At 47.8% G+C, this 42,443-nt stretch carries 33 protein-coding genes and 1 tRNA gene; 13 read left to right on the top strand and 21 right to left on the bottom strand.

Features of this window, described 5'->3' with window-relative positions; all coding sequences use genetic code 11:
- Positions 1-299: 299 nt before the first annotated feature.
- From ABL924_RS06880 to ABL924_RS06865, 4 genes are all read right to left on the bottom strand, one after another.
- Positions 300-11,174 (bottom strand): filamentous haemagglutinin family protein, encoded by a 10,875-nt coding sequence (locus tag ABL924_RS06880; protein ID WP_349026336.1) that lies wholly within the window; start codon positions 11,172-11,174, stop codon positions 300-302.
- Between the two features lie 426 nt (positions 11,175-11,600).
- The gene (locus ABL924_RS06875) at positions 11,601-13,376 is read right to left on the bottom strand and encodes a ShlB/FhaC/HecB family hemolysin secretion/activation protein (protein WP_349026335.1); all 1,776 of its coding nucleotides are present in this window, start codon (positions 13,374-13,376) and stop codon (positions 11,601-11,603) included.
- A gap of 1,024 nt (positions 13,377-14,400) precedes the next feature.
- Positions 14,401-15,633 carry a hypothetical protein gene (locus tag ABL924_RS06870; protein WP_349026334.1) on the bottom strand — a complete coding sequence of 411 codons (1,233 nt, stop codon included), beginning with the start codon at positions 15,631-15,633 and terminating at the stop codon, positions 14,401-14,403.
- A gap of 698 nt (positions 15,634-16,331) precedes the next feature.
- On the bottom strand, positions 16,332-17,678 hold the full coding sequence (locus ABL924_RS06865; RefSeq protein ID WP_349026333.1) for a hypothetical protein: 1,347 nt from the start codon (positions 17,676-17,678) through the stop codon (positions 16,332-16,334).
- Positions 17,679-18,230: 552 nt separating this feature from the next.
- On the opposite strand from ABL924_RS06865, the gene ABL924_RS06860 reads away from it, so the two are divergent.
- Together ABL924_RS06860 and ABL924_RS06855 are read left to right on the top strand one after the other, a co-directional pair.
- Positions 18,231-18,668, top strand: coding sequence for a hypothetical protein (locus tag ABL924_RS06860; RefSeq protein WP_349026332.1), 438 nt, complete (start codon positions 18,231-18,233; stop codon positions 18,666-18,668).
- A 291-nt stretch (positions 18,669-18,959) separates the two neighbouring features.
- Positions 18,960-20,528: an alkaline phosphatase PhoX gene (locus ABL924_RS06855; protein ID WP_349026331.1), complete on the top strand. Its 1,569-nt coding sequence runs from the start codon at positions 18,960-18,962 to the stop codon at positions 20,526-20,528.
- 399 nt (positions 20,529-20,927) lie between these two features.
- Here ABL924_RS06855 and uidA read toward each other — a convergent pair whose 3' ends face one another.
- The 3 genes from uidA to ABL924_RS06840 all read right to left on the bottom strand — a co-directional run bounded on the left by uidA (position 20,928) and on the right by ABL924_RS06840 (position 25,370).
- Positions 20,928-22,688 (bottom strand): beta-glucuronidase, encoded by a 1,761-nt coding sequence (gene uidA / locus ABL924_RS06850; protein ID WP_349026330.1) that lies wholly within the window; start codon positions 22,686-22,688, stop codon positions 20,928-20,930.
- 97 nt (positions 22,689-22,785) lie between these two features.
- Positions 22,786-23,484 (bottom strand): hypothetical protein, encoded by a 699-nt coding sequence (locus ABL924_RS06845; protein WP_349026329.1) that lies wholly within the window; start codon positions 23,482-23,484, stop codon positions 22,786-22,788.
- Between the two features lie 281 nt (positions 23,485-23,765).
- Positions 23,766-25,370, bottom strand: a complete 1,605-nt coding sequence (locus ABL924_RS06840) for an alkaline phosphatase (RefSeq protein WP_349026328.1) — start codon at positions 25,368-25,370, stop codon at positions 23,766-23,768.
- A 244-nt stretch (positions 25,371-25,614) separates the two neighbouring features.
- Between ABL924_RS06840 and ABL924_RS06835 the strand changes: the two genes are divergently transcribed.
- On the top strand, positions 25,615-26,046 hold the full coding sequence (locus ABL924_RS06835; RefSeq protein ID WP_349026327.1) for a hypothetical protein: 432 nt from the start codon (positions 25,615-25,617) through the stop codon (positions 26,044-26,046).
- A 155-nt stretch (positions 26,047-26,201) separates the two neighbouring features.
- Here the strand turns inward: ABL924_RS06835 and ABL924_RS06830 are convergent, their stop codons facing one another.
- Complete coding sequence (locus tag ABL924_RS06830) at positions 26,202-27,356, bottom strand: hypothetical protein (protein WP_349026326.1); 1,155 nt, start codon at positions 27,354-27,356, stop codon at positions 26,202-26,204.
- Positions 27,357-27,785: 429 nt separating this feature from the next.
- Between ABL924_RS06830 and ABL924_RS06825 the strand changes: the two genes are divergently transcribed.
- The 8 genes from ABL924_RS06825 (at position 27,786) to ABL924_RS06790 (ending at position 34,962) form a co-directional block, all read left to right on the top strand.
- Complete coding sequence (locus ABL924_RS06825) at positions 27,786-29,576, top strand: alkaline phosphatase D family protein (protein ID WP_349026325.1); 1,791 nt, start codon at positions 27,786-27,788, stop codon at positions 29,574-29,576.
- 497 nt (positions 29,577-30,073) lie between these two features.
- Complete coding sequence (locus ABL924_RS06820) at positions 30,074-30,328, top strand: hypothetical protein (protein WP_349025496.1); 255 nt, start codon at positions 30,074-30,076, stop codon at positions 30,326-30,328.
- A complete protein-coding gene (locus ABL924_RS06815; RefSeq protein WP_349026324.1) occupies positions 30,304-30,711 on the top strand; it encodes a transposase in 408 nt (135 codons plus the stop codon). Before ABL924_RS06820 ends, ABL924_RS06815 begins: the two co-directional genes overlap by 25 nt.
- Positions 30,712-30,764: 53 nt before the next feature.
- A complete protein-coding gene (locus tag ABL924_RS06810) occupies positions 30,765-31,151 on the top strand; it encodes a transposase (RefSeq protein WP_349026323.1) in 387 nt (128 codons plus the stop codon).
- 195 nt (positions 31,152-31,346) lie between these two features.
- A complete protein-coding gene (locus tag ABL924_RS06805) occupies positions 31,347-31,718 on the top strand; it encodes an integrase core domain-containing protein (RefSeq protein WP_349026322.1) in 372 nt (123 codons plus the stop codon).
- 274 nt (positions 31,719-31,992) lie between these two features.
- Complete coding sequence (locus ABL924_RS06800) at positions 31,993-32,670, top strand: spermine synthase (RefSeq protein ID WP_349026321.1); 678 nt, start codon at positions 31,993-31,995, stop codon at positions 32,668-32,670.
- Entirely contained in the window at positions 32,667-34,829 is a 2,163-nt protein-coding gene (locus tag ABL924_RS06795; protein WP_349026320.1) for a YgiQ family radical SAM protein, read from the top strand. Before ABL924_RS06800 ends, ABL924_RS06795 begins: the two co-directional genes overlap by 4 nt.
- 57 nt (positions 34,830-34,886) lie before the next feature.
- Positions 34,887-34,962 (top strand) — tRNA-Thr (locus ABL924_RS06790).
- Between the two features lie 182 nt (positions 34,963-35,144).
- On the opposite strand, the gene ABL924_RS06785 is transcribed toward ABL924_RS06790, so the two are convergent.
- The 3 genes from ABL924_RS06785 to ABL924_RS06775 form a co-directional block, all read right to left on the bottom strand.
- Complete coding sequence (locus ABL924_RS06785) at positions 35,145-35,516, bottom strand: hypothetical protein (RefSeq protein ID WP_349026319.1); 372 nt, start codon at positions 35,514-35,516, stop codon at positions 35,145-35,147.
- Positions 35,513-35,887, bottom strand: coding sequence for a hypothetical protein (locus tag ABL924_RS06780; protein ID WP_349026318.1), 375 nt, complete (start codon positions 35,885-35,887; stop codon positions 35,513-35,515). The genes ABL924_RS06785 and ABL924_RS06780 overlap by 4 nt, the downstream gene beginning before the upstream one ends.
- A 505-nt stretch (positions 35,888-36,392) precedes the next feature.
- Positions 36,393-36,644: a hypothetical protein gene (locus ABL924_RS06775; protein WP_349026317.1), complete on the bottom strand. Its 252-nt coding sequence runs from the start codon at positions 36,642-36,644 to the stop codon at positions 36,393-36,395.
- A 154-nt stretch (positions 36,645-36,798) separates the two neighbouring features.
- Between ABL924_RS06775 and ABL924_RS06770 the strand changes: the two genes are divergently transcribed.
- Complete coding sequence (locus tag ABL924_RS06770; protein ID WP_349026316.1) at positions 36,799-36,942, top strand: hypothetical protein; 144 nt, start codon at positions 36,799-36,801, stop codon at positions 36,940-36,942.
- A gap of 6 nt (positions 36,943-36,948) precedes the next feature.
- Positions 36,949-37,176 carry a hypothetical protein gene (locus tag ABL924_RS06765; protein ID WP_349026315.1) on the top strand — a complete coding sequence of 76 codons (228 nt, stop codon included), beginning with the start codon at positions 36,949-36,951 and terminating at the stop codon, positions 37,174-37,176.
- A gap of 194 nt (positions 37,177-37,370) precedes the next feature.
- Here the strand turns inward: ABL924_RS06765 and ABL924_RS06760 are convergent, their stop codons facing one another.
- The 10 genes from ABL924_RS06760 to ABL924_RS06715 form a co-directional block, all read right to left on the bottom strand.
- The gene (locus ABL924_RS06760) at positions 37,371-37,964 is read right to left on the bottom strand and encodes a hypothetical protein (RefSeq protein ID WP_349026314.1); all 594 of its coding nucleotides are present in this window, start codon (positions 37,962-37,964) and stop codon (positions 37,371-37,373) included.
- The gene (locus ABL924_RS06755; protein WP_349026313.1) at positions 37,951-38,400 is read right to left on the bottom strand and encodes a hypothetical protein; all 450 of its coding nucleotides are present in this window, start codon (positions 38,398-38,400) and stop codon (positions 37,951-37,953) included. The genes ABL924_RS06760 and ABL924_RS06755 overlap by 14 nt, the downstream gene beginning before the upstream one ends.
- Positions 38,401-38,518: 118 nt before the next feature.
- Positions 38,519-38,905, bottom strand: coding sequence for a hypothetical protein (locus tag ABL924_RS06750; protein ID WP_349026312.1), 387 nt, complete (start codon positions 38,903-38,905; stop codon positions 38,519-38,521).
- Positions 38,898-39,098 (bottom strand): hypothetical protein, encoded by a 201-nt coding sequence (locus tag ABL924_RS06745; RefSeq protein WP_349026311.1) that lies wholly within the window; start codon positions 39,096-39,098, stop codon positions 38,898-38,900. Before ABL924_RS06745 ends, ABL924_RS06750 begins: the two co-directional genes overlap by 8 nt.
- A gap of 261 nt (positions 39,099-39,359) precedes the next feature.
- A complete protein-coding gene (locus tag ABL924_RS06740) occupies positions 39,360-39,713 on the bottom strand; it encodes a hypothetical protein (protein WP_349026310.1) in 354 nt (117 codons plus the stop codon).
- Positions 39,697-40,107 (bottom strand): single-stranded DNA-binding protein, encoded by a 411-nt coding sequence (locus tag ABL924_RS06735; protein WP_349026309.1) that lies wholly within the window; start codon positions 40,105-40,107, stop codon positions 39,697-39,699. The genes ABL924_RS06740 and ABL924_RS06735 overlap by 17 nt, the downstream gene beginning before the upstream one ends.
- The gene (locus ABL924_RS06730; RefSeq protein ID WP_349026308.1) at positions 40,100-40,876 is read right to left on the bottom strand and encodes a hypothetical protein; all 777 of its coding nucleotides are present in this window, start codon (positions 40,874-40,876) and stop codon (positions 40,100-40,102) included. The genes ABL924_RS06735 and ABL924_RS06730 overlap by 8 nt, the downstream gene beginning before the upstream one ends.
- The gene (locus tag ABL924_RS06725) at positions 40,869-41,345 is read right to left on the bottom strand and encodes a winged helix-turn-helix transcriptional regulator (protein ID WP_349026307.1); all 477 of its coding nucleotides are present in this window, start codon (positions 41,343-41,345) and stop codon (positions 40,869-40,871) included. Before ABL924_RS06725 ends, ABL924_RS06730 begins: the two co-directional genes overlap by 8 nt.
- 89 nt (positions 41,346-41,434) lie before the next feature.
- Positions 41,435-41,881 carry an AAA family ATPase gene (locus tag ABL924_RS06720; protein WP_349026306.1) on the bottom strand — a complete coding sequence of 149 codons (447 nt, stop codon included), beginning with the start codon at positions 41,879-41,881 and terminating at the stop codon, positions 41,435-41,437.
- A partial coding sequence (locus tag ABL924_RS06715; RefSeq protein ID WP_349026305.1) for a toprim domain-containing protein occupies positions 41,874-42,443 on the bottom strand: 570 nt, incomplete at its 5' end. The genes ABL924_RS06715 and ABL924_RS06720, both read right to left, overlap by 8 nt.

Raw genomic sequence — 42,443 nt, 5'->3', positions numbered from 1 at the left:
CCCTAGTTCGTCTATTGGAATCATGCTTACTACAAAACCTATGGTTATTAATAGGGTATAGTCTATTTCTAAAGCAAAATGTGATCAAGAGACAGGTTTGAAACCCCGTCCCTAACGTTTTCACAAAACTTAAATGACGTGGCTGCGTTTAATCAACCTGAAACCTACAGACGGGGCAACATGCCCCGTCTGGCTGTGCAAGCTTGGACTGAATTTAATGGATGCGCGTTGCTTATCCATCCTACGACTGTCCCACACGTCACACATTAAGGTTAATCAACAAAGTTCCGTCAAGCCAATTATGCGCCAAAGCCAATTAGCTCAACACTAATTGTCCCCAGTTGTTTTTTCTTATTTTTGTCTTTATCTTTGCTCATATCGGCGGAGGCTTCTGCCATTTGGCTGACGTTAGCGGTCAAATTGCTGACTCCGGTTAAACCTGCCGCCAGACTGCTTACTGATGCGGCAGGGACACCCGTGGCAATGCCGCCCACCTGAATGTTGCCAGCACCCAAAACAGCCGTTGCAGAAATGGTGACATTATTGCCGCCGATCCCTGCTTCACTGGCGTTGACGACACCGCCCGGTGCAAACAAGCCAACGTTACCCGCCTTTCCATTTGCCTGGTTAAGTGCCGCAGCGGTACGGATACCACTACCGGACACAGGCGGAGGGAAGTCAACAACCAAATTGCCATTTTCATCAAAGCTATAAACCGGATCAGACACCGCAAAGGCCGATTTAGCACCGCGCCCGGCATCAATATTGCCATGTGATGACCAGACGTTAATGTCATCACCACCCAGAGCAAATACCCGTGACTGGTTAACATTAAAATTCTTGTCCAGGAAGGCATTGATCGCACCTTTGCCGCTGGCAATAATGCCTAAATCTTTAGCTTCCTTAGTGACACCCGGCACTGGCAACCCGACGTTAATATTGCCGCCCGGCACCAGCAGGTTGATATTGCCGTCTTTTCTGGTTTGGATGGTGCTGAACACCAAGTTTAAATCACCGTGCCAGGCATTGCCGGGATACAAGGCGTTGATCGCATCAAAGCCGCGCTGGTTACCCGCAGTCGGATCGGCGGCAGAGGCCGAGCCAGTATCAATCAGTTCAGTAAACAGGATTTCATTGGCATAGGTATTTAACTGGGTTTGGACGGCAACCGTTTCCGCCGCTGGCAATTTGGCGAAACGGGCTAATGCGTCAGCTTCGGTCAGCGTTGGCTTCTGCACACGCTGGCGCATAAACTGCACCATGGTTTGCTTAATGTTGCCGATGAGGGCAGTGTACTTGGTACTGGTCAAATTGTTAAATTTTGGCTGTAAGGCTGCGTATTGGGATGGCGCAAGTTTGTTAAACTGCTCAAACGCGGCCTTGGTAGACAGCTTGGTATTGCCGGTGCGCTGGCGCATAAACTCGGTGACCAGTGCCTGGTATTTGCCGTAGTTTTCCGCGTATTTCAGGACATTGGCATCCAGCTTCTCAAGCCCCAGATAATTCGGTTCCGCACCGTTCAATCCTGCCAGCACGGTGATGTTAGCACCGGATGCGGGTAGGTTAGAGTTGCTCACGTCTATAGAATCGTTTATGAAGAAACCAGGCCCATTACCGATGGTTGCTATACCGTTGGACGTACCCAAATCAATCGTGCGACCCGATTTAATCAACACATCGCCGGGGCCGGCTATTTGGATGGTTCCGTTCTTTATCTCTAAGGAGCCAGTCAGTGGGTCTCGACCAGCACGATAACGGATGTCTCGCGCTGCCGAAATAACCGACACATCGCCTTTCAGGTTGGAATGTTGGATAGCAAAAGTAGCATTGTTAATATCATGCCCACTGGTGATGATGGCTTTTTTAGCCAAGGTAAAGTTAAAGTTTTCAATATTGCCGTGTTGGGTTATAAATCTGACGGGGTTTTGATCACCTCGGTGTAGCGGTGTTTTGGAGGGTGTTGTTATCCTAGTGGGTTCTCTAACTGGCGTTAGGACTGTCGGCAATAATGCAAGATCAGCATCCGACATGGTAAAGGTAGCCTTATTGATGCTAATGCCATCATCTATCCCTTTGATATCGTCTTTAGCCAGTACGTCCACATTGGCTTTCGAACTAGGGAAAAGTGATGCAGTTGCGCCGGCTAACCCTAGTTTCACGCTACCCCCGAATGCTGTCGTCTGTAAGCTGGCAGGATAAATATTGGATAAAGACTCAGGAAGGTCATTAATAAATGCCAGCCCAGCTAATACGCTCGTATCTGAGTCCATGCCGACATCACCCGCCAGCGATTTAAAGCTTACCGTACTGTCCGCGCTGTAACTAAAGAAGCTAGTAGTTCCAGAAATATTCGACTGAGTACTGGGGTCTTTAATAACCCTATCCAAGATCATAGGATCAGAGACCGCCGAAATGGCAATGCCTTTGTTGGCCGTTAAGCTCAGCTTGGTATCGCCCATATACAGTTGTGGGCCTTTGGTTAGGTCTGCGATAGACCAGAAATTATTTGCGTCTGGATCTAAACCACTGTTGCGGGTGCCGGTAATCGCACCTTCGGCATTCAGTGCGCCTCTGCCTTGCCCCAGGTAATACACGCCACCGGCGATATCGCCACCGGCATTCACCTGTAGCTCACCGCCGCCGTCAATTTGTAGGGCATTTGTTACAAAACCCTGACTAGGGTCATCAGGATTCTGGAGTTGGCCTATCTGTTTGCCGGTAGTGGGCATGGTCACACCCAGATCGTCGATATTTTTGCCCGCGTTGATGGCAACATGGCCACCCCCAAACGCACCGACATTCTGCGCGAAGTCTGCAAAATTAACGCCCCAGGCAGTCGAGGTTGCAGGGCTGCCGGTGACAGGATCGCCTGTGCTACCTTGCCTGATCAGCAAATTGCGATTCGTTTCTATTCTGACGTTACGGATAAACGCATCCTGGGTCAGTGCGCCTTTAATGTCATGTCCGGCGTTGATGGTCAAATCGCCGCCTGCCGACGGAAATTCGCCAGGGTACTTGGTTGCCACGGCAACACCGCTCAAAGTGCCGTAACGTTGTCCGGCTTCAGCTTTGCCTGCGGTATAAACGGCTGTATTGAATACAATCGGGCCGTCAATTGGGGCAGATGGAATACCATATATGCTAGGGTCGTCAATCGGATTACCCGCTGCATCTAGCACAGGGCCACCGTCAAAAACCACATCGCCGCTGGCGGTTAAATCGATAGTGCCGGTACCGGTACGCACTACGGTCGTGAGCAAATCCAAGTTTTGGTTTAACGGATCAATTTGACCTACAGCTGCTTTGGCGGTCAGCTTTATATTCTTGGACAAACGGTTTACAGCGGTATTGTCGGCACCGCCTAAATCCGCCCCTGCCGTCAATTGGTAAGACCAGGAATCATTGGTTTGTAAAATATCTTTATTGACCGTTTTATTGGTCAGATGAATTAAATTACCGTTATCATTATAATCCACCGATTTAATTTCAGTTTCAGTTCTAAAGCCATCTGTTAAAGAGTTTTGCAGGGTAAAATTACCGCTGACATTCACTGCCAACGTACCTGGCACTTCTTTACCCTTACCGCCATAGCGCCAGTCGATAAAGTCCCATTTGTCTTTTAAGGCCAGGTCGCCCGTATAGTTGATCTCCAAACTTGGACGTAGGCGTAGGTCTTTGCTGACGTTCAGCACACTAGCAGATTTCATGTAGGCATCGGTTTCGGCTTTTAATTTGGCGATGTCTGCGGCATTAATCGCACCGTCATTACCTAAATCGGCATTGCTGTATTGTTTAACCGCATCGGCATAAAAGCCGCTAAAGCCTTGCACTTTTCCGGCGATGGGTTTGATGTTAACGCCTTTGTTGTCGGCAGTTCGCAAGGCTTTCAACACCACCTCACCACCTCGGCCTTGTGCGCCGCCACCGACATCTATTTTGGAACCACTGTTGACTTCAATGCCGCTGATTTTGTCCTTATCAGCATCGGTAGACGCTAACAATACCTTGCCACCTTGGGCTTTGCTGGTTGTGCCTTTGGCGGTAAGTACCGCGCCTTTGTTTAAAATAACTTTGTCACCGGCATAAAGCTTGATGTCCCCGCCTTTATCTGTGCCGTTGGCATCCAGCTTACCGGCAATACGCACATTGCCCTTATCAGCGGTGAGTTTGATATGGTCAGCACTGATGCTGTTGCCTGCGCTTTGCGTAATATCAACCTGCCGCGCCCGTAAGGACAAGGTGTCGGAAACGCCAGCCGTCATCAACGCCGTCATCAGGCTGTCAAATCCGTTATTCGGGCTGAACTTCGCCACATCCAGCGTGGCGCTACCGCTCTGGGCTTTCAAATCGCCGAGCAGTTCAACCTGCTGTTTAATCGCCTTAAACTCCAGCTTGCCGCTGGCCGCTTTACCGCCACCAGAGTTAACGTTAACGGTAGAACCGTTAGCTAAGGTAATTTTCCCTAGCTCGGCTTCAACACTCAGTTTACCGCCCGATGTGTGATCAAAGGTATCGCCAAAGGCAACTTTACGACCTGCCAAATCAATCTTGGCTTGTGCGCCAACCAGCACGTTGCCGGTCAAGCTGTGCAAGCCCAACTTGCCAGACGGCAATAAGGCGTTGGTATTAAAGTTAACGGTATTGGCCGTTACGTTAACCGTGCCGCCGAATACATCGCCTTTTGGCACGATGGCATCGGCATGGCCGTCTAGCACTGCTTGATGGCCGTTGGCATTAATGTCCAGGGTTTTGCCGCCAAGAGACGTGATATAGCCTGCGGTCAGGTGCAGGTTGGCATTGACATTTAACGATCCGTTACCGGCGGCGGTAAAGTCTTTTGCCGCATCAATGGCCACGGATTTAAAACCATTGATGTTGAACGTGCCATTGCCTTGGCTGTAACTGTTCGCGGCCAGTGTTAATTGCCCACGGCCTGTCCCCTGGGTGGTGGCCTTAACGTTTGCGGCATTGGCAAACGCCATCGTGTCAGCTTTGATACCCGCACCTTGGTTGGCGGTGCCAAAGCCGGACAAACCACCGGTATTCAATACCAAACGGTTGAAGTTGAGTGGGTTTAACACGCCTTTAGCATCGCGCAAGCCGACATTACCGTAGAAGTTGATGGTATTGCGACCAGTTAGGATCAACTCGTCGACGGTTAATTTGGCTAAGTCCGTATTCGACAGGTTAAGCGCATTCGCCGATGACAGACCACCCACCTCACCCAGGTTGACCGAATTAGCACCCAAATTTAACGAGCCGCCCTTCATTTGCAGATCACCTGCCACGGTTGTTGAATTGCTGGCATTTAGCAGCATGGATTTATTGGCAGAAAGGGTGGCACCTGCTTCGATATTTAGGTCACCATTAGGGATAGGGCCTGACGGTGTCCCTCGGCTCAACTGAACTTGCTGGTCGCTGGATAGCCTAAGAAACGCGCCATCGCTTGATCCTGGCACGACTTCGATTATTGGGTTGCCAGATGTGTCAACAACGGGAGCGCCAAATGCGTCTACTTTTTGTTGGTTCTGGGCAACAATGTTCAGCTTTTTATCCCCGGTATTGACTGCACCGCTGGCGGTGAGTTTTGCCCCAGTTTTGACGATCACTGCTTCCTTGGCTGCTGCGATAAGGTCTGTCCCCTGAACGTTGGCACCGTTGGCAAAAGTTACTGTTTTCGAGCTAATGCTTAAATCAGTGGCACCCGTGGACGGGTTGCTGTTGCGTTCCCCACCCAACAATAAACTACCCGCCTTAAGCGCATTTAAATCGCTTGCCAGCACTTCAAGTGACCCGGCGGTGGGCGTTGCACTGCGTTTGTTGACAACAGTGAGCCGCTCCGCCGCAATATCCACCCGTGCGCCACGGCCGCCTGAAAATGGGCTCACTTTTAAATCGCCAGCCAGTGCCAATTTGGCTTTGACATCTTTAATGACGATCTGACCGCTGTCTTTAGGCAGGAAAGGCACGGGGGTTTCGGTACGCACAGCACGTTGGGCGTAAAAGTCGTTTGCGGTGGCTTCCTGATACTGGGAATGTTTACGGATGTCGGTACCATTTTCAATCTTAAAACCGCTCCAGCGGGCATCGCGGGTATTAGTGCCAGCGAGGGTTTGATAACCGCCGACTGTCGGTATACCCGCTGCATTAAAGCTGGTAGTGCGCTGATCTTGGCTGCCCGATTGCGGGGTAACCAAGAATGCGCCCGGCAGCAAGGCATAACGGGCGGGCAAAATGGTATAGAAACCCGCGGCAAGTTGGTTTGAGCCGTTCAGATAAACTTGGTTGCCCACCATATCAGCTTGGTAGGTGCCGGTATAACTATCAGTCTCGGCGAGTCGCGCTTGATTAGGGTCGTAAGGTGCCAACGCCGAACCCAGGCTAGGTAACACCGCAAAGCCGCCTTGAAAAGAGGCGGGGTTAGCTTTCTCAGCATCGGGAATGGCGGAGCCATCTGCCCCCAGATAATCCTGTGAACCACCGATACCCGGTTGAAACTCATACGCTAGCAAGTCGCCGCCACCGGACAAGTCAACGGTGCTGCCTTTTTGTAAATCGATTTGGGGTGCCGACAACACCAGTTCTTTCTCAGGCGGGGCGTTATAAACGATGCCGCCGCCACTCACTGGATACAACCAATCCTGCCCGGCATCAATTTTGCCAAAAGGAATGAGCTGCCCCGCACCCGATACCGAGGTGATACTGCCTTTGCCCAGCGTCAACGCTTGGCTGGCAGTAAAGTTAAGCTTACCAAACGGGGCTTTCACTCTCCCGTTTTGGTGGATAATCGGGGCTTCAAAACTCAACTGGCCGGCTGCTGACAGCGGCGAAGAGTCTGTTATGCCGCTATTGGCGACCGTGATTTGTCCCTTGGGGTTCTGATCCTTATTGATTGCAAAGGTGAAGTTTGTCAGCGTTGAGGGATAGATTTGGCTGGCCGTCAAGTTAAGGTTGGCGGCAGTGGTTAAATTGCCCAAGTATTTGGTTGATGCATAAATTGTGCTATCCAACAAGGTTGTTGCCCCAACGGCACGAATATCATGCTGGCTATTAAAATTGAGCTGGTTAAAACTATCCCAGCGTGAATTGGCAAAAAACTCTGTCCATTGGGTATGGGCGGCAAACTGGCCTCCACCGGTCACTGGTGGCGGGAGCGTTTCAAGAGGAACAGGACCCAAACTACCCACCGCAGCCTTCCCCACTTTTAAATAAGCAGCACGCAGATTTACCTTGCCCTGGCTGGCGTTATCCAGGCCTTGCCAACCTACCGTACCCGCATTTATGTCAATACGGTTAGCGACGGTTAAATTCACATCACCTAAAAAAGTGACTGAACTGTCTTTATCGCTGGGGAAAGTTCCTTCTTGATTAGCGACTGATAACCGTAGATCGTCAAAGCCGCCCGCGCTTATTTGCTGGCTGCTAATGATGGCTTTGCCCCTGAGATCTTGGCTACCGACACTGATGCTATTGTTCATTTCATCAAACCCGGCAGACTCATTCAATTGACGCTGATAATCCTGCCGAACCCCCAGCATTAATGGCCCGTAGCTAAGACCTGTAGCTTCCTGTCCTCCATACCTTTGTGAGCGATCAAGCGTCACCTTCAATCGCCCACCTTTAGTGGTTGCAGACCCAGCGGCCCCTATTAACTTACCATCAAACACCGCGCCTTCCGTGGCAGTCAAGGCAATCGTGCCGGCATTGGAGCCGATTTCTGTTGCTGGGGTGCGGATACCGCTGGGGTCGTCAGACAACACATCCAAGGTCGCTTTAGTGCCGGACACATCAATATTAGAGCCTTGCTCAAGGACGACATAACCCGTATTACTTGCCAGCGTTACCTTGCCGCCGTCCAGTACCTTACCCGTGCGCCTGTTCAGGGCATCGGGCGGATTTAGCCGGGTTGTACCCCGTGCTTGTAAGCTGCCATGCCGCCCTAACCATATTGCCCCATTGTTATATTCAGATTTATTTGCCTCGCCTTCACCTGAAGCAAGACCAATGGAACCACCCGGCGCATCAATCAAGCCATCGACATAAATACTGCCCAGCGCTCCAGCAGTTAAGTTGATATTGGCTTCTTTATCCCCCAGTATTTTACTGTCGGTAGCCAACTTTATGAGGCCGTGATAGCCAGTCTTCAGAGTTAAATCTACGGGTTTACGTAAGTAATCAGGTAGAGTGGTCAGGGTACTGAACCCTGCGAGTGAACTGGCACTGGCTTGTTGCTGAAAGTTGTTATTCAATAAGCGGTTTTGTTGGATTAAGTTGAGGGTAGTTTGCCCTTTAATTTCAAGCTTTGGATTTATCCCGGTAGCAGCTAGTGTGATGTTGCTAAAACCTTCAATACCAGGAATATCCAGGCGACCTTTTTTTACCCCCAGGACTAACGTGTCACTGTTTATGTCCGCAATATCTGGCGTTCCAACGACAAGTTTGCTTACCAAGGGCGTTAACTTTAGCGTGCCACCCGTTGTTAAGCCATAGGCCGACAATTGCCCGTTTAAGTGGAAAAGATCAGCAGAAGGAATCCCATTAGAACCGGAATCTCTTCCAATATCGATAGCCCCCGCCTTCCCGGTGGTTAATTGCTGATCCTGCGCCAACCAAGCACCGCCATCGGCATGGATGGCTGAGCCGCCTTGGAGATCCAAACCTTTAGTTGAGGTAAGCTGGACTTCCCCAGCATCAATGGCAACGGCTTCCGTCGGAGTGGCAGCCAGCCCCAAGGCAAAATCATTCACCCAGCGGCCTGACACATTAAGCTCGGCGGTAGACGCTAAGGTTAAATTGACATTCGTTGAAAAAAATTGAGAGTCTGCATTGTCAGTAATATGCTTATCATCATTACCACTGGCCAGCCTTATCAACCCACCCGCCGCATTGACACGGCCTTTGACATCAATACTGGCGGCTACCAGATTAAATTCACTGGGTTTTCCCTTGGTTTCAGTATTTAGAATTGGGCTACTCTTTCCGGGTGTCAGCGTGATGTTGGCATCACGGGCTATCGTGGCATCACCATGGGTTTTAACGGTGAGTGCTTGTATTCCAGAACGGTTAATCATATCGGTTGACAGCACTAAATCGACAGGTATCTCTTTTTCTTCGTTTACCTCTGGTGTTGCAAGGTCATCTGGGATATGCCGCTTCGGAAAAGAAGTCTTTTCGGTGATAGTGGCACCATTGCCCTGTGCTTGGAAAACGACGTTTTGTGTAGATAACAACGCAGTAGTAGCATCACGTCCGCCATCTCTACTTAAAATAGACAACTCGCCACCAAATGCCTTGTTGTCTGGGCTGCGTTGAAATAAGCCACTAGCAGCACCTGCCACCAAATCGCCGTTCCAGGATACAGCCAAGGAATTGATATTCAACGTCCCTGCATCCAGGCCTTCTTGGTAGCCTGCCTCAAAATGTCCTTGTCCAGACGAGCCACCAGTTTGCCAGGTTTTTGTCACACCCCATTTTTGATAGACTTCTTTGTACAAACCCAGCACGGACTGGTAATGTTCATTGGGATCGGCATCGCTTATATCGACAATTTTGCCGTAATCCGTCACAAGTTTGGTGGTATTGACAATACCACCCCGATAATTAACCGTACCACCGGAGATATTAATGCGGGCATGTGGGTTAACACTGACATCGCCACCAGCGGTTAAATTGACGGTACTGGGCAGCCTTGCCAAGCGTTCGTCAATGCCGCGCTCAACACGCTCCACTGCGCCGCTGGTATCAACGATGGGGGTTTTGTCACGGATATCGACCTGGACGGTTTGGCCATGTAATACGCCGCCTTTTTGCAGGGGTGAATTACGCAGTTCATAGCTTTGTACCGGTACATCGACAATATTACGGGTAACGGATGCGGATATATTTTTAGCACCGGATACGTCTATTAATGCGCCTCTGTCCATGATAATACGGCCTTCGGGGATTGAGATGCCTGTCACAGGATCTTTAGAACCGGTTAAATACTCTGTCGTATTATTTGTAGCAGTTATATCCACCTTACCGCCTGGCACACCAATGGCCGAACCTGACTGCAAATGCACGTCGTGTGCCAGTACTTCCAGTATGGATTGCTTTTGCACCTGCTTATCAACGGCTTTATTGTCCTCTGCATCGGCGACAATTTGGGTGATGCTGCCCGAACCAAAGGTAACCTTTGATTTTGTTTTAAGGCCGTCGTTTAAATCTATCGGGCGAGTTGTTGAGCCCAACTTAAGCTCCGAAGTTGTACTATCCGCTATACCTTCACCAGCAATCAGCCGGATTGAGCCATTCACCTTGGTCGATGTGGTGGCACTGACACGCCCGCGCTGATTAACCGCAAACCCCATTAAGGTCACATTACCTTGACGGGCCAAGATATTACCCAGATTTTCGACTTTACCGCCAGTCCCGACTTCAACCAACAAGCCAGCAGGATTGGTTTTTTGTTCTGCCAAGTACACCTTGTCTTTACTGGCAATCAACATAATCTGCCCGTATTTATCCGCTTCCAGGCTGCCAGCGTTGGAAACGTTTGCCGCTGCCATGATCAACCGACCATTTTTACCGACATGAATTTTTGCGCCCTTCTCAACAGTAATGTTTGCGTTATCATTATGGGTATTATCACCTCCCATTGCAGGCAAGAAACTCCCAACGGCATCTTTATTCTTAGTAATACCGACGTTATTGAAAATATTATTATCAATATCAAGCGCGGTAGCCACTAAGGTATTGGTATTAACCACTGAGTTTTTACCAAATATGAAACCGTTTTGGTTATACAGGTAAACTTGACCGTTGGAGCTTAATTTACCCAGAATTTGGCTGGCATTTTGGTCAGTTATTTTATTTAAGGCAATCGAAGTCGTCTTGGGTTGGTGAAATTGCACTTGATTTTTTACACCAATGTTGAACTTATCCCATTTGAGTATGGCTTTATCCGACTTCTGGTTGATGTGCAAGGCATTGCCCAGTATTTGATGCGTTGCACTGCCAGACGTAACCCAGTTTTTGGATGCCACCGGCAATACAGGCGGTGCTGCATTGCCCTGCGATGCGTAGCCTAATAACACCCCACCAGCCAATACCAGCCGTATACAGGCAGACAGTGGCGTAAGTCTTAGCGATTGAGATTGTTGTGCGTGCTGCTGTGGTTTGTGTTTATTAGCCATCGCTAATCCTCTGTGCAATTTAAGTTAATACTCTGAAAATAATTTCAGGGGATCTCTACCCCCCCTCTCCCTCTGGACATAAGTATCCACACAAGTATCTGCTCCTTCTCCCTTGAGGGAGAAGGTCGGGATGAGGGGGATATAAACAGTTGCTTTTATTCTCCTCACCCCAACCCTCTAGGCAACTGCTCCTGCGTTGCCCTACTACCTACGTCCATGTAGGCATCCAGCAGGAGAGGGGCTTGGGAATCCCCGTTCCTGCTGTTTTTTTACAAACCACACACCGTGACGTTGAGCTTCACCAACGTTAAACCTTTCAAACGGGGCAACATGCCCCGTCTGGCAGCAGGTTTTCCTCTTAACTCAACAGAATTGGGTATGTGCCCCGCTCATCATCTAAATATTTGAAATCATAGATCCTAACTATCAAAAATCTGTTGCAATACTAAAATGCAGCTTGGGATGCCCAGCTTTAACTGGGTCCAACGTCAGCAAAGGAAAGCCTAAATCAAGTACGCCCTGAAAATACTTCCACACTTGAAAACGTACGCCCACACCGGTACTAAGCAAGCTGTAATTTTCAGGTTCACTACCTCGAGGTTGTTGCAAACGACCAAAACCGCCATCCACAAATGCCAGCGCTTGCAATTTATTGACGTAATCAATGCTGATAGGTAATAAACGCGGGGACTTGAGTTCTAGCGATGCGGTAATGCCATCGTCGGCCAAGGCCTGGGTTTCAAAATAACCACGTACTGAATCCATACCGCCCAAAGAAAACTGCTCGTTACTGATTAAGGGGGAATCGGCAACTTGCCCTGCAAAGCGGCTGACGAATTGCATTTCATAAGGCAAATCATGGCTAAAACTGGCCTCTGCGGATAAATAAGCGTAATTAGGTCTAGCCCCATGGCGTTTATCTTCAAATTCTCCAACAATAACGGGTTTCCCTAGCTCATTTTTTCCATAAGTATTTGAATCACTCACCAAGCCACGAATGCCAAAATTTACCCCTAAAGTTAACGATGCCTGCCATGCTTTATCAAAAATTGAAGAGCTGTATTGCACCATGAACGGCAAATAGCTGATGGGCGTATGCCTTAATGGTTCATTCCCTGATTTAGTATCTTCCTTGAAATTTTTATAATCCACGCCAATAGTCAAGCTATGGGAATAATCATCAAAGCCTGGCAACGGCTTTATTAAGCGAAGCCCGTAAATTTCACCAATACCAATAACAGTTGTACCGCCCACCTGAGCGACTTGTGCTTTTGACGATGAGCTTACCGCGTATATCGCCAGCTTGGCATCGGTTTCTGGTATCGGCATGGCATATGTACCTGCCCAAACATCAACCTCTTCACTATTTTCCGGCGATACCTGATACATCAACGAACCGCTGTGCATTTTTTGCCATAAATTGTCGTAATGCAGTGAATTGACCAAGCGCAGGCGACTGGTCGCGGAGGTATTGCGGCCATTTAATTCAATACGGCCATGTAGCGGCAGTTCATCTTTAACCTTTAGGTCAACTTCCAGAGTTCCGGGCGTATCACCTGCTCGTAATATGGGTGTGATGGCACGGTCTTCACTTTGGGCGCTTAGTACTTCAAGCTGCTTTTGCATGACCGGCATATTGGGTACTTTGCCTTCCGCCAGTTCTGGCACTCCAGCCTTAATCTTGCCTAGTGAAAAATATCGCGAATCGGTAACGCGTAACTGAGACACCTTGCCTTCTATCACTTGCAAGGTGACCACACCATTTTCGACATCTTGTTCAGGAATATCGACTACGACGGTTTGATAGCCTTTGTTGTGGTAGGCATCTTCTAATCCACTTCGGGCGCTTTCTACCGTGTCGATATTTTTTTTGAGCCCTAAATAAGGGTAAACCGTACGCTCAATCACTGTGTCTTCAAGCATGGTATTGCCTTTAACTCGTAGCTCCAACAAATCAAAGTTGGCTTCAGGTTCGGTTGGTTGTTTTACTACGGGTGTTGTTGCTGTGGGCTGAGCTTTCGCACCTGGCTTCGCTCCTGGGGATTGGGGTTTGTCCGTTGATGCTGATGTTGAATCGACAGGCGCAACCGCGGCTTGAGCAGTGGCCTCATCCGCAAAACCAGCACTACAATTCATGGCCAATAAAATACCCAGAACCCACAAAGTTGCCATTTTTTTTCGCTTAATTGCTTGTATCCGCATTTTTATTGATCGTTAGAGTCAGTGTTTAATTAGTATCGTTACAACTTATGGGGGATCACTAAAAATCCCCGACACCCTCGCTACGCTCTCCCTCCATCCCTGAAAAACGCCTTCTCCCTCTGGGATGCCTACATCGATGTAGGTAGTAGGGCAATGCAGGAGCTATTGCCGAGAAGGTTGGGATGAGGGATTTAAAATCAAGCATTTACAACCCTCACCCTAGCCCTCTCCCAGAGGGAGAGGGGATTTTTAGGGATTCCCTTATCCAAAAACTGCTGTTTTCTTTTAGAAAACCTCAAAAACACCCTCTCGCATATTGACCGGACTGGGTATGCTGCCGTGTCACGTAGAGTTATGTCAGGGTTCAAAAATAATACCAATCCCAATAAGTTATTATTTGAATCCCCTCATCCTAACCTTCTCCCACTGGAGAAGGGATAATATGTGAACTTATTGGGATTGGTATAACCATGCCAGCAAAATGCTTGGGCAAAGGTCTGTACGCCGTACCACAGGAAAGAATTTACAAAGGTTTATTAAAAATAGTGTGAACTACGTCACAAAATTTACAAACTCCGCGATTGTAGGGGTGAAATGTTACCTTTTCATGACAATGGCAAATTTTGGCGAAACATGACAGATGGCGCGATAGATTCTCTTCAGTTTTTGCCTCGCCTAAAAGACACCAGGCCCATCGCTTTGCAACGATGAGCCTGGCTGATTGAAGTATTCCTTTACGTTAAGACATCAGCTAATTAGCTGAAAAAAGAGATTAATACAATCATGAGTGCAACCCAGTGAAAAAAACTGGGGTGGAAGCAAATGATCAGATTGTGCCTGCTGTAAAAGCTTGGTAATCAATATAGCCCCTCAAAGCACAACATTTAAATTAACCTTTAGTTATAGATTCGGCCTTATGAGGTTTTAACTACCGTTCGCCTTGAACCTGTCGAAAGGCTTGTGTGCTTCGAATCTCAGCACGAACGGTTCAAACATTAAAAGACCAAATCAATAGTAGCAAGATTTATGGCAAAAATCCGGCTTGTCCCCAAGTATGTTTTGCAACAAGTGGGTTTACGGCATTAATCACAGCAACGTTGCCAATACCTTGGCAAATTTGGGTAATCAACGCTTTTTTAGCTACCGGAAGGTGAGCTACTGCTGCTGCCGTTTTGTTATACTGGCATGTTGAACGAGACACATCGATGTAGCTACCGGCAGCGGCCTTGACAAGAGTGGGCTCTACACCATTCACTTTGATAAAGCTGTATTGACCTAGTGTGCCAAGTTGTGTTGCTGGTGGCAAGGCATTAACATCCGTACTTTGATAACCAATCGCAAAGCCTTTTTTCAGCGGTGCATTGTTAAACTTTGTGCCAAGAGTATTGACCCCTTGGTTAATTTCAGACAAACACTCGCTCACGCCACTTGAAGCAGATAATTCAAAGTATCTAGTAGCAGGAGTGCCTTGACATGCTGTCCCAGCAGCACCACAGATATTTTGTGCGGTCGCCGCTTTGGTGCCTGAACCATTGGTTCTGCCGCAAGTGTACACGCCAGTAAGAGTCCCACTGGTACCAGTCTTAATAAAGCTAGTAATCTGCGCTTTAGTCAGGCTAGGCATGTTGACAACGAGTCCATTACCAACCACTTTGCCTTGTGCTTTTTGCAAGGCATTACGAAATGCCGTATTGACCACAACACCAAACACCTGTCTTGGAGCACTTAGAACCGTTAACTTGGCGGCTATGGCTGCTGCAGTTAATGGAAAACCAGGGACACCAGCAGGGGCATTATAAGGAAAGGCAGAAGTGAAATTACTTGGTGCCAGGTCGGAAAGACCAAAGTCAGGCTTAGCTGAACCTCCTAAGAATGGGATAGCAGCATCAGCGGCAACTGGCCCAACACCGTAGCCTGATCCACCATCAGTACGCTTTTTTATCAACAAAACCGTTTTAATTCCCATCGCAGCCGCAAGTGTTGGGTTACCAACCTTATTTGCGGCACACGAATATGCGAATTGGTCTTTGATCAATGCGTCTACATGCTTAGTGACGGCACCAGCACACAGCCTCTTAGCTGGCAATAAGCCAACACCCGTTAAATATTTTTCAAAGTACGCCTGCGACGCAGAAGCACCTGACACGGTAAGGGTATAAACATTTGCACCGGCAGGTAAGGCAGGTACGACAGCAGCATTCGCCGCTCCCACAAATAACGCAGCCGAAGCAGCCGCGCCTAGTAATAACTTTTTCATGTTGTTTCCTCGTTAATAAGGTTTGAAAATAATAAATCCCTAATACTACGCAAGCCTCAACAGTTTTAATGTTTATTGATTCAGCCTTTAATGTTTGAACCCGTTCGTACTGAACTTGCCGAAGAACACCTGCCTTTCGACAGGCTCAAGGCGAACGAGAATTAAGACTTCACAAGTCCGAATCAACAATACCGAGAGGCTCGGTATCCTTGTTGTCAGCACATCCTGTAAAACCAATCTCTCTGTTGCCAAATCGTTTTACAGGCTGTTACTTTACAACTGGCGAGAATTGTTTCATTTTTGTGGGTCTACAAGGTTACAGATTGGTTAAGATTTCGTGTAAAGTAATATAATCGTAATACGTTTTGGCTGTTTTCGCTTCCACGCTCCCTACCCAACGCCATTAAGGGGGTTCTTTGAATTTTAGGGGTGTTCTTCAGTTTTTGACTTGCCCAAAAGACACCAGGCTCATCGTTGCAAAACGACGAGCCTAGCTTTTTGAAGTGTTGCTTTACTTAAGACATCAGCTAATGAGCTGAAGAAATACGGCTAATAGCCTGTGTGCAAGCCAGTGAAAAAGGGCTGGGGTGAAAGCAAATGATCAGATTGCATCTATATCGTAAAAGGTTGACAATCAATACAGCTCCACAAAGCACGACATTCAAATTAACCTATTCAGTAGATAGAGTCGGCAAGATTTATGGCAAAAATCCAGCTTGTCCCCAAGTATGTTTCGCAACAAGAGGGTTTACGGCATTAATCACAAGCACGTTTTTCATGCCCGCGCAGATTTGCGTAATCAAGGCTTTTTTAGCCGGAGGAAGGTGGACTGCTGCTGCTGCCGTTTTGTTATATTGGCATGATGACAAACCCACATCGGTGTAGGTGGCTGCAGCGGCGTTGACAAGAGTAGGCGCTACACCACCCACCTTAATAAAGCGGTATTGGCCAGTAGTGCCAGCTCCTGGTGCTACTACGAAGGCATTATTATCGGTGCTTTGATAACCGATTGCCCAAGCGGGTAATCCGCTCATCGTAAATGCTGTGCTTGTACCTATGTTTACACCTTGGTTGAGTTCAGACAAACACTCAGCCACGCCACTTGCGGAAGCCATTTCATGGTATCTACCACCAGCACGGGTGATTGTTGAAGGCGATACTGGGGTATTAGCGGCAAGATAAGGTGCAGCAATGCCTTGGCAGGCAGACAGTACTGGTGTGTTGCCAGCAACTTCACAGATCTTTTGCGCCGTAACTGCCTTGGTACCTGAACCATCGGTTCTGCCGCAAGTGTGTACAGTGCCATTAGCTATGGTTCCACCGGCTAAGGTCGTACCCCCCCTCTTGATAAGCTGGGTAATCTGCGCCACGGTCAGGTTTGGCATACACGCCAAGCTTTCTCTTCCATTCACTCCACTACCCGCTAATTTACAAACAGCGGCAGCGAATTGTGCATTTTGCAAGGCATCACGAAATGCCGTGCTGAGCACTACACCAAACATTTGTCTCGCAACGGGTAAGACAGTCAAATTGCTGGCAATGATGGCTGAAGTAGTAGGAAGGCCAAGAATTGTGGCATCGACATTATAGGGATTGGCGGCTGTGAAAAAACTTGGCGCTAGATCAGAAAGACCAAAGTCAGGTTTAGCCGAACCGCCTAAGAAAGGAATTGTGGCATCTATGGCAACAGGCCCAACACCCCAGCCTGATCCCCCAGCAGTACGTTTTTTTACCAACAAAACTGTATTAACTCCCATCGCAGCCGCAAGTGTTGGGTTACCAACTTTATTTGCAACGCACGAATACGCGAATTGGTTAGGGACTGTTGAGTCTATATGCTTTGTGATAGCACCAGCACACAGCCTGCTAGGAAGTGGTACGCCAGCGCCGGTCAAATATCTTTCAAAATATGGCTGCGACGCAGAAGCACCGGACTGAGTAATGGTATAGACACCAACTGTAGGTAAAGCAGGTGTAATAACAGCATTCGCTGCCCCCGCAAATAAAGCAGCTGAAGCGACCGCGCCAAGTAATAATTTTTTCATTGAGTTGCCTCTATAGTAAGGTTTGATAAAAAATAAATCTCCAATCACTAGCCCAACAGTTTTATGTTTAATACTTTAGGGCTAGCTCCTTGTTTTCAGCACATCTTGTAAAACCAACCTTTTTGTTGTCGAATCGCTTTACAGGTTGTTACCTTCAACTGGTGAAGATTCTGGCATTTTTCGGGTACCAATACAGTGACAGGTTGGTTAAGTTTTCGTGTAACGTACTATAAACGCAATACAATTTTGGCATTTTTACTTCCACGCACTATGCCCAGTGCCCTTAAGTTAGGCGATCTAGCCTCTACTCCCTTCGAGCATAAGTATCTACTCCTTCTCCCCCAAGGGAGAAGGAGTAGATACTTATGCCCTTCGAGATAGCTACAAGGATTTAGCCATCCCAACAGAGGGTGTGAATTTTTAGAGGTTATCAAATATTATGGGTGGTTTAGATGTGAAATTAGCACTGTAAAATTTCTGTAACATTTGTGACTTATCATGCTCTCTCATAATAGTTCCAACTGAATAATCCTTCCACTAAGGAGTAAAACATTGAAGGAGATAAAAGAGTTAATTTCCCTACGTCTGGATAACAGTGATCGCGCGGCCGTCCAATCCGTTGCTACCCGTCTTTTTACTAGAGAATCCGACATCTATCGTTTTGCCATCAACTACTTGCTTAATCGTTTTAGCTGCTTGCTTGACGAAACATGTACTGGCAGCGATTTATTGCTTGTAATGGTCGACATCAGGGGAGAAATCAATCATACCCTCGGTTTCAAGAAGCACCAGTTGGAAAAAATCATTAATGGCAATAATTTGCACCCTGACAAATATGTTGCGATGGTAGATATTGAATTATTATTGATGCCGCAACACTTGTTAAAACAACAATTAATGAAGTTTTCTGAAACGCCAAACAATATGCTTGATACAGAAGAATGGTTGAAAGCTTATTTAATACAAAAATACAAATTACTTGATGCTTAAAAAACCAACCCTAGCCTCCTTTCCCCCAACCTTCTCCCGAAGGGGAAGATACTTTTTGAATTTGTAGAGCTACCTAATACCTCTTCTTTCAATACCTCGGCTAAGCATGCAGTTACCCAGAAAAGCATATCTTTTTGTTGCCCTGCCCTTGCAACTGGTCGGTCACAGAATCTTCATCAAACTGTCACTTATTTTTCATAAACGATACTTACAATGCAGATGCTGGGTTAAACGCTTCAGCCGTTTACTTGAGCAAAACAACAAAAAAATTAACCCCAGGAGTGCATGCTAATGAAAAAATCCCTACTTACTTTGGCTATAAGCCTTGCAATTTCAGGCACCGCGACTGCGGCACCTGATTTAGGCTTGGCCGCTCAGAACCACTTAAAGAAACATGCAGAACAATACTTTGGCTTTGATATGCCAATAGGCGCTTCTGAAAGCGTAACCGTGCCACGAACACCCAATCAAAACGCCCTTAGCCTGATTAAACTAGCAAAGGGACTAAATGCTCAGATCGTTTCGCGCAAAGTTGCTCAAAACTCAGATCAGATGGCATTCTGGCCTAATGACACCAAGCCCACTCACATCGTTACTTGTATTGAAGATTTCCGTAACCCTGTGGACAATGTTGTCGGCAAGTATCCCAGTGGACTGGATAAATTTGGCCCATCTATACAGCGAGTAAACCTCCAGACTGGGGCGGTAGAAACCATACTGCGCGGAATGTCTTCCTGCGATGGCATCCGTCGCACACCCTGGAACACCATTGTTGTCACTGAGGAGCGTGATGATGGGGGGTTGTATGAAATCCTTAATCCACTGACCACCACTGAACTTACCTTGGTTACTCGCGGTGCAAGCGACACGATTGACAGCGCCGGCGCTACGGTCACTGGAAAAGTCGAATATCGCGGCGCGTTGGGCAATTTGGCATGGGAAGGCCTTGATCTGAACAAGCAAGGTGTTGTGTATTATGGTGACGAAGAACGCCCTGGAACTGGCGGCGCTGATGCTGACGGTGGCAGCCTGTTTAAATTTGTTCCCTCTGTGCCATGGAACGGTGTGGCTGTTACTGATTTAAGCAAATCACCCCTGGTTACCGGCAACGTCTACGCTTACCAAGCGTCCTGCCAAGCCAGAACCAGCAGTAGCTTCCCTCAGTTCGGACAAGGCTGTGAAATTGGCGAAGGTGCTTGGTTAAAAACAGATCCAGCGATTGGCTTGCGCTTTTCTGCTTCCAGCTATGGTGCAACGGGGTTTTACCGTCCTGAAGATGGTCATTTCGACCCTATGTATAAAGGTGCTGGTGTTAAATTTTGCTGGAATAATACCGGTAACAGTGCTGCACAAAACTATGGCGAAACCATTTGTTTGATCGATACTAACCCAGTCGGTACTGGTGAGGTAACAGTTGACAATCCTGGCGCTAACGCTGACTTACTCACCTATTTGGCGGACAGTGCTGAATCTAAGGGCTTCGCAGTTGCAGTGGCTAACCGTGTTTTGGAAGGAGATGCCGACCTTAACCAACCTGATAACTTAGCTTTCCAACCTGTCACTGGCAATATGTATGTCATTGAAGACAATCCTTTCGGTGATGTCTGGGCATGTTTACCTGACGGAAAAGATCGTGATATTAAAGCCGATGGCTGCGTGAAAGTTCTATCAGTGCGTGACAGTAGCGCTGAGCCTACCGGCTTTACTTTCTCGGGCGATGGTAAAACGGCTTATGTTCAAATCCAGCATAGCAGCGATACCGCGTGCATTGCAGGTAGCAACTGTGCAAGTAACGACGGCTATCCAACTGATGATCTGATCAAGATCACAGGCTTTAAAGCCAAAAAAGACCAACATTAATATTGATGGTCGGTAAATCGTTTTAACCCCTCCTCCTTAAGTGTGTTGTACTCTAAGGCCGCCAGTTTTAAGGCGGCCTTTTTTTTGTACTTCAGCAAACTGATGTGTGATGGCAATATTGGAGTCAAAATTGTTAAGCCACATCTTAACCATTCAATAATTACTCAAAAATAGAATATTTTGGCTAAATTTTCTTTGATCCTTTGGCAAAAAGCACACTTGAATACGTCCGTGAAAAATCAGTTAGGTGCATGCACAATTGATGGGGATCTCTAAAAATTCAAAAAACTCCTTCTCCCTCTGGGAGAAGGTTAGGATGAGGGGGTTCAAATAACAACTTATTGGGATTGGTATAATATGCTGAGAGTTCATGTTTTTTAGGGTACATAATTACTCAACCTATTTTATCCAAAATTCCCGCAAAACGTGGGCAGCCATCTTTGGGGTGCGTATACGGGTAAAAACACCTTTCATATTCAATCCTCCTACGCGCATGGTACTCTGCACGGCGGCGAAGTCGGCAAAGTTCCAAACTTGCATGCCTGCGATGTAGTCCTTGCATGCCGCCACCGTGAGATGGCCGCGTATGTACTCTGCTTGATACTCTTCCGTCCACATGGCATTGGGCTGACCGTGCATACCCGCCAGGGTATCCGCACCGAACTCGGTCATGATGATGGGCTTACACCAGGTTTCCCAGGCAGCATCGAGTTCTTCCTCAAGGGAAACTAATGCCTTGTCCAACTCGCCGCCCATCACATACCATCCCCAATAGCGGTTCATGCAGACGACATCGCATTGCTCAACCCAGGACGTAGGTGTGCCCCCTAAAGTCGCAAATGTCACTAGTCGAGTAGGATCCAATTCGCGGGTGTGGTGCATTAATTTATCAAGAAAGTCTTTGCCCTTCGCCACTGCGGGATCATTAAGGGCTTCCGATGGCGACAAGTTTAATCTCGGGGTCATGGGTTCATTCGCCACGCACCACATCACTACGCTGGGATGATTTTTGTCGCGGGCGATCAATTCATCAATCTGATGTAGGCACACTCGGTGACGGATGGCAATATTCTCGTCATCCTCAAACTGTAAGCTGACAGCGGGTATCTCATCAATAATCAGGAAACCTTCCCGGTCCGCCAGTTGCATTTCTTCTTCGCTATAGGGATAGTGCGAAGTACGATAGCTGTTGGCACCCGTCCAGCGCATTAACTGATAATCTTTAACTAGCAAGGGCAGGTTCAAGCCTTTCCCGCTAGCGATAAAATCCTCGTGACGACCAAAACCATTGAACTTTGCTGGCTTTCCATTCAGTAAAATCTGGCTGTCCTGCACCGCTATCGTACGGATACCCACTTTCAACGTGTAATGGTCTTGTTCCGTCTGGATGGTCAGGTCGTATAGATACGGTGTCTTATCAGACCAGAATTTAGCATTAGGGATAGTAAATTGCGCTTCGGCCAATCCGTCCTGGAAAGCTAGCTTGGCTGTGATCGTTGCATCGCCACCCGTTAGCTGCAAGGATCCTTGTACAGAGGCCGCTGTATTCAGCCGGATAGTCACCTTTAGCGTACCGTCAGCACCATCAATACCAGTGACGACGGCCACATCATCAATATTAGTCTGCGGGACGCTATACAGCACTACCGGTCGATGGATGCCCGCAAACGGAAAGAAATCATAGGTGGTGTGCGGAAAACTGGCGACTGGCAACAGCGGAGTATTCATGTTACCGGAAGGTACGCGGGTTGGCTTTAGTTCGTTCTCAACGCTGATGGCGATAACGTTGTCTGTGTCCCATCGGATTTTATCGGTGATTTCGAAAGCAAAGGGTAAATGCCCGCCTTCGTGTGATCCTATCTTGTTACCGTTGACATAAACTGTAGCGAAATAACAGGCTGAACCGACACGCAAGAACACACGCTGTCCTCGCCAGCCCTGTGGGATATAAATCGATTTGACATACCAGGCAAGTCCGAGGTAGTTATAAAGGTCTTCATGCTGCTCGTTCCAACTGCCTGGAACTGCGATTGGACGAGAGTCCACAAGCCCATTTTGCCAGCCTTTTTGTTCACCCATTTGATCGGGATCAATCTGAAAATCCCAAACACCGGATAGGTCTAATTTGTTTCGGATTAGGTTTTGTTGCGGATACAACATTACAAAACTCCTTTTGAAAGGTGCGGGTCGGATTGTATTCAGGCAACAATGCTTTCCTGATTATTGCTAAAGGGTCGAACCATCCATTTTTTGAGTGTCAGTTATCATGGTGTCCCCCTAACAGTTTTTCGATATGTTGAACCATAGGGTCATCTTCCATATCCCCCAAATCTGTGTAATCAAGGCGGCGAAAACCATCTAATTCAGCTTTAGTGATTGGTTTAAAAGCAAGTTTTGATCCTTTATCACACTCCGATAAAGTGAGTGCCACAGTACCTTCGGGTAATTTTTTTACGAGACGTGCAGGTAATTTTAAGGCTGGAAGCCAATCTACTTCGGTAGCAATATTGTTGATAGTCCCGCTGTAATATTCTACGGATAGGCCATCGCTATTGCCTGTACTGACTAGGATCAATTCCTTGCCGAACATTTTGGGATCGACGAGGGAAGTTAGCTGCTGCAAGGACGGAGCAGTGCCTGTTGTCGCCAAATCACCCGGTACGAATTCCAGGGCAACCCTTTCGTTATAGAATAGGCGGGTATAAAAAAATTCTCCCGGTTTTTTGTATTCCCAAATCTCGCCCTGATTAGAAAGCTCATCGCGTGTTTCGGTGCGCTGTTCTTGCCGCCAAAAATACCAGTTTGTTTTTCGTGACTTGTTGGCATCAACCACCTGTTTTTCATATCGACAAGTGAGCTGCGGCGTAGCAGCCAATCCTGCTAGACCTTCATGTTGGGCAGAATTCGTGCAAGCAATCAAGCTGAGAATAAGCGAAAGGATTAAAAGCTTTTTCATGTGATAGTTTATAAAATTGGCTAAGTTGTCGAATGCAAAAAAAAACGAGGGTTCTTTGCGAACCCTCGCCGAAAAGTAAACTGCTTTTACATCACCGTTGAGGTAGAAAATAGTTCGTGTTGAGGAACCCCTGTTCAAGTCCTTCGACAGGCTCAGGACGAACGTTAAGGGGTTGATTCCGTTCTCCGTTCGTGGTGTACTTGTCGAACGCTCTCCTGAGCGAAGCCGAAAGACGTGATCGGAATTGACTTGTTCAGAGCTTCCTTAAGGGAATACCCGTTTTAGTCTCTGGATTCACCGAACATTTTTTTGTTCATGACATGGAAAATCACGTTTTGCTCCAAGACACCTTGGAACAAGTGTGCACCTGGACCTCTCGCGTAGATTGCCACATCTTCACCCGCATGGGTTTCAGAACCCGCCAAAGGAACTGTCGCTTCTTGGTGGAAGTTTGCGTCGGTCGTATCAACATTGGTCATATCTGCGAAGCGCCCTATTTGCACTGGCGTTGCGTACACGTCATCACCCGCCACGCCGACATGGAAACCCAAGCCGTTCGCATACGACAAGGTCGTATAAGGCGCACCATCGGAAGCCTTGGTAAAACTGGCTGCGCCGGGCTCTATCACTTTACCCAGTATATTGTTGCCGCGCTGTGGATAACCCGCAATAGTAAAGGTATGGCTGTGATCTGCCGATACGATAATTAACGTATCCTCCAGTTCACCATTAGCTTTCAGAGTTTTGACTGCTTTTTTTACCGCATCAGACAATGCAATCGCATCCGTTAATGCCCGGTAAGCATTACCGGCGTGATGGCCGTGGTCGATGCGACCCGCTTCAACTTGCAAGAAAAATCCTTTGCGGTTCTTTTGCAATACGTTGATGGCTTTCTCGGTCATCGCGGCAAGATTGGGTTCGCCTGCCGTATCTGCTAAACGATCCGCTTCGTATTCCATGTGTGACCGCTCAAATAAGCCCAGCAAATGTGTAGTTGTATTGGAGTCGATGGCATCGAATTGTGCTTGATTCCAAATATACGCGCTATTCGTTCCAAATTTGTTTGTCCATTCAGCCGTCAAGTCACGGTTATCTTTGCGTCTGCCAAATTTTCCGGCATCTTCAGGATCAGGTAAGGTATTTGGCCTGAAATACTCACGGCCACCTCCTAATGCCACTTCCAGACCGTCACCGTACTTGAATTCTACCAACTGGCGGGCAATGTCAGGCACCGCGCAGCCTGCAGGCTGATTGGAATCGGCTTCCCAGTTGCGTTCAGGGGTGTGGGCGTAATTGGCCGCTGGAGTCGCATGGGTAATCCGAGCGGTAGACACGATGCCGGTTGCTTTGCCTTTACTTTCGGCAAGTTCAAGCATAGTTTTCAAAGCGTGTTGTTTGAGATCAACAGCACAATCGGCGCGGCTTACGCCTTGGTCAATTGACAACATCCCATCAGCCGTTTTTACGCCAGTCACCATCGCGGTCATTGTTGGGGCGGAGTCTGACGTTTGTTGATTGGTGCTGTAAGTTTTTGACAACGCCAAATGGGGGAATAATTCGAAGCTCAGGGAATTTTCCTCGCCGCTGCTAGCCGGTTTGGTGTTGTTGGCATCGATAATATCTGGTTGTTGACCTGCTAGGATACGCGCCGCAGTCACAGTAGAAACACCCATTCCATCGCCGATAAAAAGGATGACATTTTTAGCTTTACGGGTAACGGGGCGTAGTGCTGCGTTTTTTTCAACGGTAGCTTTACCTGCCGCATACCAAGTAGCCTTGTCCGAATGTGGAGCAGGAAAGGAATCAGGGCTTGCCGCCTGACATATCATCGTCGTGCTGGTTGATAGTGCGAAAGCTACCGCCAATGTGATTGGTTTTAGATTCATATCGTCCTCTGGTTTGTAATAAGTTTGTTGTTTTGTGCAGACAGCTTTTCCAAGCACGACCATAATGCAGACCTAATATGAAACCCTTATTACAAAAGTGTTACCGCTTCATGACTTCAAACCAAGGACTAAAGTATTCCGTATCCAAAAGTCCCTTGATAAAATTTTGGCAGGGCGTAAACTAGGCTTCCATAAACGGTATATACTGTTTATACGGTATTCAATTTCTAATGAGGACTAAACCATGACTACTGCACAGCCAAAACCAACAAAGCGCACGACTACCGCTGTTAAATTGCAAGCAACCGCAGTCGAACAACCTGCCAATAAAGTCGCCATAAAAAAGACACCTGCATTACCCCCAAAAACTGCTGTCGAAAATGCCGGTGAATTTCCTGTGCAAAACCAGATAGCACCGCTCAGCGTTAAAAAGAAAAAACAGGATAAGGCCAAAGTGATTCGGGATAGCTTTTCGTTTCCTGAACAGGATCACCACAAAATAACCGAACTCAAAAAGATTTGCCTGGCGGCTGGGGTGCATGTCAAAAAAGGTGAGATCTTACGTGCTGGGTTGAATTTGTTGACGAATTTAAATTTAACTGACCTGTTACAGGCGGTGGAAAAAGTCGAACGTGTTAGGACTGGGCGTCCAAAGTCAGTCAAAAAGCTTCATTAATATGAAGTGGTTTTTACTTTTGTTAAAAATTGAAAACGCCTTTTAGACTAATAGCAACCAGCAAATCGGGTTATTCCTGTTAGAGCAAGAAAAAACGGAATCCTGGGTTTTGAAAATATCCAGAATTCCGTTGTGTTTTTGCAGATTATGACCCATTATGGCCTAGAGAGCGTGTGATCCACGCGGTTACCAGGCACGACCTGCGGCTGGTAAGCGAAAACCTCACGGCTACGTGCATCCACGAGTACCTTCACCCAGTTGGCATCAGTGGTGCCGTTTGCCGCATTATCGCCAAAAGTTTCGACGCGCGTGAAATTCTCAAGCCGTTTGCCGCTGGCATCAAGAAACGGTTTGTCAACACGAAAATAATGCGAATCGCCATGTACATAAGCGACAGGTTTATGGAAAGCGATTACCTCATCACGAAGCGCACTAAGGAATACCTGATAACCATCAGTCGCTGGAATTGCCTCTGCCAAGGTCTTTGGGTCGCGCAGCGGTGCTCTCGTCCCGTCGGTTAAATCCCAGCCTGGATTGCCTTGCGTTACAAACATGACCGCAGCCGATTTTTTTGCTAACGCGACATCGAAAGTCTCTTGCATCCATGCAATATTGGCCGCATTCCGAGCGGCATATTCGGCGGAGTCGGGCGCAGTGTCGCAGAGGTTGTTGCAAGAGCCTTGGATGTTGAGCGTTGCATACGTCACCCTACCCACAGTCCAGCGGCGATTTTCTGAGCAAGGCACAAAGGTTTTCGTTCCGTCGGATGCAACACCAAGGCACAATGGCGATGTCTGCACCTCTTGGCGCATTTTGCGTTGACCTAATGAAAACGGCGTGTTGAAAAAGACTTGGCGTTCGTGATCCAGGCGTTCGAGTGAATTGAATCCCCCGTTCGATGGGCGGTCACAATCCGTCCAGTCGTTGTCCCCCGGCGTGAAGACCGCAGGTGCTTTTAGGGCATTGAAATAACGGAGTGCTTGTGTATAAAGACCATCAGCACAAGTGGTGACACTAGTCGAATTGGCTATGCTGTTGCCACCTTTCAAATCGCCGTCTTGCACCGTGAAAGCCAGCCGTTGGCTGTTCATGTCTGCAATCAGGTTGGGGACACCAGTTAACGCTTGCACATCGTTATAAGGTAAATCGCCCCACAGGCCGATTGAATAGACACTGTTATCGTCCGCTGCGATTGCAGGACTCATAGCAAGCATTGCTAAAATCGACATAGCAAATGCCTGTAAAAACACGGCACGAACTTTCATTACTTTCCGCAGCAATTGGGGAAATTGATAATCATCTGTTTTCATGTTAAGCCTCGTTTTTTTAAAATGGATAGACGTTTCTTTGAAGAATTCTTCTCCGACCCAAGGTTTTTATGGGCTTTAGTGAAAGCAAATATAGTATTCGTTCACAGCTTTCTAACCTTAAGGCAACTGCTTTTATACTAGGCCAGTATTACAATCCCTTTACAGTCTCAAATTTATGTTTCGCACACAATTAAAGAGAATGTTGGGTTGATGTTAAATTTCGATGTGGCGGACAATGGCCGTATGCACGTTATCAGTATTGGCTGTTTGGTACTCACTATTCAATGGTTTTTATAGACTGTACAGCCAGACACTTACATCCCAAATTGTTACTTCTGAGTTACCTACCTGCTACTGTCATCATCCCTTCATAAACTTGTTGTAACTTGATTACGCTGTTTATTCAAACCGTTGAATTGGAGTTGAACAATGTCATTGAGCAAAACTTTAGCTGGCTTTGGACTGTTGGCAATCGCTATACAGCTTTCTGTTGCAGGGGATAATTCAGACACCAGCAACCAAAGTGTCACTTCATCCCTACCTAATGGTATTTCCAGCGGCGACACCACTCAGACATCAACTGTATTGTGGACTCGCAGTACAATAAAGGGTGATGTGCGATTTCAGGTCAAAAATAATGATGGCGTGATCGTCGATGATGTTGTATCGGCCAAAAACCCGCTGAAGCCAGTTAAATTAACAGTTAAGCATTTAAGGGCAGGTGAGAAATACAGTTATAAAGTCACCAGCCCTGATGAACAATCCATAAAAGGCACATTCAAGACGGCAGCTAAACCTAATACCGATGAGAGCTTGAGCTTTGGTGTAACTGGCGATTGGCGAGGCGAACTAGCTCCTTACCCCGCTATCAAGAATGTGGATGACAAATCGCTAGATTTCTTCATTAAGCTAGGCGATACGATTTATGCCGATATTGCCAGCCCTGCTGTCCCGACGGGTCAAGCCAAGACCTTGGACGAATACCGGGCAAAACACCAAGAAGTTTACGCGAGTCATAATGACATTAATGGTTTTGCCGATATACAGCGAAACGTCTCGATATTTTCAACGATAGATGACCATGAGGTTATCAACGACTTTGCGGGTGGCGCACTGGCGGCAAGTGATCCGCGCTTTTCGGCAACAACTGGGTTAATTAACCAGACGGCACTTTACAAGAATGGCTTACAGGCATTTGTTGAATACAATGCGATTAAAAACAAACGCTATTCGTCCACAGGTGACAGTTTGACGGATGGGCGTCCAGATCTATACAGGGCGCAACGTTATGGCCTAACTGCTGGTGTTTACATATTGGACGCCCGCTCATTTAGAGATCAAGAGTTAGCGGGTGCTGGAGATTTAAGCGATCCTGCAAAAATCGGCAGCTTTATCGCACAGTCATTCGATGTCGGAAAAACCAATACAAGAACCATGCTGGGCAAAAAACAATTAGCTCGGCTTAAGACGGATTTGTTGACATCTCAGCATGATGGCGTGATTTGGAAATTCGTTGTTTTACCTGAGCCTATCCAAAATCTTGGGGTATTAGGCGCATCTGACCGTTATGAAGGTTTTGCTTCGGAGCGTTCGGAATTATTGGGATTTATAGACGGACAAGCTATCAAAAATGTCGTTTTTATTGCTGCGGATATTCATGGCACTGTAATAAACGATTTAACTTATCAGCACCGTGAAGATGTTCTAAGTGCTCTAGCAGCTACCGGCAATCCATTGACAGCACCTCAGCGAATGACATCCGCTTTTGAAATCACAACAGGCTCTGTCGCATTTGACCCTGCATTTGGTGATGCGGTGACAAGGTTGCTGGCTTTCGTGCCAGGAGGGCAAATCATCCTGGATCAGTTGCTGGACTCGGTCAATGCGAACAATCTCGATGAATTTAAAAAATTGCCGATGACGGTCAAAAATGCCGCCATGCATGACTTGATCGACCAACAATTGAATAGTCTGGGTTACACGTCGATTGGTTTACAAGACAACAGATTGATTAAATCGAAGTTGAAACAAGGAAGCAATGCGGCTCTATTTTCATTTGGCTGGACGCGGTTTGACATTAAGCCTGATAACCATAGCTTGAAAATAACAACCTATGGAATAGAACCTTATACCGCTCAAGATCTGAGTACTAAAAGTGCTGAGATTATCAGCCGTCAGCCTAAAATTGTTAGTCAATTGTTGGTCTCCCCTCAGCCCTAAATTGAATAATAAATCCGGTAGAACTTAATGAGTTCTGCCGGATTTTATTTTGGGTAATTTTATCCAGATCGGTATGAACTATTGAACTCCTTTGCTAAAGCTTGGCACCCATAGTAACTGACACGAAATCTTCATGATGCTGTAGCGTTGTTTTCACATTGCGGGGCTATTGATTCGGCCTTTTAATGTTTGAACCGTTCGTGCTGAGCTTGTCGAAGCACACAAGCCTTTCGACAGGCTCGAGGCGAACGGAAGTTAAAACTTCACAAGGCCGAATCTATAAGATTCAATAGTCTTCGTTGGCGAGAGGGTGTTAATCAAATTCTCTTGGCGAATTGCAACATGCGACAAAAATAAGCACATTGACCGTTGTAGGCATCATTTACTAGCGGAGATTGAAAATTAGTGGGTTTGGGTTTTACTGTTGGAGACCTTTGCACGACCCCAAGCCCCAAGACGGGTAAAATAGACCTTTATTCAAGACCGAGCAACAGCCTATGTCCTGGAAGAACCTAGCCAGTTTAAGCGACGCCCTTGTCAAGCACCATGTAGCCTTGGAAGAACTGGACGGCATCCACCAGTTGATTGATTGGCGGGAAATAGAACAGCAGATGTCCGGCATCCATGCCAAGAAACAGGGCGAGCAGGCCTGGCCGCCGTTGCTGATGTTCTCGGCAATTGCTTCTGCATTGCCCTACCTCCTGCATCCCTGCGGTCGAAGGCCTTGTTGCTGCAAAGCTGGTATGGGCTAAGTGACCCTGGGCTGGAGAAGCAACTGGCGCGGGACTTGATGTTCCGGCGCTTCATCAACCTGGGGTTAAGCGAAAGCGTACCCGACCACAGCACGGTCTGGCGGTTCCGCAACACCTTGACTAAGCAGGGCTTGCTGGACACCTTATTGTCGGAAGTCAACCGTAAGCTGTCGGCCAAGGGGCTGTACATCAAGACCGGCGAAGCCGTCATCGTCGATGCCACCGTCATCGAGGCCAAACAGAGCCGCCCGCGCAAGGGCAAGGACGGGGAGGACACCCAAGACAGCGAGGCCGGCTACAACGGCAAGACGGCCAGCACTACGGCTACAAGGCGCATGTCAACGTCGATGAAGACGGTTTCATCAAAGCCGTTGACTATGTAATGGTCTAATAAAGCAGGACACTTCTTTAAGGCAGATTTATAATATCATTAGAGGTGAAAAATCAGCACAAAAAGCCATCAAAAGCGACCGGATTTACGCTTGAATTTAAACAAGCTGCAGCCAAGCTGGTCAATGAAAAAGGCTGCACCCACCAGCAAGCAGCCGATAGCCTTGGCATATCCTTAAGCGCAATTGGGCGCTGGGTCAGGGCGGAACGGGGTGCGGCAACCGTCTTGACAACCCCAAAATCCGTTACGGACTTTAGTGGCCAAGCTGAATTGGTGCGGCTACGTAAGGACAATGACCGCTTACGGATGGGGCGCGAAATATTAAAAAAGGCCGCAGGCATCGAAGCCAAGGAAGCCGAATGCAATATGGGTTCGTTCGGGAGCAACAGAAGGCCCGCCCCGTTACCGCGCTGCGTGGCGTCATGCAGGTGAGCACCAGCGCCTTTTATGCTTGGGCTAAACACCCATAAGCACAGCCAGACAAGACCAACAAACACAACTAGAAGCCAGGACGCTTGAGCTGTTTGAAAAGAACAAGAGAACCTATGGTTCGCGTCGTTTATCGGCTGCCTTCAAAAAAGAAGGCATCCCTGTGGGACGCTATAAGGCCGGGCGTTTGATGGCCACATGCGGACTTCGATGTGTGTCAGTGCCTTGCGAATGGCGTTTTGGCGGCGCAAACCTGATCCTGGACTGCTGCACCATTCTGATCGGGGCAGCCAGTATGCAAGCCACGAATATCGGGGACACTTGGGCATCATGAAGATGCAACAAAGCATGGGCAGGAAGGCCAACTGTTGGGACAATGCACCGACGGAGCGGTTCTTCAGGAGCCTGAAACACGAGCAACTGAACTATGAAAGAGTTAGGACTAAAGAGGCTGCAAAGCAGAGTATCATTGGCTATCTGGCGTTTTACAATGGTCGGCGTTCGCATTCAAAGTTAAGCTATCAATCCCCGCTGGAATTTGAGCGGGAATTCTATATGAAAGCTGCCTAGGAAAGTGTCCGGTTTTAGTTGACCATTACAGTTTCAAATAATTCATCTGACGAGCCCCCCCCAGAACACTTATAAAACACGTAAGGTGTTGCTTTTTAAACTCGTGTATAATCAGCTTTTAAAGTAACACCTTACCTGTTTTTTAGATATGTACAAGTACGATGGTTTGGTCGTTTACCAAGACCATGACGATGATGGTGTTCTTGAGGTCGTTGAAGAAAAAAGAATCAGGTCACTGCATTTTGGTTCCAGTTCCCGGCAAAGCAGCATCTCATTGAACGATCCCGAAAGTCTCCAACTTCCTTATACTCGGGCGATGACCAGTTGGTTGCTCTTTAAGGAGGCAGTAGATGATACGCTCATCATAGGCCTGGGCGGCGGTTCATTAGCTCGGCATTTATTGTATCATTTTCCGGAATGTCGCCTTAGAGCCATTGAATACAGGGCAAGCGTGGTAAAGATTGCCCGCAGTCACTTCGGCTTACCGCTGGATTCACGGTTGAAAGTCATCATTGATGATGCTGGGGCTTATGTTCCTCAACATGCCAAAACGTGTGTGGAAAAGTATAGTTTGATCCTGGTTGATGCTTTTGATGTTGAGGGTATGGCAGAATCAATAGCCTCTCTCGCTTTTTTCGATGCATGCAAAACCCTGTTGAAGCCCGATGGGATATTAGTCATCAACCTTTGGACAACAGCAACAATGGTATTTGACTCGTGTTTAAGTTGGCTGCAACAAGTTTTCAATGAAAAAGTATTGACGCTACCAGTTCGTAATCGCGGCAATATGATAGTTATGGCTTTCAATCAAGACGTTCCCCAGTTTGATATGAAGGCGCTCAAGGTGCGGGCGATTGAACTTGAGCAGCAGTACCAGATCGAATTCCCAATATTTCTGAAAGATATAAACAAGCACAATGCTTACACCCTTCATAAAATTATCACTAAATGATTTCTACAGATTCACAAGCCGCACCTAACCTTTTTGGCTACCGTAAATACTGGGCGCAGCGCTTTGGTGTCGCCCCAGTTTTGCCGATGAACCGTAAGGAAATGGACGAACTGGGCTGGGATGCTTGCGATGTCATTTTGGTGACAGGTGATGCGTACATAGATCACCCCAGCTTCGGTATGGCCTTGATTGGACGGTTACTGGAAGCGCAAGGCTTTAGGGTGGGCATTATTTCCCAGCCTGATTGGACTAATGCCAGCGATTTCAAAAAACTGGGCCGGCCTAACCTTTTTTTTGGGGTCACGGGTGGCAATATGGATTCCATGGTTAACCGTTACACTTCCGACAAAAAAATCCGCTCGAACGACGCTTATACACCTGATGGTGTCGCAGGTAAACGGCCTGACCGGGCAGTCAATGTCTATTCGCATCGCTGTCGCGAGGCCTTTAAGGATGTACCGATCATTATTGGTGGCATTGAAGCCAGTTTAAGGCGTATCGCGCATTATGATTATTGGTCGGATAAAGTCCGCAAATCCGTGTTGCTGGATTCCAAAGCAGATTTGCTGGTTTATGGCAATGCCGAGCGGCAGATAGTGGAAATTGCCCATCGTTTGGCAAACGGTGGGGCTATGTCTGATCTTAAAGGCATACGTGGAACCGTTCATTATGTTAAGCAAATCCCTGAAGGCTGGGTGGTTAAAGATTCCACTTCACTCGATAGACCCGGCGCAATTACGCCGATACCTGACCCTTATCAAATAGAACCAGATTGCGATAAAAAACCGGAGAACCTGCAAGCCAGCGAAAGTGTTATCCGGTTTGACAGGCATTTGTTAGCAAAGACGCAAAGGGCAAAAACAGTGATCCGCTTGCCCGCTTATGAAGCCGTCGCGGATGATCCGATCCTGTATGCCCATGCGTCCCGCGTGATGCACGGCGAAACCAATCCTGGCAATGCCCGTCCTTTAATGCAGCAACATGGAACACGACATATTTGGGTTAATCCACCGCCCATTCCATTGACCATGAAAGAGATGGATGGCGTGTACGATCTGCCTTATTCACGTGTCCCGCATAAAGATTATGGCAATGCTAACGTCCCTGCGTTTGAAATGATCCAGCATTCAGTCAATATTATGCGCGGTTGCTTTGGAGGTTGTACGTTCTGCTCGATTACCGAGCATGAAGGGCGCATTATCCAAAGCCGTTCGGAAGATTCCATCATCAAAGAAATTGAAGCTATCCGAGATACTTCGCCTAATTTTACCGGACATATTTCTGATCTGGGTGGCCCCACGGCCAATATGTATCGGCTGGCATGCAAAGATCCAAAAATAGAATCTGCTTGCCGTTTGCCATCGTGTGTTTTCCCAGGTATTTGCCCCAACCTAAATACCGACCATAGTTCGCTTATTAAGCTATATAAACGGGCTAGGGCTTTACTAGGCATCAAAAAGATTTTTATCGCATCAGGCTTACGTTACGATCTTGCCGTTACGTCCCCCGAATATGTTAAGGAACTGGTCACGCATCATGTCGGCGGCTATCTTAAAATTGCTCCCGAACATACCGAGCAAGGGCCGCTATCCAAGATGATGAAACCCGGCATGGGCAGTTATGACCGCTTTAAAGAGATGTTCGATAAATATTCTAAAGAAGCCGGAAAAGAACAGTATCTGATACCTTATTTCATCGCCGCCCACCCTGGTACGACAGATAACGACATGCTGAATTTGGCATTATGGCTAAAACGCAACGGCTTCAGGGCAGACCAGGTGCAAGCCTTTCTGCCATCACCGATGGCAATCGCCACAGCCATGTATCATTCCGGCAAAGACACCTTACGCAAAGTCAGCAATAAAGCGGAAAACATTGCCATCCCAAAAGGCGAAAAACAACGTCGCTTGCACAAAGCTTTTTTGCGTTATCACGATCCTAAAAACTGGCCGTTGCTGCGCGTGGCTCTAAAGGCTATGGGACGCAGCGATCTTATTGGTAACGGTAAGCACCATTTGATACCTACCTTTCAACCGAAAGGTTTTGAAGATACTCCTGGAAAAACACAGACTTTTAAAACCAAACACACTGGCTTTGACTACAAAACTGGGAGCGCAAAAAAAGCCCGATCAGGTAATTTAGTGAAAGAAAAAAGGTAACTTTTTTTCCTAAAAAACTAGGCAAAGAAAAAATGTTGTGTATAATGCGTCGGCTACGCTGGTGTAGCTCAGTTGGTAGAGCAGCTGATTTGTAATCAGCCGGTCGCGGGTTCGAGTCCCATCACCAGCTCCAATATAATCAAGCCCTTACGATAATCGAAGGGCTTTTTTATTGCCTGGGGTAACACTGGGGTAACATTGCATTAAAATATAAAGCGTTTCTGGGCAATGTTGCCGTCAAAAACAGGCTTTCACAAGACACAAAAAAGCCGCATGGTTAGCGGCTGTAATTGGTGACCGGCCTATCCCACAGGCTCACGCTTGCTTTTGCCCTTCCATGAAAGCCTTTTCCTGTTCGTGGGCAAATTTATTCAGTGAGGCATATTCATTGTCGTCTTTGCAAGTCAGGTAAAACAGAATTTCTGTCACCACCTCATTGTTGCGCTTTGCCGTCATGATCCCTTTCTGCACCATATCTTCACAAGGGTCTGGGTGGTCGCCCAGCCTTTTCGCTTGGTCATAATGAGTTTCGCCAAGCATATCCAAAAGGTTACCATTTTCATGAGCTATTTGGATTGCCATACTAGCAGCCTGTTCTCGAAAATTTCCTTGAGACTGATCGTATTTACAATACTTCGCCAAAATCTCATGCAGTAGCGCGTGGGGGTTTTTACTTTCTGCATTCATGCCGTACCGTCCTTGCGTTCTTGCAACTTAAATTCCGCGTCGCCGCCTATAAATGTAAGCCCGTCCAGCAGGTCATAATTACGGCCAATGTGCCAAAAAAAGGCTGGGATATTGCCTTGTATCGAGCCGCATTGTAAACCGCCTTCCCTGTTGTCGTCGTTTTCGACCGCGCACCCGATGGCCTCGGCAATGCTCGCCATGTCCCCTGATTCCAAGGTGACATAATCGGCTGCATCAGACACAAACTTAAGTTCAGTGTCGGTTAGGTGTGGTTTGGCCGTTTCATAGAGCATGCTTAATAGCTTGCTCATGCTAAACGCGCCAAGGCTTCCCCCCTTCGGTTTTTCAGTGCCTGTGCTTTTCTCTGTCATTGTCGGTCTCCTAAAAATTAGGTGAACCGCCTTTGTGGGCGGCGTGGTTAAGTGGGTTGAGACTACCGTACAGGTGACGGCCAACATTTCTGCTGCCCAAATAGCCACGCCATAGGGAAATGACGCGCACAAAAAAGCCACTGGCTAAGGTGGCGTTTTATCGCCTGTAAACGGGGTCTCAATCCCGGCCTCACTGCTGTAAGGCAATCGCATTATTGCGCTAGGTATTGTTGATGTCAAGTTGTCTTTTATTGTCCCTTATTGTCTTTTACGGCGTTTTATCCAGTACGCAATTGTGGTAGTATCTTATCCCCCACGATTTGCGCTGTGTAGCTTTGAGCCTTCGGGAACTTCGGCAGCAGATTTGAACGCGAGTTGTGGGGTATCAGCTCCCGCCCCGTTTCGGGAGAGTGTAGGTTCGGGGCGCGTAGGCGATAGGGCATCATATCCGGCTCTATCGTCATCTGGTTTACAGCCATGCTGGAAGCGTAGGGGCAGGACAAACTTAGAGTTTATGCGGCTGAGAAGCAACGCGCCTGTTGAGTTTCCTGTGTGGTTTTTGCTTATCGGTAGCGTTCAGGCGGCCTGTTCTGGTTTTGTCGTCAGGAAAAGCAACATTGCCGTATCGCTCACCAGAAGCGGTAAAAACGGGTTCGCTTCGTTTTGTAAGTTTTTTACCAAGTACAGGCCGGTGTATGCTGCTTGATTTATCAAGTGTGGACTCGGAGATACTGCCTGGTGCTTTAAACTGCCGCACTCATCGGCGTTCCTTCGGGAACACTAAGTCCGGGAAGAGACGGGTTGGTGCTGTAAGCTTGGTGTCTAGGTTCGGGACGCTTGATTGCCCCAAATCGACTCGCCTGAGGGTTTATCCAGCCAAACCGCCAAGCATAAACAAATCCCGATAGGCCGTGGGGTTAAACGGTTTGTCGGGTGCTTTAGTTGGCGGCCATAGAAAAGCCACTAGCCCTGAGCTACCCCAAGTTCGCAAAGGATGCCTGATTATCGGTATCGGTGGGATTGTCGCGGACTTTTCCCGGATAACGCGCTTTTAATTTAGCATGAACATTTACCATATCAATTGGGAACAATTAAGAAACCACCCAGACGGTGTTTTTGCAGGGCTGTTTGAGCTTAACGCGGTAGTGATTGCTGAAAACCATGCCGAAGCCCGAAAGATGCTGGATTTAAATGAGAAGGATATTGTTGACGTAGATATTCGAGTTAAATTGCTGGGCATCTGCACGGACGGCACGAACAAGCCGCGCATTGTGTGCCTGGATGCGTAGGTTCGACTCCCATTAGCCGTACCCTCTAAGCGGCTTTTTTACTAGCCTTGGGTTAAATCGACTCCAGCAAGCCTTTGGCAGATGCCAACAACGCCCTCATCCCCTTCTTTCTGGCTAATGTCTCCTTGCTTTTCAAGCCGTGGGTCTTCGGCCTACCAGCCCCTGCGCCGTGATGCTGGCAGACGTTCCAGCCCTTAACCGCCGCCGCTTGGCAGGGTAATTTTGTCCGCTTGGATGTTGCATGGCAACGCTTGGCTTGGTTCATGTGTGATACTGCCATGAGATTCCTCCGGTTTTTGTGTGCCGCCACCCTCGACAGTACCGATAACCGCCTGTCCACCCTCGTTGACGTTGATGTGCTGGACGGTGATCCTTTGCTCGTTGGTGCTGCGGTAGCGTTTTATGGCTTCAACCTGCGCGGTGAAGGTTCGATTAAGTTTCGCCAACGAATTGATGGCGGATTCCTGCTCCAAAGCGTTCGAGACGGTCAATAACTGCTTGTTTAGCAGCATAATGGTGTTATGTATGGCCGTCATTTGTGAAGCCAACATGACCTCCAGTTGGTCTTTTGGCTCAAGGCCGCGTATCGTCGCCAACAGGAAGTTGGTGTTCATCGCATTGGGTTTGCCGTCTGCCGCACCGAGCGCGACCAACTGGTTAAGCAAGCCGTTTGCAAAGTCAGGCTCGGTGATGTTCAGCGATCCCATAAAGGCCATGGTGGCCTCCTTCCCGCCCTCCAGCCTCGCCTTGCCGTCAACGACCGTCAGCTTAGGCTTAGGACGCTGCACTTTCGGACTCCAGCCGCGCCGCTTCCCGTGCCGCCACCCTCCTTTTATACTCAGAGTCCCTCTCTTTGGCGCGTTCGCAATCAAGGCTTTCTGGGTATAAAGGGTGTGCCGTCCATTCCGAACCGACCATGCGTAGCACAGTCGATGCGTCCATGTCGCACTCTTCGCCAAGAACTAAGGTGCGCCCCGTAACCAGTGCCACCCGCTCGGCTAGGGATTCATCCGAATAGGTGTACACCTGCCCTTTGCGCCTGTCCAGCAAACAGAAGAACGCCCTTAAACCCTTGCGGTTGCTTAATGCAGGGGTGAGCGCGTCAGCCGTGGCCGTGGTTTGGCTGGCGGATAAGTTCTCGTTACCGAGCAGCCCACCAATATAATGGGGTTCAATTATCAAAAACCCCGTGGTGTTTAATTGTGTCATGCAAGTTTTGAACATTTTAATCTCCTAAGTCGTTTAAAATTCATGCGGTTAGTTTGCTATAAAGGGCACTGTCTAATTGTACACAAGCGGCAATGTACAACTAAGGCTTAGTGAACTTCAGCCCAGCCTACGACTAGCTATCATTTGCTTGGTGCGGCTGTTGTGGCAAGGGCAAGCCGGATTTAATCCACTTGCTGCATTCCTGCATCATTTTGAATTCATACTCCAAGCCTTGAGCCTTGTCTGGATGTGTCCTTTGCATCAATGCCTTAACCCGTGCCTTCAACGGTGCAACCTTATCGGCATCTATCTCTTTGTCGAACACGGCGGTGAACAAGCGGCTACCGTGCTTGGCTTTTTTTACAATCCGATGGACTTCGTTGCATTCGGCAATCGTGGCGTTCTTGTCCGTATCACTTGCCAACTGGTAATAGTTGCACCAATAAGGCAAGCCGTTATCTATCGGTTCATCCTTCTGCTTTTCGGAAACAACCAGTCCAGCCTCCACCAAGTCACGCAAGGTACGGTAGAGCTGCTCCTTGCGGCACAGTCTTTAAGCTTTCGTAACCTTGCCAGCCATACTTAACGGCGTTTTCCAAGGCATACAATATGTTGCTTGCAGAATGGGGCGGTGAGCTGCCATCAATGTAATCGCCAAGTAATCTAAGGATTAGCTTACGGTTTGCGGTGAGCTTGTATATTCGTTTATCCATATATCCTTACTGTACACTCTCGGGTGTGTACAGTAAGTATTGATGCTGGTAGGTGCTAGGTGGGTAGTCTCATTTAAAATTATGACGCTGACGGCATTAATTATTTTCTGCTAGGGAGTTAGTCCCCCATCGCACGCTTCCTATACCGACAATTCGTCGGTTCTGAACCCTAATTTACTGATACAACTGTTGTATAAACTTGTATAAAATCAATGCCATTTGAAAAGGGTGTCTACATTATTGTGTCGGCCTCATTAATGTTCAATCCAGATAAAACCCTGATATATCACGGTACGGGTTTAGCCAAACCACTTTCTTATTTAAGGCAACCGCCTTTATGTAAACCCGTTTTTCCGCCGTATCAACGGCTTCAGGCAACCATTGCTGCAAACCCTCGATTGCGTTTTCCCAATCCGTGCCAAAAATCCAAATGCTCGAATCAACCAAGCACTTGAAGCAGCAAAGCGAATAATCATCACCCCAACACTCAAGCATTGCCAATATTTCTTCCCTCGTCATTGGTGGCATCGGTTGCTGACAGTCGGGACAAATACCCGATATAACCAGTTGTGCAGGTGTCGCCAAGGGTAAATAGCCGCTAGAAGTTAAGTTCATCGTCGTATGGCCTTGCGTGTGGCTTCCCATAGCTTGCGGGTGGCTGATATGTGCCTTGGTGGGTGCTATTGTCGGGTGTGTCTGGCTTTCGTCGTTTTTTGGATATATCGTAAACCGATAGCGCGTCACTTACAGTTAAAGATAATCCGTGCTTCGTTTCACCGTCTTTTTCCCAAGTTGTAGGCTTAAGGCTTCCTGATACCGCCAAGGCATCACCTTTGCCTAATTTGGCTATGCGTTCGGCTACAACACCAAAGGCTATGCCCGATATGACTATGCTTTCAGCTTCACCAATTGATACGGATAGCAGGAAGTTGGTGTATGGCTTGCCGTTCTGGCTGGCCTTAAGTTCGGGTTGTTTGATAAGCTTGCCGCTTATGAGCGCATCAATCATGGCGTTTTATTCCCGTGTGCTGGTTACATTCGGTTACTGTTTCGCTCCAGTGGCATATCCCGGGCGGCATGGCGTGGCGCGTACAACTGCCTGAACCTTTGCCGTGTTGGTGGTGCGGCTTGAAGTGTTGGCATGTTCCGCATGTGAAAAACCCAGCCAGCTGGGTATTTGCTACGGGCTTGGGATTTTTAGCGATCAGAAACTGTCCGTGTGCCGCGTCTTTCGCCATAACTTGCACGGGTTCACCTGCTGGTGTCCAGACGGTTACGGGCTTTGGGTAAGGTTCTGCTGGTTTAGCGGGTTCAGCATCACGGTAATCTGCATCTTCAAAGTGTCCCCATGTATCACCATGAACGACAAACGCGCCAAGGTGTGTGCCTTCGCCTTCCAGCACTTGCATCTTTGGTGGCTTGCTGTCGGTGAGCAGTTCGCCATCAATGGCGGGTAAGGCTTCGGCTTCGAGTTCTAATAGGATTTCTGGGTTGCACTCAGCGGCTAAAATCAGATTGTTTTCAACGCAACTTTCAGTGCAATTCCGCGCAACAAAACGGGTATTTTTTTGTGCCATTTGTTGTGCGGTTTTTTGGGTGTCTGTTGCACATTTGTTGCGTAGTGTGTTGCGGTCTAAAACCATATATGCCAAGGCTTTCAGACTATTTGTTGCGTTGTCGTTGCGTCCGTTGGTTGCACAAAAAGCCTGATTTGTTGCGCGTTGCGTTGCTATACCCGCGCAACGCGCAACAAAACCGTTATTTTCGTCGTTATTCATCGTCAATATCCTTCCGTTTAGGGTTGGGTTTGCCCTGTTTCTTTATCGTAAATACGTTAGACTTAGGCTTGATTTTGCCGTCTTCGGTGGCCTTTTTTAGGGCGCGGCTAACATTGGACTTATTGATACCCAACTCATTCGCCATATCGGTAACTGTCAACCCTAATCCTTGTAGTTCTATAACTTGATCGTATGTGGAATCTTCTATGGTTCGTGTCGTCCATTCCTGTTTGCCGCTTATTTTCTGCAACATCGCTTCAAACGGTTTGGCATCAACGCCCGTCAAATGCCTTGCCTTGGTGTATTGCACGACAAACCGTGCGCCTTGCTCTTCCCTATAATCGCCAGGGCGCTTTAGCTCAATGACAACATCCAAAATATCTTCACGCTTGCTTGTGCCGCGTTGGTTGCCGTCCTTTCCGGCATGGTGGATAAAAATGATGCACTTGCCTAGGCTTCTCATCCGCATTGCCCACCCTGCAATGCTTAACCATGATTCGGCCTCATTCTCACGTCCAGAGCGACATAAGCACGATAAGTTTATCGACTATGATTAACTCAGCGTCCAGGCAGTGGTTCTCTATCGCTATTTGCCCGTTTAAGGTCGATAGGGATAATATTAAAAAAACCATCCGGCGGTTCTTTGTCATTCGCGCTTACGATTTCGGCTAATCGTTCTTGCAGGATTTGCCCCGGCATTTCACCATCAATGTACAGCGTCCTGATTGGCCTGTTTGCCGTCCACGTCCAGAAGCTGCTACCAGAAGCGGCGGCATAAGCAATGCCTAGGGCTGCATGGGTCTTGCCCACGCCACGGGCTGAAAAGATCATGTTCAAGCTTGCCAAGCAGAAAACAGGGCTTAATACGGATTCACGCTCAGGGAATTGGTGGGTTAACAGGTCGCCAAGCGTGACTATGACTAAGGGCTTATCTGTTTTTGGTGGCGGGGTGTTGCCATGTTGTTTGGGTTTCGCGGCATCGTCTAAGTTAATCGAATTATCCATAAACCTTGCCACCTGCATTTATGTAGTCGTTGAAGTCCTGCCCCGCATTGGGTGGCGCGATATACAGCCCATTACAGGCGAACGCTGCAATCGTGGCATTTTCGATTCCAATCGGGTCATGGTCAGCACAGATGATTATTTGCTCGTTGGGGTACAGGCTTCGGATTGCTTCTGCAACGGGTTTCATGTTTCCAGCGTCCATCGCCACGATAACGTAATGCCCAGTAGATTCGTGCAAACTCGCGCCTGTAGCCCAGCCCTCGCACATCAGTATGGTTTCGGTGGGTACGCCAATGGTGGAATAGCAGCCTTTTTTGCGTCCACCAGACAAGAACCGTTTATTACCGTCAGCATGGATGAATTGCAAATTAACAAACTCGTTGGCTTCATTCACCAAAGGAATAGCCAGCGAGCCTTTATGAAGCCGTGTACCGTGTGGCTGTATTCGTTTCCTTATTAAATAACTGATGTTACGCACCCTACTCTTTAAACGCGTATGATTCTGGGATGAAAAAAGAAAACCTAGAGATATATACAGACTACCTGATCTGTAATAACGGAT

Source organism: Methyloglobulus sp., assembly GCF_040079455.1.
Taxonomy (GTDB): Bacteria; Pseudomonadota; Gammaproteobacteria; order Methylococcales; family Methylomonadaceae; genus Methyloglobulus.
Note: the sequence above shows the minus strand (reverse complement) of the source record. Positions and strands in the feature narration are given on the sequence as shown.

Bases quoted from the DNA above. Each gene is read 5' to 3' on its own strand.
- ABL924_RS06875 (WP_349026335.1), bottom strand. From the start codon at position 13,376: ATGCGGATACAAGCAATTAAGCGAAAAAAAATGGCAACTTTGTGGGTT.
- ABL924_RS06845 (WP_349026329.1), bottom strand. From the start codon at position 23,484: ATGAAAAAGCTTTTAATCCTTTCGCTTATTCTCAGCTTGATTGCTTGC.
- ABL924_RS06745 (WP_349026311.1), bottom strand. From the start codon at position 39,098: ATGGATAAACGAATATACAAGCTCACCGCAAACCGTAAGCTAATCCTT.
- ABL924_RS06780 (WP_349026318.1), bottom strand. From the start codon at position 35,887: ATGACAGAGAAAAGCACAGGCACTGAAAAACCGAAGGGGGGAAGCCTT.
- ABL924_RS06870 (WP_349026334.1), bottom strand. From the start codon at position 15,633: ATGAAAAAGTTATTACTAGGCGCGGCTGCTTCGGCTGCGTTATTTGTG.
- ABL924_RS06720 (WP_349026306.1), bottom strand. From the start codon at position 41,881: ATGGATAATTCGATTAACTTAGACGATGCCGCGAAACCCAAACAACAT.
- ABL924_RS06730 (WP_349026308.1), bottom strand. From the start codon at position 40,876: ATGAATAACGACGAAAATAACGGTTTTGTTGCGCGTTGCGCGGGTATA.
- ABL924_RS06820 (WP_349025496.1), top strand. From the start codon at position 30,074: ATGTCCTGGAAGAACCTAGCCAGTTTAAGCGACGCCCTTGTCAAGCAC.
- ABL924_RS06785 (WP_349026319.1), bottom strand. From the start codon at position 35,516: ATGAATGCAGAAAGTAAAAACCCCCACGCGCTACTGCATGAGATTTTG.
- ABL924_RS06795 (WP_349026320.1), top strand. From the start codon at position 32,667: ATGATTTCTACAGATTCACAAGCCGCACCTAACCTTTTTGGCTACCGT.
- ABL924_RS06825 (WP_349026325.1), top strand. From the start codon at position 27,786: ATGTCATTGAGCAAAACTTTAGCTGGCTTTGGACTGTTGGCAATCGCT.
- ABL924_RS06855 (WP_349026331.1), top strand. From the start codon at position 18,960: ATGAAAAAATCCCTACTTACTTTGGCTATAAGCCTTGCAATTTCAGGC.
- ABL924_RS06725 (WP_349026307.1), bottom strand. From the start codon at position 41,345: ATGCGGATGAGAAGCCTAGGCAAGTGCATCATTTTTATCCACCATGCC.
- ABL924_RS06835 (WP_349026327.1), top strand. From the start codon at position 25,615: ATGACTACTGCACAGCCAAAACCAACAAAGCGCACGACTACCGCTGTT.
- ABL924_RS06805 (WP_349026322.1), top strand. From the start codon at position 31,347: ATGCGGACTTCGATGTGTGTCAGTGCCTTGCGAATGGCGTTTTGGCGG.
- ABL924_RS06865 (WP_349026333.1), bottom strand. From the start codon at position 17,678: ATGAAAAAATTATTACTTGGCGCGGTCGCTTCAGCTGCTTTATTTGCG.
- ABL924_RS06880 (WP_349026336.1), bottom strand. From the start codon at position 11,174: ATGGCTAATAAACACAAACCACAGCAGCACGCACAACAATCTCAATCG.
- ABL924_RS06740 (WP_349026310.1), bottom strand. From the start codon at position 39,713: ATGAACTTAACTTCTAGCGGCTATTTACCCTTGGCGACACCTGCACAA.
- ABL924_RS06755 (WP_349026313.1), bottom strand. From the start codon at position 38,400: ATGTTCAAAACTTGCATGACACAATTAAACACCACGGGGTTTTTGATA.
- ABL924_RS06765 (WP_349026315.1), top strand. From the start codon at position 36,949: ATGAACATTTACCATATCAATTGGGAACAATTAAGAAACCACCCAGAC.
- ABL924_RS06830 (WP_349026326.1), bottom strand. From the start codon at position 27,356: ATGAAAACAGATGATTATCAATTTCCCCAATTGCTGCGGAAAGTAATG.
- uidA (WP_349026330.1), bottom strand. From the start codon at position 22,688: ATGTTGTATCCGCAACAAAACCTAATCCGAAACAAATTAGACCTATCC.
- ABL924_RS06840 (WP_349026328.1), bottom strand. From the start codon at position 25,370: ATGAATCTAAAACCAATCACATTGGCGGTAGCTTTCGCACTATCAACC.
- ABL924_RS06735 (WP_349026309.1), bottom strand. From the start codon at position 40,107: ATGATTGATGCGCTCATAAGCGGCAAGCTTATCAAACAACCCGAACTT.